Origin of the sequence: Curtobacterium pusillum, from assembly GCF_007680845.1 — a bacterium.
In the GTDB taxonomy this organism is placed as follows: Bacteria; Actinomycetota; Actinomycetes; order Actinomycetales; family Microbacteriaceae; genus Curtobacterium; species Curtobacterium pusillum_B.
The window spans coordinates 526,888-583,881 of sequence record NZ_VEIY01000002.1 but is presented as its reverse complement, the minus strand read 5'-3'; the positions used below and the strand labels follow the sequence as shown (position 1 = coordinate 583,881).

Genomic DNA, 56,994 nt, shown 5'->3' with positions numbered 1-56,994 from the left:
CCAGACGAGGAGCAGCGTCCGCCCGGCGTCGTCGGCGTCGAGGTACTCGAGTTCGGCGTCGTCGCGCTCCGCGATCCGCCGGGGCGCTCCGCGCCAGCCGTGCGGTCCGACGGGCTGGGCGACGAGCTGGCGCCGGGGGAGGCCGGCTTCGGTGGCGACGTAGGCGACGAGCGGGCTGGTCTCGCTCGCGGGGGCCGGACGGAGGAACGCGATCTCGGCGGAGCTCTCGGGCGTCTCGGCGAAGAGCGCGTGGCTCTCGTCGGTGAGCCGGTCGACGACGACCACGAACTCGTGGCCGCGCTGGCCGTCCCGGAGCACGACCAGGCGCTCCTCGACGGACAGGTCGAGGACGTGGATGAGCTCCCCGACGGCGAGGTCGTCCCGGTCGCCGGATACGGGGTCGACGAGGTAGGAGCGGGCGGGCTGGTCGGGCTCGGTCGAGGGCAGCGTGATGACGACCCGGTGCCCGCTGCGGCTCCACGGCCCGAGTTCGGCGTGCTGCCAGCGCGACCCGGCGATCTGTGCGGCGTCGCTGCCGTCGGGGCGGACCACCCACACCTGCTGCTTCACGCCGCCGTCGGTCGCGATCGCGACGGCGAGCCACTCACCGTCGGACGACCACGTGACGCGGACCACGGGGTCGTCGGACAGCCGGATCCGCACCGGCTCGGGCGGTGCTCCGTCGACGACGACGTCCTGCACGAAGACCTCGGGCGTCCCGTGCCGGTCGCTGACGAAGGCGACCCGGCGCGCGTTCCGCGTCATGGTGGGTCCCCACGATCCCCAGGCCGCGACGAGGCGCTCGCCCAGGTCGGCCGCCTGCCGGGCGCGGGCCGACAGACCGACGTGATCCGTTCCTCCCGGCCGGACCGTGGACCCGCTCACCGGACCCCCTGGTGCTGCAGCCACATCTCGATCAGGCCGAGCTGCCAGAGCGCGTTCGCGCCGATCTCGGTCCTGGTGCTGTTCGGGTCCTGGAGCATCCGCTCGACGGTGGCCGGGTCGAAGAGTCCGCGCTCCCGCGCCTCCGGCGCGTGCAGCGCCTGCCGGACGCGCTCCAGGTACGGGCCCTCGAGCTGCCGGATCGCCGGCACCGGGAAGTACCCCTTCGTCCGGTCGATGACCGAGTCCGGCACGATGCCGCGGGACGCGCGCTTCATGACGCCCTTCCCGCCGTGGGCGAGCTTCAGCTCCGGCGGGATCGTCCCGGCGAACTCGACGAACTCGTGGTCGAGGAAAGGCACGCGGGCCTCGAGCCCCCACGCCATCGTCATGTTGTCGACGCGCTTCACCGGGTCGTCCACGAGCATGATCGTGGTGTCGCTGCGGAGTGCGGCGTCCACGCTCGTCTCCGCTCCCGGAACCGCGAACGAGGCGTCGACGAAGGCCGACGGGGTGTCGTCGTCGCTCCGCCACCGCTCCCCGAGCAACGGCTGGAGCGCGGGCCAGCGGCGGTCCATGAACACCGAGCGGTAGACCTCGGCGGCCTGGTCCCTTGGGACGGACGCGAGCGGCGGGTACCAGCTGTACCCGCCGAGCACCTCGTCCGCGCCCTGCCCGGACTGCACGACCTTGACGTGCTGCGAGACCTCCTGCGAGAGCAGGAAGAACGCGACGCAGTCGTGGCTGACCATCGGTTCGCTCATCGCCTGGATCGCCCCGTCGATGCCGTCGAGCAGGCGCGAGGACGGGATCCGGATGCGGTGGTGGTCGGTGCCGAAGTGCCGAGCGACCTCGTCGGAGTACTCGAACTCGTCGCCGGACTCCCCGCCCGCCGACTCGAAGCCGATGCTGAACGTGGCGAGGTCCTGCTGCCCGGCTTCGGCGAGGAGCGCCACCACGAGGGACGAGTCGATCCCGCCGGAGAGCAGCACCCCGACCGGGACGTCGGCGACCATGCGGCGTTCGACGGCGGTGCGGAGCTTCTCGGTGAACGCCTGCTGCCAGTCCTGGTCCGACCAGTCCGCCCGCTCCGGGTCGCGCTCGAAGCGCGCCTCCCAGTACGTCTCGTCGTGCACGGCACCGTCGGGCTCGATGACGCGGACGGTCGCGGGCGGCAGCTTGCCGACGCCGGACAGGATCGTGCGGGGTGCGGGGACGATCGAGTGGAAGGTCATGTAGGACGCGAAGGCGACCGGGTCGATGCTCGTGTCCACCCCACCGCCGGCGAGGATCGCCGGCAGCGAGCTCGCGAAGCGCACGCCGCCGGGGACGTCCGCCACGTAGAGCGGCTTGATGCCGAGCCGGTCGCGGGCCAGGACGAGCCGGCCGCTGGTGTGCTCCCAGATCGCGATCGCGAACATCCCGATGAGGTGCTCGACGAACCGCGTTCCCCACTCGACGTACGCGGCGAGGATGACCTCGGTGTCGGAGGTCGAGAAGAACTCGTGGCCCCGGCCCCGCAGTTCGTCCCGGAGCTGCCGGTAGTTGTAGACCATGCCGTTGTAGGCGATGGTGAGCCCGGCGCGCGGGTGGACCATCGGCTGCGCGCCGGCGGTGGACAGGTCGACGATCGAGAGTCGCCGGTGTCCGAGCGCCACCGGTCCGCGCGCCCAGAGACCGTCGCCGTCGGGGCCGCGGTGCACCAGGCACCCGGTCATCCGTGCCACGGCGCCGACGTCGGCCGGCCGCCCGTCGAACCGGAACTCCCCTGCGAGTCCGCACATCAGCGCTCCCCTTCCGTCCCGATGATCCAGGTGTCCTTGGCGCCGCCGCCCCGCGAGGAGTTGACGACCATGCTCCCCTCCGGCGCGACCCGGGTGAGCGCGACGTCGGCGAGGTGGGTGTCGTCCGGGCCGGTGCCCGTCACGTACACGAACGCGCGGAGGTCCACGTGCCGCGGGTCGAGTCCGGCCGGTCCGATGGTCGGGTGCGAGGACAGCTGCACGACCTCCTGCCCGACCCACCCCTCCGGGTCGGCCGCGATCTCGCGCCGTCGCTCGGCGACCTCGGACGCGCTGGCGCTCGGGCCGATGAGGACCCCGCGCCCGCCCTCGCCGTCGACGGGCTTCGTCACGAGTTCGCCGACCCGGTCGAGCACGGAGAGCCGTTCGCCCTCGATGCTCGTGCGGTAGGTCGGCACGGACTCGAGCAGCGGCTTCTCGGCGAGGTAGTACCAGATGAGGTCGGGCACGTTGACGTACATCGCCTTGTCGTCGACGAGCGCGTTGCCCGGGGCGTTGGCGAGGTGGACCCGTCCGGCTGCGGCGGCGTCGAGGATCCGCGCCCCGAGCTCCGGAGCGTGGTCGTTGCGCAGGGCGCGCACGTCCCGGTCGATCCGCAGGTACAGGCCGTCGAGCACCTCGCCCGTGGCCGCGACGACGACGTGGCCGTCGCGGACGTCCAGGTCGGACTCGCCCAGGAGGCGCAACCCGGCGCCGTCGGCGAGCCTGCGGTGCTCGAACCACGCGCCGGCGGCGGGGCCGTCGCTCACCAGCCCGATGACCGGGTCCGGGTTGCCGGTGACGGCCGTCGCGTTGGTGCGGAGGGTGTCGCGCAGGCGGGCGGTCACGCTGCGCGGGTCACGCAGGTTCGCCGGACGCGGGGCGTCCGGCACGACCTCGTCCATCAGCTCGCGGAGGGCCAACCCGTACGCCACCCCGGAGGGCGAGCGGACGTTGTCCTCGAGCACGCGCCACCCGCCGAACTCGTTCCGGACCAGGTCGAAGCCCATCACCGCTGCGCGCACGGCCGTCGCGGGAAGGCGTGCGGCGTCCGGGTCCCAGCCGTTCGCACCGACGAAGTGGTGCTCGTCCATCGCGCCGTCCGCGACGATCTGCCGCTCGCCGTACGCGTCACGCAGGAAGAGCTCGATCGCGCGGGCACGCTGCCCCAGGCCCGCCGTGAGCTGCCGCCACTCGTACGCGCTCACGGTGCGCGGCACGAGGTCGCACCCGAACTCCTGGGCGCCGCCGTCGACCACGAAGCCGACCTCGTGCTCCCGGGCCCACGCGTCGCGGGCGGCGCAGCGCTCGATGGTGGTCTCGGCGTCCCAGCCGAGGAAGAACGTCGCGAGGTCGCGGAACGCCGGGCGGGGACGGGCGCCGGGGCCGACCGCCTCGTCGCCCGCTCGGACGCGGTACGCCGGGATCGGCGGGACCGGGTGCTCGTCGCGGCCCGACGGGGTGCCGGCGGTGTCCCCGACGACCTGGCTGACCACGTCGTCCAGGCTCCCGCGCTCGGCGTGTGCGGTGCGCTGGCGGTCGGTGGAGTTGCCGCGGGCGAGGGTGTCCTCGAGCAGCCCGCTGACGGTGCCCCAGTCGCCGAGCTCCTCGAGCTCCGGGCGGAGCCTGGACACCAGCTGCCGCACCGCGATCTCCGCCGGCAGCCGCTCCGGGTGCCGACCGAGCCCGAGCAGGTCGCCGCTCAGGCCGCTGCGTGCCGCCTGCCACATCGCGGCACGGTGCAGCGGCTCGCTGCGGGGCTGCCACTCGGCACCGGACTCGACCGCCTTCTCCGCCCGGCGGACCGACGCACGGAACAGGCCGGCGATGAGCACCGCGTCGTCCACCACGGGCGTGGCGTCGCAGACCCGGAGTTCGAGCGTCGGCGCGTGCGACGAGGGCCGGACGTCGAAGTACGCCATCTTCTTGTCGGCGATGACGCCGGAGGCGATGAGGTCGTCGAGCACCTTGTCGTACTCGGCCGCGCTCTCGACCCGACCGAAGCTGCCGGCGGACGGCCACCGCTGCCAGATGATGCTCCGGAACGAGGCGTAGCCGGTGTCCTGCCCGTTCCAGAACGGACTCGACGCGCTGAGCGCCAGGAGCACGGGCAGCACCGGGGCGACCCGTTGCGCGATCTGCACCGCCAGGTCACGGTCGCTCACCCCGACGTGCACCTGCAGGCCGCAGATGAGCTGTTCGTCGACGAGCATCCGGTACTGCTCCTGCATCCGGCCGTAGCGGCCGCCGGAGGTCAGCTCGAAGTCGGCGTACTCGGACCGCGGCGCGGTGCCGGCCGCTGCGATCGTGACCCCGGCCGGTGCGATGGCCGCGCTCAGCTCGCTGCGCAGGTCGACGATCACCCGCCGCAGGTCGTCGAGCGTCCGGACGACCGGGGTGTTCGTCTCGATGGTCGTGCGCTGGAGCTCGGCGCCGAACCGGTGGGCGGGCAGTTTGGGCAGAAGGCGCGGGGCCTTCGCGGAAAGTCGGCCGGACTCGAGGTCGATGAGGTGCAGTTCTTCCTCGGCGCCGAGCGTCAGCTCTGCACTCATGGGTGGAACCTATCGCCGGCACCCCTGGGCACGCCCGGTGTCGCGTGGGAACTTCGCATGTTCGAAACACGGGGTACACGGCGCTGGGAGCGCCAGCGGCGACTGACGTAAGAACGGAGACGTGTCCACGACCGTCTTCTGCCTGCACGCGCTCGGCTCGAGCTCCGAGGAGTTCGTCGGACTGCGCACCCGCCTCGCCGGGACCCTCGACCTCATCGGCATCGACCTCCCCGGGTTCGGCAGGAGCTCGGCGGTGACCGGTACGACGGTCGAGGAGATGGTCGAGCTGGTGGAGCGCGCGATCGGTCGGAGCGGCGTCACCGAGTGGGCGCTGATCGGACACTCGATGGGCGGCAAGATCGCCTCCGTCGTGGCGTCGCGGACGATCGACGGGTCGAACGGGCTGTTCGGACTCCGCGCGGTCGTGCTGCTCGCCGCCTCGCCGCTCGCGCCGGAGCCGATGGACGACGACCGCCGCTCCACGATGCTGGGGTGGGCGGCCGACGGGGAGATCGGGCCGGACGAGGCGGAGACCTTCGTCGACGCGAACACCGCGTCCCGCCTGCCCACCGAACCGCACGACACCGCCGTGGACGACGTCCGGCGGGCCGCACCGCAGGCGTGGACGGACTGGCTGGTCCGCGGGAGCCGGGAGGACTGGTCGACGGCGTTCCCGCCGAACCCCGTCCCGGCCCTCGTGCTCGCCGGCGCCGAGGACGGCGACCTCGGACCGGACGCCCAGCGCGAGCTGACCCTCCCGCACTGGACCGCCGGCGAGCTCGCCGTCGTCCCCGGTGCAGCGCACCTGCTCCCGTGGGAGCAGCCGGACGAGGTCGCCGACCGCATCCGCGCGTTCTGGCGCCGTCGTGTCGACCACGGCCCCGTCGTCCCCGCTGCGACGGCACGGGTGATCGCGTCGCCGCGGGTGAGCGCCCGGATGCGCGGGGTCCTCGCTGTGCGGGCCCTCCCCGACGCACCGGACCGCGAACCGCGGGCGCTCGACCACCACCAGCTCGACACGCTCCGCGCCCTGGCCCGGGTGGTCGTCCCGCAACCCGGGGAGCGGCACCTCGACCTGGCGCTGCGGGTCGACGCCCAGCTCGCCGACGGGCTCGGCGACGGGTGGCGTCCGGACGGGCTCCCCGCCGACGTCGACGCGTACCGGGCCGGACTCGACGCCCTGCAGAGCGAGACCGCGCACGGCGACGACCACCTCGCCGAGGTCCTCGACGCCGTCGCGGCGGGCGAGTACACCCCGTCGTCGGGGTCGCTCGACGCCGACCAGCTCCGCGCCTGGCTGGAGGACGCGAGCGTCGACCTGGTGAAGCAGTGGGCCGCGCACCCCGCGACGATGGCGGCGATGGACTACGACGGGTTCGCCAACGGCGGCGACGGCGTCCGCAAACAGGGCTTCCTGCTCCTCGGTGCCGGCGAGCGCGAAGCATGGGAACCGACGGGAGCCGCACGATGAGACTCGACCACCAGCGCCGCCACGACGAGGACGAGGTCGTCGACGTCGTCGTGGTCGGCACCGGAGCGGGCGGCGCGCCGCTGCTCGCCACCCTCGCCCGACGCGGACTCTCCGTCGTCGCGCTCGAGGCCGGCCCGAACACCGAGCCGGGCGACCACGTCCCCGACGAGGTCGAGTCGCCGGCGGACATCAACTGGATGGACGAGCGGATCAGCGGCGGGAGCTCCCCGACGGCCTTCGGACCGAACAACAGCGGCACCGGCGTCGGCGGCTCGACCCTGCACTGGGGTGCGTTCACCCCGCGACCGAACGCGCACGACATCCGGCTGCGGACCGACAGCGGACAGGGTGAGGACTGGCCGATCGACCACGCCGAGCTCACCGGCTGGATCGAACAGGTCGAGCACGACGTCGGCGTCGCCGGTCCGGCGCACTACCCGTGGGACCCCGCGCGCCGGTACCGGATGGCGCCGCCGCCCCGGAACGCCTCCTCGGACATGATGATGCGGGGCGCTGCCGCTGCGGGGATCACCGCGACCGACGCTCCCGTCGGCCTGACAACCGAGGACCGGCACCAGGAGCACCACGGCCTCCGCCAGGCGTGCGTCTCGTGCGGGTCCTGCCACCAGGGCTGCCGGAACGGCTCGAAGGTGACGATGGACACCACCTACCTGCCCGCCGCGGTCGCCTTCGGTGCGGAGATCCGAGCCGAGGCGTTCGTGCACGGCATCGAGCTCGACGCACGCGGTCGCGTCGAGGCCGTCGTCTACCGGCAGGACGGGCGGGACCACCGGCAGCGCTGTCGCACGCTGGTGCTGGCAGCCGGCGGGATCGAGACGCCACGGCTCCTCCTGCACACGGGCCTCGCGAACAGCAGCGGACAGGTCGGCCGGAACTTCACCGCCCACGGAGCCACCCAGGTCTGGGCGACGTTCGACGAGTCGATGCGGTCGTACCGCGGGTACCCGTCGTCGATCATCACCGAGGACTTCGTCCGACCCGCCGACGCGGACTTCGCCGGCGGGTACCTCGTCCAGAGCCTCGGGGTGCAGCCGCTCACCCTGGCCACCTCGCTGGTGCGCGGCGGCGGACTCCGCGGTGCCGAGCTCGTCCGGGCACTGCAGGACTACCCGCGGATGGCCGGCGTCGGCATCAACGCCGAGTGCCTGCCGTACGACGAGAACCGCCTCGTGCTCGCCGACGAGGTCGACGCGAACGGTGTGCCGAAGGCCCGGGTCACGTTCTCCCCCGGGTCGAACGAGGAGGCGATCACCCGCCACGCGATCCGCACCATGACGACCATCGTCGAGGCGGCGGGCGGGCGGGACGTGCGGGTCCTCGACCGCACGGCGCACACCGTCGGCACCGCGCGGATGGGGACCGACGCCGGCAGCTCGGTGGTCGACGACGCCGGTCGGTCGTGGGACGTCCCGAACCTGTGGATCGTCGACAACTCGGTGTTCCCGAGCTCCCTCATCGCGAACCCGGCCCTGACGATCATGGCGCTGTCGCTCCGCACCGCCGACCGCCTCCTCCGCACCGAGGTGTGACCGGGCGCTCAGCCGCGCGTGCGCGCCAGCCGCCGGTTGAGCGCCCCGTTCAGCAGCGCGACGAGCAGCCCCACCGCGAACACCAGCGTGCCGAAGCACAGCACCTGCGGCGGCATCCCGGCCTTCGCCGCCCCGTACACGAACAGCGGGAACGTGACCGCCGGCCCGGCGACAAACGACGTGATCACGTAGTCGTCGATCGACATCGCGAGCGCCAGCAGCCCCGCGGCGAGCATGCCCGGCGCGAGCAACGGCAGCGTCACCAGCCGGAACGCCTGGAACGGCGTCGCACCGAGGTCCCCGGCCGCCTCCTCGAGCGCCCGTGACGTCCCGGCGATCCGTCCCCGGAGCACCACCACGACGTACGCCACGTCGAAGGCCACGTGCGTGAGGAGCACCGTGAGGAACCCGGTGCCGAGGCCGATCGACAGGAAGAACGACAGCGACGCGGACCCCACGACGATGGACGGCGCCGCGATGTCCGCGAACACGACGGCGTTCGCGGCGCCGCGGCCGGGGAACCGGTACCGCTCGAGCGCCAGGGCCAACGGCAGACCGATGGCGACGGAGACGATCGCCGCGAGGAACGCGATGACGACCGAGGTGACGAAGGCCGACCCGAGCCCGGACACGTTCACGAGGTTCGCGTACCAGTACGTCGTGAAGCCGTTCCACGCGAAGGACAGCCGGTTCGTGGGGGCGTCGTTGAACGAGTACACGATCATGTAGACGATCGGCACGAGGGTGATCGCGATGACCACCCAGTACACGATCGCGAGCCACGGCCCGCGGCGGTTCACTCCGCGGCGACCCGGCCGACGAGCGCCGGACGCGGTGACCGGGGACGTCGGAGCGGCGGACGAGCGGGGTGGTGCGACGGCGGTCATACGAGGTCCTCGAGGTCGTCGGTGCCGGAGACGCGGGCGTAGATGAACAGGATGATGCCGAGCACGACCATGAGCACGGTCGACAGCGCCGCGGCGACGTTGTACTGCTGGTTCCCGGAGTAGGCGTCCTGGATCGCCTGCCCGATCGTGTACGTGTTCGTGCCCCCGAGCAGCGCCGAGTTCACCGGGTCCCCCACGCAGTCGATGAAGACGAGCAGCACCCCGGCGAAGACGCCGGACCGGGACAGCGGCAGCGTGGTGTGCCAGAACGCCCGGAACTTCCCGGCGTAGAGGTCGTGCGCGGCCTCACCGAGTCGCGGGTCGATCCGTTCGAGTGCGGCGTAGATCGGCAGCACCATGAACGCGAGGTCGTTGTACGCGTCCCCGAAGACCACCGCGCCGCCGGTGCCGAGGATGTGGAAGTCCTTGCCCGCCAGCCCGATGCCCTGCAGCACCGTGACGACCGGCCCCTGCGACGCGAGCACGAACGCCCACATGTCCGTCCGGATGACGAACGACACCAGGAAGCTCACGAACACGAGCATGAGCAGCGGGTTCTTCCACCGCGGGGACACCCGGAACGCGATGAAGTACGCGACCGGGTACCCGACGATGATGGTCACCAGCGTCGCGGCGAAGCCGTACCAGAGGGACCGGAGGAGGAACGTCAGGTACGGCACCTGCGGGTCCACGAAGAGCGACGAGTAGATGCCGAAGTTCCTCGTGAAGGTGTAGCCGTCGTCCGGGTTGCCGGACATCAGCGAGACGACGAGCCCCGACACGAGCGGGATGACGAAGAACACCGCCAGGTACGCGGTGCCGACGAGCGCGAGCAGGAACGGCACGCGCATCCGACGCCGACCCGGACCGGTACCGGCCCCCGCGATCGCGGCGGTCCCGACCGCGGTCACGACTGCACCACCGCGTTGAAGATCCCGTTCCACTCCGAGTACTCGTCGTAGTTCTCGAACACCCGGAACTCGTGCGACTTCGCCAGGACCTCAGCAGACGGGAACACCAGGGGGCTGTCGGCGACGGTCGCGTCGTCGAGCTGGTCGCGCACGTAGCCTTCCGCGCCCGGCACGGGGCAGACGTAGTTGACGTAGTCCTCGACGATCCCGGCGATCTCCGGCGTGTAGTAAAAGTCCATCCAGGCCAGGGCGGACAGCGGGTTCGCCGCCTGCCGCGGGATCATGAGGTTGTCGTGCCACATCATCTGGCCCTCCTCGGGGGTGACGAACTTCAAGTGCTCGAACCCGGACTGCTGCGCCTGGAACACGTCGCCGGACCACGCCTGGGTGATCCAGGTGTCGCCGTTCTCGAGCTTGTTGATGTAGCTCTGGTCGTAGAACCCGGTGACGCTCGGCCGCAGCTTCCGCAGCCACGCCTGGGCCTTCCGCCAGTCGGCCGGGGTGGACTTCTCCGGCGCGATCCCGTTCGCCAGCAACCCGAGCGAGCCGAGCTCGGTGTTGTCGCTCATCAGCCCGACGCGACCCTTGAACGCCGGGTCGAGCAGGTCCTGGAACGACGTGATCTCCCGGTCGATGTACTTCGGGTTGTAGGCGATCCCGGTGAAGCCGGTCTGCCACACGACCGAGTGCTGGTTGCCGGGGTCGTACGTCGGGTCCTTCACGGAGTCGCCGGCGTACTTCGCGAAGTTCGACAGCCGCGAGTGGTCGAGCTCGCACACGAACCCGTTCTTGATCATCTGGGTGAGCTCGAACCCGTTCGTCATGACGACGAGGTCGTACCCGGTGGCCCCTTGGGCCCGGAGGATCGGGGAGACGGTCGCGTAGAAGGTCGCGTTGTCCTGGATCACCGCCTGGTAGTCGACGGAGATCCCGGTGCGCTTCTCGAAGAGCGCGATCGACTCGGACTTGCCGTGGTCGGAGTCGATGTAGAGCGGCCAGTTCGCGAAGTTGAGCTGCTTCGTCGCCTTCTGGTCCGCCCAGAACTTCGCCCAGTCCACGGGATGCTCGGCGAGGGACGCAGCCGACCCCTTGATGCTGCAGCCGGCGAGCAGCGCGGCGACCGCGGCGGCGCCGCCACCGGCGAGGAACCCGCGACGGCTCACACGACCCGACGTGAGTCCGCGGAGCAGGGCGGGTCCCGGCTCCGGCAGGCGACTCACGCGACCGCACCTTCCGGCGTGGGCACGGACTGGAGGCGCGACCCGCCCTGGGTGGTGACGCTCGCGTCGGACGCGGGGTGCGCCTCCAGGCCGAAGCCGTGGTCGACACCCCACGTGAGCCAGACCTCGGTGCCGGTCGCGATGCGCGGGCCGCCCTTGGAGTTCTGCGCGAAGACGGAGACGCGGCCGGCGCCGGGGACGTCGACGAGGTACTGCGTGCTGACGCCGGAGAACGACACGTCGACCACGCGGCCGGGGCCGAGGATGTTGCGGCCCGCTTCCGGGGTGGGTTCCGCGGTGCGGATCTTGAGCTTCTCGGGTCGGACGCCGACGACGACCCGACCGGTGTGCGCGACGGCCCTCGCGGTCGGGACGGCGAGCGTGCCGGCGGCCGTGGCGACGACGAGGAGGTCGCCCTCGGTGCCGCGGACCTCACCCTCGAGCAGGTTCGACTGCCCGAGGAAGTTCGCGACGAACGCCGTCCGGGGCAGCTCGTACAGTTCCTGCGGGCTGCCCATCTGCTCGATCCGGCCGCCGTTCATCACGGCGACGGTGTCGGCCATCGTCATCGCTTCCTCCTGGTCGTGCGTGACGTGCAGGAAGGTGAGGCCGACCTCGGCCTGGATCGTCTTGAGCTCGAGCTGCATCTGGTGCCGGAGCTTGAGGTCGAGTGCGCCGAGCGGCTCGTCGAGGAGCAGGAGCGCCGGCCGGTTCACGATCGCCCGGGCGAGGGCGACGCGCTGCTGCATGCCGCCGGAGAGCTGTGCGGGACGCTTCGACGCGGACGCTTCGAGTTCGACGAGCCGCAGTGCCTCCGTCGCCTTGGTCATCGGATCAGGGATCCGGCGGCGCTTCAACCCGAACGCCACGTTGTCGAGCACGCTCATGTGCGGGAACAGCGCGTAGTTCTGGAACACCGTGTTGACCGGCCGCTGGTACGGCTTCGTGTCGGTGACGTCCTTCCCGCCGAGCAGGATGCTGCCGCTCGTGGGTTCCTCGAGCCCGGCGACGAGCCGCAGCGTGGTGGTCTTGCCGCAGCCGGACGGACCGAGCAGCGCGAAGAACGAGCCGGCCGGCACGGTCAGGTCGAGCGCGTCGACCGCGGTGTGCCCGGGGAAGGACTTGGTGATCTGCTCGAGCCGCAGATCGGCTCCCGATTCGGCGAACGTGCCGGTCATTGCCATGGTGCCTCCTGCTGCGCGGGTGGGTGTCGGGTTCAGCCGATGTAGGACATGACGTGCTTGATGCGGGTGTAGTCGTCGAACCCGTACTGGGACAGGTCCTTGCCGTAGCCGGAGTGCTTGAAGCCGCCGTGCGGCATCTCGGCGACGATCGGGATGTGCGTGTTGATCCACACGCACCCGAAGTCGAGGTCGCGGGCGAAGCGCATCGCCCTGGCGTGGTCGGTGGTCCACACCGAGCTGGCGAGGCCGTACTCGACGTCGTTCGCGGCGCGGAGCGCCTCGGCTTCGGTGGCGAAGCGCTGCACGGTCTGCACGGGACCGAAGACCTCCTGCTGCACGATCCGGTCGTCCTGCCGGAGCCCGGACACGATCGTGGCCTCGTGGAAGTAGCCGACGTCCCCCTGTCGCGACCCGCCGGCCTCGATGGTGGCGTGGTCGGGGAGCGTGTCGACGAAGGAGCGCACCTGGGCGAGCTGGGCCGCGTTGTTCACCGGGCCGAAGTACGGGGCCGCGGAACCGGGTCCGCTCTGCGCGTGCGCCCGGGCCTCTTCGGCGAGCGCCGCGACGAACTCGTCGTGGATGCCGTCCTGCACCAGGAGCCGGGTGGCCGCGGTGCAGTCCTGCCCGGCGTTGAAGAAGCCGGCGGCGACGATCCCGGCCACAGCGGACGGGATGTCGGCGTCGTCGAACACGATCACCGGCGCCTTGCCGCCGAGCTCCAGGTGCGTCCGCTTGAGGTCACCGGCGGCAGCGCGGGCGACCGCCATGCCGGCGCGGACCGACCCGGTGATGGACACGAGCTGCGGGGTGGGGTGGTCGATCATCGCGGCGCCGGTGGTGCGGTCCCCGACGACGACGTTGAGGACGCCGGGCGGCAGGAACTCGGCGGCGACCTCGGCGAGCAGCAGGGTGGACAGCGGGGTCGTGTCGCTCGGCTTGAGGACGGTCGTGTTGCCCGCGGCGATGGCGGGGGCGAACTTCCACACGGCCATGTTGAGCGGGTAGTTCCACGGGGTGACCTGGGCGACGACGCCGATCGGCTCGCGGCGGACGAACGAGGTGTGGTCGGCCAGGTACTCGCCGGCGCTCCGCCCCTCGAGGTTCCGGGCGGCGCCGGCGAAGAACCGGATCTGGTCGACGGAGAGCAGGATCTCGTCCTCGACCAGGGTGGCGCGGGGCTTGCCGGTGTCGAGGGACTCCAGGTCCGCGAACTCCCCGGCCCGCTGCTCCATCGCGTCGGCGATCCGGAAGAGTGCGAGCTGGCGCTCCCCGGGGGTGGTGCGCCGCCAGGTGTCGAACGCGGTGCTCGCGGCGGTGAACGCGGCGTCGACGTCATCGGCGGTGGAGACCGGCGAGGTGCCGTACACGTGCTCGTCGGTCGGGTCGACGAGGTCCATCGCGCGGTCGCCACGGGCGTCCACGTGCTCGCCCCCGATGAAGTTCCGCAGGGGACGCGTCGTCGTGCTGTCCAGCATGGCGGTGATACTGGCACGGAAAACGGCAGTTCGGAAGACTTGTAACAACGGAAATCGTCGCGAAACACGGTGTTCACAACGGAATCCCTTGCTTTCCGAGCGAAGGCGCTGCCATGCTGTGCGGCATGGCGGCAGCACCACGACGTCCGGGTCCCATCGACGACACCTCGAAGCGGATCATCGAACAACTCCAGGCCGACGGTCGTCGCCCGTACGGCGAGATCGGCAAGGCCGTCGGTCTCAGCGAGGCGGCGGTCCGCCAACGGGTCCAGAAGCTCACCGAGACCGGCGTCATGCAGATCGTCGCGGTCACCGATCCCCTCCAGCTCGGGTTCCACCGGCAGGCGATGATCGGCATCCGCGTGAACGGCGACACCAGGAGCGTCGCCGACGAACTCGAGAAGCTGGCCTCGGTCGACTACCTCGTGATGACCGCCGGCAGCTTCGACCTCATGGTGGAGGTCGTCTGCGAGGACGACGACGACCTCATCGAACTGCTCAACGGCACCATCCGTGCGATCCCGGGCGTGACCGGGACCGAGACGTTCGTCTACCTGCAACTCCGCAAACAGCTCTACGACTGGGGAACGCGATGACCATCTCCGATCAGCAGCCCACCCGACTGGGCTCCTACGACCCGTTCGCAAGGGTCGACAACGAGGACTTGCAGCAGAAGTCCCGCGACCACCTGTGGATGCACTTCGCCCGGCACGGTGCGAACCAGGCCGGGGCCGAGGTCCCGATCATGGTCCGTGGCGAGGGCCACCACGTCTACGACAGCCACGGCAAGGAGTACATCGACGGGCTCTCCGGCCTGTTCGTCGTCGCCGCCGGGCACGGCCGGAAGCGCCTGGCCGAGATGGCCGCCAAGCAGGCCGAGACCCTGTCCTTCTTCCCGATCTGGTCGTACGCGCACCCCGCGGCGATCGAGCTCGCCGACCGGCTGGCCGACCACGCTCCCGGCGACCTCAACAAGGTGTTCTTCTCGACCGGCGGCGGCGAGGCCGTCGAGACCGCGTTCAAGCTGGCGAAGCACTACTGGAAGCTCCGCGGCAAGCCGATGAAGCACAAGGTGATCTCCCGCGCGGTGGCCTACCACGGCACCCCGCAGGGAGCCCTGGCCATCACCGGCATCCCGGCGATGAAGCAGATGTTCGAGCCGCTCACCCCCGGTGGGCTCCGCGTCCCGAACACGAACTACTACCGCTCCGCCGAGATGGGCTTCGCCGGTGCGACCGAGGAGGAGTTCGGCTTCTGGGCGGCCGAACGCATCCGCGAGATGATCGAGTTCGAGGGACCCGACACCGTCGCCGCGGTCTTCCTCGAACCCGTGCAGAACTCCGGCGGCTGCTTCACCCCGCCGCCCGGGTACTTCCAGCGGGTCCGCGCAATCTGCGACGAGTACGACGTCCTGCTCGTCTCCGACGAGGTGATCTGCGCCTTCGGGCGGATCGGCACCATGTTCGCCTGCGACACCTACGGCTTCGTCCCGGACATGATCACCTGCGCGAAGGCCATGACCTCCGGGTACTCCCCCATCGGCGCGACGATCATCAGCGACAAGATCTTCGAGCCGTTCTCGACGGGCGACACGACCTTCTACCACGGGTACACGTTCGGCGGGCACCCGGTCTCCGCCGCCGTCGCGATGGAGAACCTCGACATCTTCGAGGAAGAAGGGCTGCTCGCCAACGTCCAGCAGAACGCCCCGCTCTTCAAGGCCGAACTCGACACGCTGCGCGACCTGCCGATCGTCGGCGACGTCCGCGGCGACGGGTACTTCTACGGCATCGAGCTCGTCAAGGACAAGGCCACCAAGACGACCTTCGATGACGCCGAGTCCGAGCGCCTGCTCCGCGGGTTCCTGTCGAAGGCGCTGTTCGACGCCGGGCTGTACTGCCGCGCCGACGACCGCGGCGACCCCGTCGTGCAGCTCGCACCGCCGCTCACCATCGGGCAGCCGGAGTTCCGCGAGATGACCTCGATCCTGCGGAGCGTCCTGTCCGAGGCCTGGACGAAGATCTGACGATGTCGGGCTACCGGGGCGTCTCGTTCTGGCTCGACGCGCTCGTCACCGGCGGACGCGACGACCTGACGCCCCGGCCGCCGCTCGACGGCGACACCACCGCGGACGTCTGCATCGTCGGCGGTGGGCTGACGGGTCTCTGGACCGCGTGGTACCTGCACCAGGCCGACCCGCGCCTCCAGATCGTCGTCGTGGAACGCGAGATCGCGGGGTTCGGCGCGTCCGGACGGAACGGCGGCTGGTGCTCGGCGCTGTTCCCGGCCTCGGCGGGCTCCCTCGCCCGGCGGTACGGGCGCGAGGCCGCCCTCGCGATGCGTGCCGCGATGCGCGACACGGTCGACGAGGTGGGCCGCGCTGCGGCGTCCGCCGGCATCGAATGCGACTACGTCAAGGGTGGCACCGTCCTCTACGCACGCTCGGCCGTGCAGGAACGTGCTGCCCGCGACGAGGTCGCGTCGTCCGCGGAGTGGGGCGACGACATGACCTGGCGCGAAGCACGCGCCGGCGACGCCGCCGGTTCGGCCGGCGTCGCCTGGACCCCGGACTGCGCACGGGTCCAGCCCGCCGCACTGGTACGAGGCCTCGCGGCCGCCCTGGAGGCGCGGGGCGTCCGGATCGCGGAGCACACGCCCGCCAGGTCGTGGGCTCCAGGGCGTGTGGTCACGTCCCACGGGACCGTCTCGGCCGGCGCCGTCGTGATCGCCGTCGAGGGCTACGGCGCGCAGCTGGCGCAGACGAAACGGCGCATCCTGCCGCTCTACTCGCTCATGATCGCGACCGCTCCGCTGCCCCCCGCCGTGTGGGACCGGATCGGACTCGAGCACGGGCAGACCTTCTCGGACTACCGGCACCTGCTCGTCTACGGGCAGCGGACGGCCGACGACCGCCTCGCCTTCGGCGGACGCGGGGCCCGGTACCACTGGGGCTCGGCGATCACGCCCGGGTACGACCGGGTACCGCGGGTGTTCGCGCACCTCCGCGCCGCGCTCGTCGACCTGTTCCCCGCCGTGGCCGACGCCCCGATCACCCACACCTGGGGCGGTCCGCTCGGGGTGCCCCGCGACTGGTGCGCTTCCGTCACGTGGGACGGGCACGTCGGCACCGCCGGCGGCTACGTGGGCGACGGGCTCTCGACGACCAACCTGGCCGGGCGGACGCTCGCCGACCTCGTGCGTGGGGTCTCCTCACCGCTGACCGCCCTGCCGTGGGTGAACCACCGGTCGCCGGACTGGGAGCCCGAGCCACTGCGGTTCCTCGGCGCGAACGCCGGGCTGGTGGCGACCGACCTCGCCGACCGCGAGGAAGCGCTCACCGGCCGACCGAGCCTGGCCGCGAAGCTCACGGCACCACTGACCGGAGGACACTGATGGTCGCTGCTGACACCGACGTCGTCGTCGTGGGGGCCGGGGTCGCCGGACTCGCCGCCGCTCGAGCACTGGCCCTCGGCGGACGACGGGTCGTCGTGCTCGAGGCCCGGGACCGCATCGGCGGCCGCACCTGGACCGACTCCGCGCTCGGTGTACCGGTCGACCTCGGGGCGTCGTGGATCCACGGCATCGACGGCAACCCGCTCCGGGACCTGGCGTCCGCGTTCGGCATCGACACCGTCGAGTTCACCGTCGGGAGCTTCCAGTTCGACGGGCGCCCGATCGCCTGGCACGACCCCGCCGGTCGACGACTGTCGCCCGCAGCCGCGTCGGCGTTCGTGGACGACCTGCACGCCCTGGACGCCGCGCTCGAGACCGTCGTCGCCGCCGCCCCACCGCCCTCGACCTACGCCACCGCCGTCGACACCGCGTTGCGGGCGCTCGGCTGGCAGGGCGACCGCGCCGCCCGGATCCGGGAGTACACGGCACACCGTTCCGAGGACCTCTGTGGCGCGCCCGTCACCGTGCTCGACGCCCACGGCCTCGACGAGGAGCACGTCGCCGGGGACGAGGTGGTGTTCCCCAGCGGCTACGCCCAGTACGCGCACGCCCTGGCCGAGGGGCTGGACGTCCGGCTCGGGTCGGAGGTCCGCTCGGTCCGGACCACCGACGGCGGCGTGGTCGTCGGCCTGGCCGACGGCACCACCGTGACCGCGGCCGACGTCGTCGTCACCGTGCCGCTCGGCGTCCTCCAGGCCGGCGCGGTCACGTTCGAGCCGCCGCTCGACCCCGAGGTCCTCGACGCGATGGGCCGGCTCGGCATGGGCGTCTACGACAAGGTCTTCCTGCGGTTCCCGACGAGGTTCTGGGGCGACGACTGGGTCGTGCGACAGCAGGGGTCGGCGGGCGTGGACTGGCACTCCTGGTACGACATGTCCCGCGTCACCGGCGAACCCGTGCTCGCTGCCCTGGTCGGTGGGGCCGGCGCCCGGCGGATCGAGTCGCTGCCCGACGCGCTCGTCATCGACGAGGGGCTCGCCGCACTCCGGCGGATGTTCGGCGACGACGTCCCCGTGCCGGACGGGTACCGGATCACCCGGTGGGCGGCGGACCCGTTCGCGCGGGGGTCGTACTCGTACCTGCACGTGGGGGCGAGCCCGGACGACCACGACCTGCTCGGGACGCCGTCCGGACGGGTGCAGCTCGCCGGGGAGGCCACGTGGGGGGACGACCCCGCGACGGTGCACGGGGCGCTGCTGTCCGGGTTGCGGGCGGCGGGGCGGCTGCTCGGCGCCGAGGTGGAGCCGATCTCGCTCGCACGGTCGGTACCACGATGAAGTCATCAATGCCGACCTCCTGGCTGCCGCGTCGATGAGCACCTCCGCATCGCACGCAGACGCCCGAGCCGCCCCTGGGGTGTCACACTGCCTCCTGTGAGCACGACGCGGACGCACCCACGGCACGAGCACCGCGCACCCGTCGCGATCGCGGTCCTCGTCAACCTCGCGCTCGCACTGCTGCTCCCCGACCAGGTGCTGTTCTTCCCGTCGTGGGCGGTGCCGCTCCTCGGCGTCCTCCTGCTGACGCCCCTGATCGTGTTCAACCCGCGGCGCCTGACCCGCGAGACGACCTGGTCGCGGTGGCTCTCGACCGGCCTCGCCGTGCTGCTCACCGTCGCGAACCAGCTCACCGTGGTCCGAACCGTCATCGAGCTCCTGCACGGACACGCCGAGGGCGGAGCCGTCCTGCTCACGGCCCTGCAGGTGTGGGTGAGCAGCATCATCGCGTTCGGGCTCGTGTACTGGGAACTCGACCGCGGTGGCCCGGTCGCCAGGCGGCAGCCGGGGCCGTGGGACTCGGACGAGGCGGACTTCCTGTTCCCCCAGGAGTCCGACCCGAAGCGTGCCGACTGGCGCCCGGTGTACCTCGACTACCTCTACGTGGCGATGACGAACATGGTCGCGTTCAGCCCGACCGACACCATGCCGATGACGGTGCGCGCGAAGATGATCATGGCCTACCAGGCACTCGGCGGGTTCATCCTGCTGGCACTTGTCATCTCCCGGGCGGTGAACATCATCAACTGACCGCGGGCACCCGTCCGCACGGTCACGCGCGACCGACGAGCGCCTCGGACACGTCCCAGAGCCGAGCGGCGTCCTCGTCCCGGAGCAGCGGCGCCCACGGCTTCCGACGCCCGGCCGGTCCGCCGAGCTGTCCGAGCCCGGTCGGGCCGACGAACGCACCGTCGAGGTCGGCACCCGTCGCGGCGAGCAGCGCCGGCTCCGCCGCCGAGGCCGGTGTCCCGACGAGGAGGCCCCGGGCCGACAGCCAGCGGATCGCCCGCACGGCCGCGGTGTCCCCGGCCCGACCGATCTCCGGACGCGCTGCGAGCAGACTGGTCGGGGCGACGCCCGGGTGGCTGACCGCACTCGTGATCCCCCAGCCGCCGGCACGGCTCCGTCGCCCGAGCTCGAGTGCGAAGAGCGCGCACGCGAGCTTCGACTGCCCGTACGCCCGCGCGACGTCGTAGTCCCGCTCGAACTGCAGGTCGTCCCACCGGATCGAGGCCCGCTGCGCCGCGACGCTCGACTGCATCACGACCCGGCCGCTCGCGGCCCGCAGCAGCGGGAGGAGGCTGCCGACGAGCGCGACGTGCCCGAGGTGGTTCGTGCCGAACTGCAGCTCGAAGCCGTCCCGGGTCGTCTGCCGCTCCGGCGGGTTCATCACGCCGGCGTTCCCCACGAACACGTCGATGGGGGTGCCGTCGGACCGCAGCCGATCGCCGAGCGTCGACACGGACTCGAGCGAGGACAGGTCCAGGTCCTCGAGCAGCACGGACGCCCGCGGGTGTTGCTCGGTGATCCGCGCGACGGCGACCGCCCCCTTGTCGCGGTTGCGGACGGGCACGACCAGCTCGGCGCCCGCTCCGGCGAAGCGGGCGGCGATCTCGAGTCCGATGCCGTCGCTCGCCCCGGTCACCAGGACCCGGCGGCCGCCGAGGTCCGGGATGGTCAGTCGTTCGTTCCGTGCCATGGTTCGCCGCTCCCGTCGTGGTGAGCGCCCGATCCGGCACCCGGGTCGATCGTCGCGCCGCGGCCCTGCCACAACCACGGCCTGACGATCCGTGGCTCCGCGCTCCGGGCAGGGAGAGGATGGGCGCATGATCGACCGAGCGTCCCTGGCGGACTTCCTCCGCAGCCGTCGGACAGCCCTGCAGCCCGAGGACGTCGGCCTCGCCCGGGGCCAGCGCCGGCGCACGAGCGGGCTGCGGCGTGAAGAGGCGGCACTGCTCAGCAACATGTCCGTCGACTACTACGCGCGGCTCGAGCGGGAGCGCGGCCCGCAGCCGTCCGACCAGATGCTCGCGTCCATCGCGCAGGGGCTCCGCCTCACGATCGCGGAGCGCGACCACCTCTTCCGCCTCGCCGGACACGAGCCCCCGACGGTGGCTTCCGGCGGGGACCACGTCAGTCCCGGCATGATGCGCATCTTCGACCGGCTGGCGGACAGTCCTGCCGAGATCGTCACCGAGCTGGGCGAGACGCTGCAGCAGACCGCCCTCGCCGCCGAACTCACCGGGGACGCCACGGGCCGACGGGGTGACGAGCGGAGCATCGGGTACCGGTGGTTCGCCGACCCGCGCTCCCGGGACGTCCACCCGGTCGAGGACCACCCCTTCCTGTCCCGGATGTACGCCTCGGGCCTCCGCACGGTCATCGCACGCCGGGGTCCCACGTCCCGTGCCGCCCACCTCGCCGAACGACTGCTCGCGACCAGCGACGAGTTCCGCGAGGTCTGGGCGCGCCACGAGGTCGGCATCCGCCCGCGTGACGTGAAGGCCTACCGGCACCCGGAGGTCGGGCTGCTCACCCTGCAGTGCCAGGTGCTGCAGGACCCGGACAGCTCGCAGAACCTGCTCGTCTACACCGCCGAACCGGGCAGCGAGACCGCCGAGCGGCTCCGCCTGCTGTCCGTCGTCGGCTCCTCGGGCGTCCGCGGCTGAGGCTTGCACTTGTTGATCTACTGATCAACAATGGTCCCATGGACGTCACCGTCGCAACCGTGCAGCCGTCTCCCCTCCACGAGGACACCGGCACCCCTCGCCGCCGTGTCCGCGTCGCACTCGTGCAGACCCGCTGGCACGAGGACCCGGTCGAGCACCGCGCCACCCTCGCGGACGGCATCGCCGCGGCAGCCGCGAACGGCGCCGCAGCCGTGTTCCTCCAGGAGCTCACGCTCTCCCGCTACCCGGGCGACACCCCCGCGACCGGGGCGCCGAAGGACCAGGCGGAGTCCCTCGCCGACGGCCCGACGATCACGTTCGCCCGCGCGCAGGCGATCGAGCACGGAGTGTTCGTGCACGCCTCGCTGTACGAGCGGCCCGCCGAGGGCGACCAGCCTGACGACCCGCGCGGCTACAACACGGCGATCCTCGTCGCACCCGACGGCACCCTGGTCGGCCGGACCCGCAAGACGCACATCCCGATCAGCGCCGGCTACTACGAGGACACCTACTTCCGCCCGGGTCCCGACGCGGACGCGTTCCCGGTGTACGAGCCGACCGGACTCGGTGCGCGGGTGGGGCTCCCGACGTGCTGGGACGAGTGGTTTCCCGAAGTCGCCCGGTCGTACGGCCTCGCCGGCTCCGAGGTGCTCGCCTACCCGACCGCGATCGGGTCCGAGCCGACCTTCCCCGACTTCGACACCGCACTCATCTGGCGGCAGGTGATCGTGGCGAACGGCATCACGGCGGGGCAGTTCATGGTCGTCCCGAACCGCTGGGGCGACGAGGGCGACATCACCTTCTACGGCTCCTCGTTCATCTCCGACCCGTTCGGGCGCGTGCTCGTCGAGGCACCGCGCGACGCGGACGCGGTGCTCGTGGCCGACCTCGACCTCGACGCCCGCGTCGAGTGGCTCCGGCTCTTCCCCTTCTACCTGACCCGGCGACCCGACCTGTACGGCGGCCTCGTCGAGGAGGTCGACCCCGTGCGCGACGGGTACGGCGCGCGTGAGGCGATCCGCGCCTCCTGGACCGACGTGGTGCCCTCGTGAGCTGGCGGATGCCCGCGGAGACCGCTCCGCAGGAGCGCACCTGGATGGCGTTCCCCCGGCCCGGGCTCACGCTCGGCGACGATCCGGCGAGCGCCGAGGCGGCGCGTGCCGTCTGGGCGGCGACCGCGAACGCGATCAGCGAGTACCAACCGGTCACCGTGGTCGTCGACCCCGTGGCCCGCGCCGATGCCGACCGGCTGCTCTCCGGCGCGGTCGACGTGCTCGAGGCCCCGCTGGACGACTTCTGGATGCGCGACACCGGCCCGACGTTCGTCGTCGACGACGTCACCGGCGAGCTCGGCGCCGTGGACTGGATCTTCAACGGCTGGGGTGCGAACGCCTGGTCGACGTGGACCCGCGACGCACTCATCGCTGGCGTCGTGGCCAGTGCCGCGGGCGCCGAGCGGATCCCGTCCCTCCTCGTCAACGAGGGCGGCGCGATCCACGTCGACGGGACGGGCACGGTCCTCGTGACCGAGACGGTGCAGCTCGATGCCCGACGCAACCCGTACGCCGACCATGGCCGGGTGGAACAGGAACTCGCACGGACCATCGGTGCGACGGACGTGATCTGGCTCCCCAGGGGCCTCACTCGGGACTACGACGGGCTCGGGACACGAGGGCACGTGGACATGGTGGCGACCCTCCCCTCGCCGGACGTCGTGCTCCTCCACGCCCAGCCGGACGCCGGGCACCCCGACCACCTCGTCATGCCGCAGGTCCGGGCCGCGCTCGAAGCCGCGACCGACGCGACGATCGTGGAGCTGCCGGCTCCGGCGACGCGCTCCGACGAGGGCGGGCCGGTGGACTGGAACTACGTGAACCACGTCGTGGTGAACGGGGCCGTGATCGCGTGCGGGTTCGGGGAACCGGCGGCGGACGACCGTGCGCGGGGGATCCTGGCGGACGTCTACCCGGGGCGCGACGTGCGGACGGTCGACGCCCGCGAGGTGTTCGCGCGCGGTGGTGGGCTGCACTGCATCACGCAGCAGCAGCCGGCTCGCCGACCCGCCCGCGAACAGCGCTGAAGCGCTCCGTCGCACCGTGACCCACGCAACCGCCACCGCGTACACCGACCCCGACGACGGTGTACTCCGCGGCGGGTCATCCGGTGCCGGACCCGTCGGTAGGGTCGGCGCACCGGTCCACCTCGACACGGTCCGCGCACCGTCGCGCGGCCCCCGGCCCTAGGGAACTCCCATGGCAACACCCACCGTCGTCACCGCGCCCCCAGGAGTCGCGCGGGGCGGATCGCTGAAGCGCAGTCTCGGCCTGTGGGCGATCGTCGGCCTCGGCCTCGGCTACATGACCCCGACCGTCGTGTTCGACACATTCGGGATCGTCTCCGGCGAGACCGACGGCGCCGTCCCGAGCGCGTACCTCATCGCCCTCGTGATCATGCTGCTGACCGCGGTCAGCTACGGGAAGATGGTCCGCGTCTACCCGGCGGCCGGCTCCGCGTACACCTACGTGCGGGAGTCGATCCACCCGAACGCCGGCTTCATGGTCGGCTGGGCGTCGCTCCTGGACTACCTGCTGCTGCCGATGGTGAACGCGCTCATCATCCGGCTGTACCTCGAGCAGGTCTTCCCGGCACTGCCGGCCTGGGTCACCGTCGTCGTGTACACGCTGTTCGTCACCACCGTGATCTGCCTGTCCATGCGCGGCACCTCGAACCTCAACATGGTGCTGCTCATCGGGGCGATCCTGGCGATGATCGCGTTCGTGGTGTTCGCCGTCATCGAGCTCGTCCGCGGCTCCGGCGCCGGCACGATCGTCAGCACGGAGCCGTTCGTGCACGACGGGGTCACGATGTCGGCGCTCCTCACCGGGGCGACGGTCGTGTGCTTCTCGTTCATCGGGTTCGACGCCGTGACGATGTACACGGAGGAGGCGAAGAGCGTCCGGATCATGCCGAAGGCGATCCTCATGACGGTCCTCATCGGCGGGCTGATCTTCCTCGTCTCGGCGTACTTCGCGCAGCTCCGGTTCCCGACGAACGCGCCGTTCGGCGAGTTCACCGACGACCCGCTGCCCCAGATCGGTCTGCTCGTCGGCGGGCGGGTGTTCCAGGCGATCCTCGTGGCTGCCGGCTTCATCGCGGCCCTGGCGTCGGGCCTGGCTTCGCACGCCAGCGTCGCCCGCATGCTGCTGGTGATGGGCCGCAACAACGTCCTGCCGAAGAAGGTCTTCGGCTACGTCAGCCCCCGCACCAGGACGCCGATCCCGAACGTCATCGTGGTGGGGGCGGTCACCCTGCTCGCGATGACGTTCTCGCTCGACACGATCTCGTCGTACATCAACTTCGGCGCGCTCATCGCGTTCACGTTCGTCAACCTGACCGTCATCGTGCACTTCGCCTGGCGCCAGGGTCGTCGGCACACCATGCGCGACCGCTTCACGTTCGTCGTGATGCCGGGTGTCGCGATGCTGCTGACCGGTGTTCTCTGGTCACAGCTGCACGCCGACGCGCTCATCGCCGGCGGCGTCTGGGCCGCGATCGGCTTCGTGTACCTCCTGGTGATCACCAAGGGGTTCCGGATCCAGCCGAGGGGCTTCGACGAGAACCAGCCCGTCACGGGCGTGAACAAGCAGCTGACCGAACAGCAAGCACAGGAGACACGATGACCGACACCGCCACCGTCTACGCCGTCACCGACCCCGCCACCGGTCAGGTGCTCACCACCTACCCGACGATCACCGACGACGAGCTCCGCGCCGTGATCGACACCGCGGACCGGGCCCACCGCGCCGACCGCAGCACCGTCGCCGAGCGGGCGGCGCTCCTGCACCGCGTGGCCGACCTCTACCGGGAGCGTCGCGACGACCTCGCCGCGACGATCGTCCGCGAGATGGCGAAGCCGATCGACCAGGCCGTCGGCGAGGTCGACTTCTGCGCCGACATCTACGACTACTACGCGGACCACGCCGAGGAGTTCACCGCCGACCAGCCGATCACCCTGGCGGACGGCAGCGAGGGCACCGCCTTCATCCGGAAGTCGTCGATCGGGGTGCTGCTCGGCATCATGCCGTGGAACTTCCCGGCCTACCAGATCGCCCGGTTCGCCGGCCCGAACCTCCTCATCGGCAACACGGTCCTGCTCAAGCACGCCCCGCAGTGCCCCGAGTCGGCCCTCGCCATCGAGCGGATCTTCCACGACGCCGGCTTCCCGGAGGGCGCCTACACGAACGTCTTCGCGACGAACGACCAGGCCGCGGACGTCATCGCCGACCCGCGCGTGCAGGGTGTCTCCCTGACCGGGTCGGCCCGTGCCGGCGCTGCGGTCGCGGAGATCGCCGGGCGGAACCTGACGAAGGTCGTGCTGGAGCTCGGCGGCTCCGACCCCTTCATCCTGCTCTCCACCGACGACCTGGACGCCGTCGTGGAGTCCGCCGTCGCCACCCGCCTCGAGGGCAACGGGCAGGTCTGCAACGCCGCGAAGCGCTTCCTCGTCGCCGACCACCTCTACGACGACTTCCTGGCGAAGTTCACGACGGCGATGGCCGCCGTCGAGCCGACCGACCCGACCACCCCCGGAGCCGAGCTCGGCCCGCTGTCCTCCCCCGCTGCCGCCGACCGGCTGCAGGAGCAGCTCAGTGCCGCGACGGCGCAGGGCGCGACCGTGGTGACCGGCGGCGAGCGCCGGGGCAACGCCTTCACGCCCACGGTGCTGGCCGACGTCACGCCGGAGAACGACGCCTACCGCGAAGAGTTCTTCGGCCCGGTCGCCGCCGTGTACCGGGTGGAGGACGAGGACGCCGCGATCACGATCGCGAACGACACCCCGTACGGCCTCGGCTCGTACCTGTTCACCACGGACGCCGAGCAGGCACTCCGGGTCGCCGACCGCATCGAGGCCGGCATGGTCTACGTGAACATCGTCGGTGCGGACAGCCCCGAGCTGCCGTTCGGCGGCGTCAAGGCGAGTGGGTTCGGCCGTGAGCTCGGGCCCCTCGGTGCGGACGAGTTCGTCAACAAGAAGCTGATCCGCATCGGCTGACGGACGGGAGGCGCGGTGCCGGCCGACACCGCGCCTCCCCTCCGTCCAGTGGTCGCGTCAGACCGCGATGCGTCCGCCGTCGACGGGCAGGACCGCGCCGTGCACGAAGGACGCCGCGTCCGTCGCGAGGAACACGATCGCCTCGGCGATCTCGGACGCCGTCCCCGGCCGCCCCGCGGGGCCCGCAGCGGCCAGTTGGTCGAGGCCCTCCCCCATGGCCGCGGTCCCCTCGGTACGGGTGGGCCCGGGGCTCACGGCGTTCACCCGCACGCCCGACGGTCCGAACTCGGCCGCCCACGACTTCGTCAACAGGACGAGCGCGGCCTTGGTCGAGCCGTACAGGCCCATGCCGGCGGCGCCGAACTCGGCGACCATCGTGGTCACGTTCACGATCGCGCCGTCACCGTGCTCGGCCATGCCCGGAGCGAGCGCCGCGACGAGGAAGTACGGTGCCTTGACGTTGACGTCGAACACCTCGTCGAACCCCTCGGCCGTGGTCGCGGCCGTGGGTCCGAACGGGAAGATGCCCGCGCTGTTGACGAGGACGTCGACGCGACCGCCCCCGATGGCGAGGGCCGCTCCGGCGAGGTCCCGCGCGCTCGCCTCGTCCCGCAGGTCGGCTCGTACGAAGTCCGCGGTCCCGCCGGCGGCGCGGATCGCCCGGACGACGTCGGCGCCGCGTTCCGCGTTGCGTCCGGAGACGACGACGTGCAGGCCGCGGGCGGCGAGGAGTTCGGCGGCGGCGCGGCCGATGCCGCTGGTGGAGCCGGTCACGAGAGCGGTCTTGCGCATGGTGGTCGTCCTATCTGAACAGATCAGTTCGTTTTGGTGCTGGTAACTGTACAGATCAGTGCAGTAAAGTCAAACCATGCCCGACACGACCGCACCCCGGACCCGCCGACGCCCCGCGTACGAGCGCGCCGTCGCCACCGCCGACCGGCTCTTCTACGAACAGGGCATCCACGCGGTCGGCGTCGACCAGGTCGCGGCGGAGGCGGACATCTCGAAGGCCAGCCTCTACGCGCACTTCCGCACGAAGGACGACCTGGTGCTCGGGTACCTCCGCGGTCGCAGCCGCTCGTGGCAGGAGCACGTCGCCGCCGAGCTGCCCGGTCGCGGCGCGAGCCCCCGGGAACGGGTCCTCGCGGTGTTCGACCTCCTCGGGGAGTGGTTCGCGGCCCCGGGGTACCGCGGCTGCCCGTTCATCAACGTGGAGGCCGAGTACGGCGTCGGCCACCCCACGCACGCGGTCACGCTCGAGCACCGGGACTGGGTGCGGGAACTCTTCGCGACGCTCCTCGCCGACGCCGGATCGACGGACCCCGACGGCACGGCGCTGCAGCTGTGCCTGCTGTACGACGGGGCGATGGCGAGCGCGCAGGCGGACGCGTCCCGCCCGTGGGCGGCAGCCGCGCGCGCCGCCGCCGAACGGATCGTGCACGACTGACGGTCGGCCCTAGGATCGGCTCGTGACCACCGGTGCTCCGCGCTCCCGCCCCGTCCTCGTGACCGTCGCCGTCGTGCTCTGGCTCGCGCTGTTCGCGTTCCAGTTCGTCTCGTCCCTGGTGGGGCTCACCGGACGAGTACGGGCCGACGGCCCCCTGGCGCTCCCCGCCTCCGTGATCGGCCTGGCGGTCCTCGCGTGGTTCGTGTTCGGTGCGCTCCGCGTCGGCCGTGGTTCGGGTCGCGCCCGGTTCTGGATGGCCGTCCTCGGCGCCCTGGCCGTGGTCGGAGCGGCATCCCCGCCGTACGGGGCCAAGACCGTGATCGGCGTCCTCAGCGGCGTGGCTGCAGTGTTGCCCTACCTGCCGGCGGCACGCGCGTACTTCCCGCCCCGCCCCCGGCGCGTCCGGAAGCCCGCGGAAGCCCGAGTGGTCGGCTGGGACCCGGACACGGGGGAACCCATCCGCGCGTCCGAGTGACGGCCGCCAGGACCTGACCGCTACTGCGGGTCGGCGGGCTCGCCACCCGAGTCGTGGTCGCTGTCCTTGTCCGGGTCCTTCGTGGCGTCGCCCGACGGTGACCCGTCCGGCAGGTCCTCGGTGTACTGGCGCTCGTCGTCGGTCGGTTCGCTGCTGCCGGTGGTGTCGCTCATGGCCGGGACGCTACGCGCGCGCCGGGTGACGCCTGCACAGGTGCCGTCCGGCGGCCGCGCAGCACGACGGCCACGCCGAGCGCTCCGAGCAGCACGAGTCCCGCGTCGACACCGACCGCGGTCCGGAGCGCGCCGAGCGACGCCAGCCCGCCGGCGGCGACGGCCACCGCGGAGAGCGCCGGCGTGCCGAGCGCCATCCCGATCTGCTGCGTCATCGTCGCGAGCCCGGACGCCAGCCCCTGCTCGTGGTCCGGGAGCCCGGACGTCGCCGCGACCATGAACGACACGATCGCGCACGTGTGCGGGACCGCCGCGATGAAGACGACGACGCCGTAGAGCCACAGGGACCCGCTCGAGGACCCGAGGAGCAGCAGGACGGCGGTGAGCAGTCCCTGCAGGGCGAGCCCGCCCACAGAGGTGTTCCGGACGCCGACCGCGGCGATGACCCGCGGGCCGACGACCCCACCGAGCACGGCACCGGCTCCCATGGCGCCGAGCATGAGGCCGGTCTGCATCGGGTCGAGGCCGAGCACGTGCTGGAGGTACATCGTGGACAGGAACACCAGACCGGTCTCCATCGTGAAGGTGGTGAAGCCCACGATGTGTCCGCCGAGGACCGTAGGGCGGCGCAGGAGTCCGAGCGGGACGAGCGGGTGCGGGTGCCGCCGTTCGGCGAACCCGAACGCCACCACGAACAGCGCGGCGACGACGAGTGACACGAGTCCGACCGGGTCGGCGATGCCGTGCTCACCGAACCGGGTCGCCGCGAACACCAGCGCCACGAGTCCGGCCGTGACGAGGACCGCTCCGCGGACGTCGAGCCGTGCCGCGACCCGCTCGGTCGACTCCCGCAGCACGACGAGCGCGACGACGATGACCGCCGCGGCGATCGGGACGTTCACGAGGAACGCGGCGCGCCAGGAGAACAGGTCGGTGAGGACGCCGCCGAGGACGGCCCCGCCGGTGAAGCCGAGCGACATCATCACGCTGTTGAGACCGAGCGCCCGCCGGCGCAAGGGACCCTCGGGGAACGTCCCCGTGAGCAGCGACAGCGCCGCCGGGGTCACGGCCGCCGTGGCGAGGCCCTGCAGCACCCGCGCGGTGAGGAGCACCTCCGGGGAGGTCGCGGAACCACCGAGCAGCGACGCCGCACCGAGCACGCCCATCCCGACGAGGAACAGCCGTCGGCGTCCGAGGGTGTCCCCGAGTCGGCCGAACAGCAGCGTGAAGCCCGCGGCGCAGAGCGCGAACGAGGTCGCGATCCACTGCACGTCGGCGGCGCGGAACCCGAGGCCGTCGGCGACGCGGGGCAGCGCGACGTTGAGGATCGAGAAGTCGACCGCGAGCATGAACTGCGACGCGAGCAGGAGGAGGAGCACCGTCAGCTGGCGCCCGGTCATCGAGGAGTGCATGCCGGTCAGCCTCGGGCCCGGGACCGCGCCGAGCCAGACCACCCGTCTGCGTACCACCGACAGGGTCAGACACGGGCGTTCCGCACCGTGGACCCGGGACGGATACTGAGGGCATGACCACTGAGCTCGGCGCCTTCCTCCGCAGCCGTCGCGCGGCCCTGCACCCCGAGGAGGTCGGCGTCCGGTCGTACGGCACGCGTCGCGTGCCCGGCCTCCGCCGGGAGGAACTGGCGCAGCTCGCCGGCGTCAGCGTCGCGTACTACACGCGGCTCGAGCAGTCCGACCACGCCGAGACGGCGTCGGACCAGGTGCTCGAGGCCCTCGGCCGCGCCCTGCAGCTCAACGGGGACGAGTCGGCGCACCTCCGCCGGCTCGCCCGACCGTCGCACGCCCGCGTCGTCGGTCCCGCCGAGGAGCGCGCCCGGTCGTCGCTGGTCGCGATCGTCGAGGCGATGACCGCACCGGCGATCGTGCTCGACCACAGCAACGACATCCACGCGTGGAACCGGCTCGGGAACCTGCTGCTCGCCCACGAGGTGCCCGTCGACGCTCCGCGCGACCCGGACCGACGGCCGAACTTCGCGCGCCGGTTCTTCTTCGGGCCCGGCGGCGCGGAGCTGTTCGCCGACGCGGAGGCGATGGCGGACGACGTGGTCGGGTTCCTGCGGTACTCGTCGAGCCTGCACCCGGACGACCTGCAGCTGAGCACGCTCGTCGGCGAGCTGACGCAGCGGTCCGACGACTTCGCGCGCATCTGGGCGGAGCACCCGGTGGGCGACTGCGGGTACGGCACGCACCACTACGCGCACCCCCTCGTCGGGCGGTTCGACCTGGACTACGAGGTCGTCCGCCCCGCGGAGTCCAGCCTCCGGGTGCTCCTGTACCACGCGGCGCCCGGCGGCCCGGCGGCCGACGCCCTGGAGCTGCTCGAGCACGTCTGCCGCGACCACTGAGCCGACGCGCTCAGACGACGGACGGGAGGCGCAGTGCCAGCTGGCACTGCGCCTCCCGTCCGTCTCGGTGAAGGTCTACCGCACCGCCGGCTGCGGCAGGGCGGCGAGGATCTCCGCGGCCGCTTCGCGGCCGATCCGCACCGCCCCGTCGACGTGCTGGTACCCGTGTCCGGCGAGGTCGCTCGACGCGAACCGGATCGGGCCGACGGCCGCGCGCTGGTCGGCCCCGTACCGGACGAGACCACCCAGGTCGAAGCTCGCCGCGTACGCACCGCGGGTCCACTCCTCGGTGCCCCAGTCGCTCTCGTAGAAGACGACGGGACGCAGCGCCTCGTCACCGTAGTAGTGCGCGAGGGACGCGAGCACCCGGGCCCTGCGCTCCTCGGCGGACAGGGCGAACACGTCGTCTGCGTGCACGTCCGAGACGAACCCGACGAGCGTCCCCTGCTCCGAGCCGAAGGAGGTGTTGTCGTACGCCTCGTGCACGAGCTCGTACGGGCTGAACGCGGTCCCGGACAGCCCGGCTCCGCGCCAGAAGGGCCGGTCGTAGACGGCGTGCACCTTGATCACGAAGCCCATCGACAGGTGCTGGTGCAGCTGGTGCTGGCGCCGGGGCAGCGGCGGCTCGTAGCTGATCCGCGAGTAGAGGGGCGGCGGGACGGCCACGAGCGCCTGCCGTGCGTGCACCTCGATGCCGCCGTCGGCGATCGCGACGACGCCCTCGTCGGACCACCGCAGGGTCCGCACCGGTGCGTTCAGGTGCACGTCGGGACCGAGCCGGTCGGCGAGCCGCTCGGAGACCTGCTGCATCCCGCCGACGACGCGCTTGTCGAGGATGAAGTCGGCGTCGACGAGGTTCGTGAAGCTCCCGGCGGACGCGGCCATGAGCAGGGCCTGCAGCGCGGAGAACGCGTGCGCGGGCTTCGTGAGCATGGCACCGGCGATGAACAGTTCGACGTTGTCGGTGGCGACCCGGTCGTCGCTGAGCGTGTGCAGCCAGGCACGGAACGAGGTCTCGTCGAGCGCGGCGGCACCCTCGGTCTCCCACGGGCGCGCCGGGTCGACCTTCGCCACGTACTCGTCGACGACGGCGACGAGCCGCTCGATCTCGTTCGCGGTGGCCTCGGGGAGCGGGAAGATGTCGCCGGTGTACTCGGTCCGGGTGCCGTGTTCGTCGATGTAGACGCTCGACCCCTCGCGGTAGCGGTCGTACGTCTCGAGCCCGAGCTCGTCGAGGGTCTCGAGCAGGGCGGTCTGGTCCGGGGAGACCCACTGTCCGCCGATCTCGAGCGTGACGCCCTCGATGTCGTCGGTCCAGGTGCGCCCGCCCACGCGGTCCCGGGCCTCGAGCACGGTGACGGTCTTCCCGTCGGCGACCAGACGATTCGCGGCGGTGAGGCCGGTCACCCCCGCGCCGATGACGACGACGTCGCTCTCGATCATCGTGCTGCTCCTTCGGTCGACCGGAACGGGTCCGGGGTCAACGTGTACATGGTCTCGAGGTACTCGGCGATGCCCTCGCCGCCGCCCTCGCGGCCGAGGCCGGACTGCTTCACGCCGCCGAACGGTGCCGAGGCGTTCGAGACGACGCCGGTGTTGAGACCCAGCATGCCGGTCTCCAGGCGCTCCATGAGCCGCTGGCCGCGGGCCGGGTCCTCCGTGAAGGCGTAGCCGACGAGGCCGTACTCGGTGTCGTTCGCCGCCGCGATGGCCTCGCCCTCGGTGCGGAAGGAGCGGATCGCCAGGACGGGGCCGAAGATCTCGTCGCGCAGCAGGTCGCTGCCCGGCTGCACGTCGGTGAGGACGGTGGGGGCGTAGAACGTGCCCGGTCCCTCGACCGGGTGGCCGCCGGTCCGGACCACCGCGCCGCGCTCGACCGCGTCGGTGACGAGCCGGTGGGCCTTGGCGACGGCGCGGTCGTCGATGAGCGGGCCGATCGCGACGCCGTCCTCGGTGCCGCGGCCGACGGACATGGCCTCGACGCGGGCGGTGACCCGGCGGGCGAACTCCTCGGCGACGTCCTCGTGCACGAGGAACCGGTTCGCGGCCGTGCACGCCTGCCCGGTGTTCCGGAACTTCGCGGCGAGCGCCCCCTCGACGGCGAGGTCGAGGTCCGCGTCGGCGAACACGAGGAACGGGGCGTTGCCGCCGAGTTCCATGCTGGTCCGGAGCACGTTCTGCGCGGCCTGCGCCAGGAGCGTCCGCCCGACCGGGGTCGAACCGGTGAACGAGAGCTTCCGGAGCCGCGGGTCGGCGATGAGCGGCTCGGACAGTGGACCGGCGTGCGTGGTGGGGACGACGTTCACGACCCCGGCCGGCACGCCCGCTTCGAGGAGCAGGTCGGCGAACAGCAGGGTGGTGAGCGGCGTGAGCTCGGCGGGCTTCACGACGACGGTGCAGCCTGCGGCGAGCGCCGGGGCGATCTTGCGGGTCGCCATCGCGAGCGGGAAGTTCCACGGGGTGATCAGGTACGCGGGGCCGACGGGCTTGTGCGTGACGATCGCCCGTCCGCTGCCCTCGGGGTTGGTGCCGTACGAGCCCCCGATGCGGACCGCCTCCTCGGAGAACCACCGGAGGAACTCGCCGCCGTACGTGACCTCGCCGCGGGCCTCGGCGAGCGGCTTGCCCATCTCGAGCGTCATGAGGAGGGCGAAGTCCTCACGGCGCTCCTGCAGCAGGTCGAAGGCCCGGCGGAGGACCTCGGCGCGCTGGCGCGGCGGGGTGGTCGCCCACGCGCTCCGTGCGGCATCGGCGGCGTCCAGGGCCCGGACACCGTCCTCGGGGGTTGCATCGGCGATCTCGAGGAGCGTCTCGCCGGTGGCGGGGTCGACGACGGGGAACGTCGCGCCGTCGGCTGCCTGGCTCCAGGTGCCGTCGACCAGGAGGCCCGTGGGGACCTTCGCGAGCAGCGCGCGTTCCGCCTCGCTCTGCTGGGTCGCCGGCCGGGTGGTCGGCTGGGTCGTCTGCTGGGTGTCGGTCATGCTGCGGAGAGTCCTTCCAGGACGACGTCGAGGCCCTCGCCGAGGAGCGCGTCGTCGATCGCGAGCGGCGGCAGGAATCGGAGGACGTTGCCGTACGTCCCCGCCGTCAGGGCTACCACGCCGTGCTCGTACGCGTACCGGACGACGCGGCCGGTGAGCCCCGGATCGGGTTCGCCGGTGGCGGGGTCGACGAGCTCGACGGCGACCATCGCACCGCGGCCGCGGACGTCGCCGATGCGCGGGTCGGTCGCCTGTGCGGCTCGGAGTCGTCCGAGCAGCAGGTCGCCGATGGCCCCGGCACGGTCGACGAGTCCGTCGTGCTCGAACGCGTCGATCGCGGCGAGGGCCGCGGCGCACGCGACGGGGTTCCCGCCGTAGGTGCCCCCCAGTCCCCCGACGTGGGCGGAGTCCATGATCTCGGCCCGCCCGGTCACGGCCGACAGCGGCAGCCCGCCGGCCATGCCCTTCGCCGTGGTGACGACGTCCGGGACGATCCCCTCGTGCTCGCTCGCGAACATGGCGCCGGTGCGGGCGAACCCGGTCTGCACCTCGTCGGCGATGAACACGACGTCGTTGGCGGTGGTCCACTCCGACAGGGCGGCGAGGAACCCGGGCGCCGGGACGACGAAGCCGCCCTCGCCCTGGATCGGTTCGATGAGCACCGCGGCGGTGTTCTCCGCGCCGACCTGCTTCTCGATCTGGCTGATCGCGCGCTTCGCGGCCTCCGGTCCGGAGAGCCCGTCGCGGAACGGGTAGGACATCGGCACGCGGTAGACCTCGGGCGCGAACGGTCCGAAGCCGTTCTTGTACGGCTGGTTCTTCGCCGTCAGCGCCATCGTCAGGTTCGTCCGGCCGTGGTACGCGTGGTCGAACACCACGACGGCCTGCCGACCGGTGTGCTTGCGGGCGATCTTCACCGCGTTCTCGACGGCCTCGGCGCCCGAGTTGAACAGCGCGGTCCGCTTCTCGTGGTCGCCCGGGGTGAGCCGGTTGAGGGCCTCGGCGACCTCCACGTACCCGTCGTACGCGGCGATGGTGAAGCACGTGTGGGTGAACGCCGCGACCTGCTGCTGCACGGCCGCGACCACGGCGGGGTGCGCGTTCCCGACACTCGTCACGGCGATGCCGGAGCCGAGGTCCACGAAGGAGTTGCCGTCCGCGTCGACGAGCACACCACCGCCGGCGGCGACGACGGCGATCGGGACGGCGACCCCGACGCCGGCAGCCACGGCGGCGGCCTTCCGTTCGAACAGTGCACGGGACCGCGGTCCCGGGACCTCGGTGACGAGCCGCCGCTCCTGGGGCAGCGAGGGGCCGCCCGCGGCGGCGCTGATCGAGGGTGCAGCGCTGGAGGTCATGCGGCGATGGTAGGAGCGTCGCGCCGCACTCCCCACTGTCCACCGTGTACAGCGCGCACGATGTCGATCGACGCTGCGGATAGGGTGCCCTCATGCCCGCGACCCTGCGCTCACTGCTGCACCGCGCCGACCTGCACCTCCGGCTCCTCACCAGCGCCGACGCCGCCGCGCTCGACGCACCGCTGTCCTGGTTGCACAGCTCGGACCTCGACGACCCGACGCCGTTCCTCGCCGACGGGCAGGGGCTCCTGACCACCGGCACCCAGTTCGGCGCGGAGGCCGAGGTCACCGAGTCCTTCGCCACCGCGTACGTCGCACGGCTCCGCGCCCGCGGCGTCGTGGCGCTCGGCTTCGGGACCGAGGTCGTCCGTGCCGGGACCCCCGCGCAGCTCGTCGACGCGTGCGAGGCACTGGGCCTGCCGCTGTTCGAGGTGCCCTACGAGACCTCCTTCATCGCCGTCGCCCAGGCGAACGCCGACGCCGTCGCCCGCGACGCGAACGCCCGGAACGCCTGGGCCCTGTCGGCACAGCGCGCCATCTCCCTCGCCGCGATGCGCCCCGACGGGCTCGGTGCGACCATCGCCGAGCTGTCCCGGCAGATCGACGGCTGGGTCGGGCTGTTCGACGTGTCCGGACGGCTCGACCGCGGCCACCCGGTCGACGCCGTCCCCGCCTCGGACCTCGACGTGCTCCGGACCGAGTCGCTGCGGCTGCTCCGCGCGGGACAGCGGGCGAGCCTGCCCGTGACGACCGAGCACCACGCGGGGTTCACGCTGCAGACCCTCGGGAGCGGCGGGCGCCTCAGCGGGGTGCTGGCCATCGCGAACGGCGGCGCCCTCGACCGTGCCGGGCGCGAGGTCGTCACCGCGGTGATCGCCCTCGCCGGCCTCGCCCTGCAGCAGAACCGCGAGCTCGCCCGGGCACGGGGGCTGCTCCGCACCGGCCTCCTCACCATGCTCTCGGTCGGCGAACCGACCGTGGTGGACACCACGTCCCGCGAGGTCTGGGGGCCGCTCCCCGTCGAACCCGTCCGGATCGCCGCGCTCGACGTCCCCGACCGGGACCTCGACACCGTGGTCGACCTGCTCGAGCTCTGGGTGCAGGACCGTCCCGGCCAGCTGTTCTTCGCCGTCGACGACGCCCTCTTCCTCTGCGTCAGCGCGGACGACACGGGGATCGTCGACGAGCTCGTCGCCCGCTTCGACCTCCACGCCGGGCTCTCCGACGGCAGTGCGTACCGGTCCTTCGGGCGGGCACGGACCGAGGCCGTGCAGGCCCTCGACCGCCGGCGCGAGGGGCGTCCGGGGACGACGGAGTTCGGCGACCTCGCCCGCGAGGGGGTGCTCGCCCACCTCGCACACGTCGACGTCGACGCCGGCGCCGTCGCCCGCGCCTTCCTCGCCCCGCTCGTCGACCACGACCGTGCCGCCGGCACCGAACTGACCCGGACCGTCCGGGCGTGGCTCGAGCAGAACTGCGAGTACGACCGCACCGCCCAGGAGCTCGGCATCCACCGGCACACCGCGCGCGCCCGGGTCGAGCACGCCGGGCGACTGCTCGACCGCGACCTCTCGGCCTTCGCGACCCGTGCGGACCTCTGGGCGGCGTTCGTGGTCGAGCGTGGCCCCGGGGCCGGTCCGACGGCGCCCGCCTAGGCTGGAGGCGTGCCGACGACACCGGCCCGCCGCCGCCTCAGCCCGGCGGAGCGGGAGGCCCAGATCACCGCTGCCGCGATCGCCGTCGCCCGCGCGGACGGGCTGGCCGGAGTGACCCTCCGGGGCGTGGCCGCGTCCATCGGCGTCGCACCGTCCCTCGTGGCCCACTACCGCCCGGCGATGGAGGACCTCGTCGGCGAGACCTTCCGCGCGATCGCCGCCACCGAGGTCGCCGAGGTGGCCGCGATCGTGGCCGACGAGCGCGACCCCGTCGCCCGGCTCGGCACGCTGCTGTCCTGCATCGCCGACCCGGACCGTGACGACGTCGCCGCGCTCTGGGCCGACGCGTGGAGCATCGGCCGGACGAACTCCGTGCTCGCCGCCGCGGCCCGCGGCGTCATGGACGACTGGCAGCGACTGGCGACGGGGATCGTCGTGGAGGGGGTCCGTTCCGGCGCGATGCGCACGGACGACCCGGACGCGTTCGGCCGCCTGCTGTTCGCGCTCGTCGACGCCACGAACGGCTACGCCCTCGTCGACTACCTCGACCGGTCCACCCGCGAAGCGCTCGTCCGGACGACGATCGCCCGCGCCGTCGGCCTCGACCCCTCAGCGCTGCGGTCCTGACTCCGGGTGCAGCGCCACCCACTGCAGCAGCATGATCGTCTTGCCGTCGGCGATGCGACCGTCGTCCACCATCGCGAGCGCCTCGACGAGCGGGAGCTCCAGGACCTCGATGTCCTCGCCCTCGTCCTCGATCCCCCCGCCGGCGTCGACGCGGTCCGCCGGTCGGTACGCGCCGACGTAGCAGTGCACCCGCTCCGTGACCGAGCCGGGGCTCATGAACGCGTCGTGGACCAGCCGCACGTCCCCGAGCCGGATGCCGAGCTCCTCGGCGGCCTCCCGACGCACGGCGGTCTCGGGGTCGTCCTCCTCGAGGAGCCCGGCAGCCGCCTCGACGAGCATCCCGTCCGGGTGACCGTTCACGTACGCCGGCCAGCGGAACTGCCGGGTGAGCAGCACGGTGCCGCGCTCGGCGTCGTACGGCAGGACCGCCGCGCCGTTGCCACGGTCGTAGGTCTCCCGCTGCTGTCGGTCCCACCGGCCGTCACGTCGGCGGACGTCGAGGGTCGTCCGGCGCAGCACGTGCCACCCGTTCGAGACCACCTCGACGTCCCGCACCACGACGTCGGGGTTCCGGTCGAGCCCCCGCCCGACGGCGTCGAGACCGGTCCGGCCGCGGTCGTCGGGCACCGTCGTCCCCGGCCGGGGGTCCGTCGTCCGCGCATCGTCCACGGCCCCACGCTAACGCCCGACGGCCGCGACGGACGTGCCCCGGGTACGCTCGTCACGCCGCAGCAGGGAGCGGCGGGGACGGGGCAACGCATGACCACGACGGACGACCTCCGACGACCGCGACGGCGTCGACCGCGAGCGGTGACCACCGCCGTCGTCCTCTGGGCGGTGTGGCTGGTGGTCGGCGTCGTGTCGACGGTGGTCGTCTCCGTGTCCGGGTGGGGACTGACGGGCGCCGCCGGCGTCCTCACGATCGTGCTGTCGCTCGTCGTCTGGGCGGTGGTCGCCGCGGCGGTCGTCCTGCTGCTCCGCGGTTCCCCGGTCGCGCGCATCGTCCTCGTCGCGGTCGCCGCGCTGCGCGCCGTCATGAGCATCACCGACGGTGGGGTCTCCACCGCGCTGATCGCGCTCTCGGTGGTCGCAGCGGTCCTGCTGTTCGTGCCCAGCGCACGCCCGTTCTTCCGCCGGGGCGACGTGCCGGAGCCGAGCCGCGCCTCCAGTCCGGACGCGTCCTGAGACGCGAGAAGGCCCCCGGATCTCTCCGGGGGCCTTCTCCCTGCCTGGTGCGCGAGGGGGGACTTGAACCCCCACGCCGTTTCCAGCACACGGACCTGAACCGTGCGCGTCTACCAATTCCGCCACTCGCGCCAGCCCCGAAACACTACCACGCACAGACGGTCCCAGACGCCAACCACTACCATGCGTAAGGTCGTACGACCGAGAACACTGGAGACCCATGGGCCTGTTGGACAGCTTCGAGCGAGGGCTGGAGCGTGCCGTGAACGGCGCGTTCGCGAAGACCTTCCGCTCCGGCGTGCAGCCGGTGGAGATCTCGAGCGCCCTCCGACGAGAGCTCGACACCAAGGCAGCGGTCGTCTCCAGGGAGCGCATCCTCGTGCCGAACGAGTTCGCTGTGCGCCTCGCGCCGCCGGACTTCACCCGCATGAACGACGTCGGCCGCCCGCTCATCGACGAGCTGTCGCAGATGGTGCAGCAGCACGCCGTGGCACAGAACTACTCGTTCTCCGGACCGGTCACGATCCGCCTGCAGCAGGACGGCACGCTGTCGACGGGCATCCTGCAGATCGACTCGACGACGGTGCAGCGGGACGTCGCCTGGGTCGCGGTGCTCGACATCGGGTCGCAGCGGCACAAGCTGCACCGCGGACGCACCGTCATCGGGCGCGGGACCGACGCGGACATCACCGTCGCCGACACCGGGACGAGTCGCAAGCACGTCGAGGTGATCTGGGACGGCAAGCACGCCCAGGCCAACGACCTCGGGTCCACGAACGGCTCGAAACTGAACGGCGAGCGGTTCCAGCAGGCCATCGTGGAGCCGGATTCGACGATCGAGATCGGTCGTACCCGTATGGTGTTCCGGGTGATCCCCGAGAACGACGGAGGTACCAGGTGACCACAGGGCTGACCCTGCTCGTCCTGCGCTTCGCGTTCCTCGCGGTGCTCTGGCTGTTCGTGTTCGTGATCGTCTTCGCCCTGCGGAGCGACCTGTTCGGCCAGCGCGTGCGCACCATCCCCACGGACCCGAAGGCCGGCTCCTCCGGTCCGTCGACCCCCTCGACGCCGACGGCGGCCGCCACGGCTCCGGCAGCGGCCGGCGCCTTCACGGACCTCATCGCACAGCCAGGAGGCGCGGCGCAGCCGGCCGGACCGGTGGCCACCCGCCTCGTGATCACGGAAGGCTCGCGCGAGGGCATGGAGATGCCGCTCGGTGGCGGTCCGATCACGATCGGCCGGTCCAGCGAGTCCAACGTCGTCATCCGCGACGACTACACGTCCACCAACCACGCCCGCCTCGACCTCCGCGCCGACGGCTGGCTCCTCACCGACCTCGAGTCCACGAACGGCACCTTCGTCGACGGTCAGAAGGTGAGCGTCCCCGTGGTCGTCGCGGCCGGGACGCCCATCACGATCGGGACGACGACGTTCGAGCTGCGGCGGTAACCCGGGATGACGGCTCGCACGCTGAGCGCCGCTGTGTCCCACGTGGGGCGCATCCGCGCGAACAACCAGGACTCCGGCTACGCCGGGGCCCACTTGTTCGCGGTCGCCGACGGCATGGGCGGCCACGCCGGCGGTGACGTCGCCTCAGCGATCGCGATCCGGCGCATCCGGGAGGTCGACCGCGAGTTCCCCTCCGCCCACGACGCCGAGTTCGCCCTGCAGTCGGCGCTCATCGCGGCGAACCAGCTCATCACCGAGACGGTGTTCGAGCACCAGGAACTGACCGGCATGGGCACCACGGTGTCCGCCATGATCCGGGTCGGCGAGCAGGTCGCGATCGCGCACATCGGCGACTCCCGGATCTACCTGCACCGCGACGGCGAACTCCGGCAGATCACCTCGGACCACACGTTCGTGCAGCGCCTGGTCGACAGCGGCCGGATCACGCCGGAGGAAGCGGCGGTCCACCCGCGCCGCTCGGTCCTCATGCGCGTGCTCGGCGACGTCGACGCCGCACCTGAGGTCGACACCGCGATCATGGACATCCGGCCGGGCGACCGCTGGCTGCTCTGCTCCGACGGACTGTCGTCGTACCTCGCGGAAGAGCGGATCCGACACGCGCTCGCCTCGAACATGGACGCCAACCAGGTCACGCAGCGCCTGGTCAAGGAGACGCTCGACCACGGCGCGCCGGACAACGTCACGGTCGTCGTGATGGACGTCACCGACACCGAACCGGCCGACGACGACGACGCGGCGACCACCGTCGGCTCCGCGGCCGCTCCCCTGACCTTCGAGGCGTCGACCGGTCGCAAGCCGATCCGCCTCCCCACGATCCTGCTGCACCCGCTCAAGGTCTCCACGGCGCCGGAGGACTCGCACTTCGAGCCCGAGTCCGACCAGTTCTTCGCCGAGCTCATCGCCGAGGACCGCCGTCGCCGGATCCGTCGACGCATCTCGTGGACGATCGCCCTGGTCGTCGCCGTCGCGGTCCTCGTCGGAGCCGTCTTCCTCGGGTGGCGGATCATCCAGGACCACTACTACGTCGGCACCGACCGCGGCACCGTCGCGATCTACAAGGGCGTGCAGCAGTCGGTCGGACCGATCACGCTGTCGGACGTCTACGAGGACACCGACATCTCGGTGTCGTCGCTGCCCGACTACACGCGGGAGAACGTCCGCTCGACCATCAACGCACAGTCACTGGACGACGCGCGGGACATCGTGGACCGACTCCGGAAGGCCGCCGAGACCGGTCAGGACCAGGCCGGCACGGGTGGTGACGGCGGCTCGGCCTCGCCGACACCGACGGCCTCGCCGACAGGGTCGCCGTCGGCCTCCCCCGGGGCGAAGCGATGAGCACCGCCACCGCGCAGTCCTTCACGCAGGCGATCACGATCAAGCTGCGCGAGCCGGCGCGCGCTCGGAACCTCGAGCTCGTGCTGCTCGTCATCGCGTGCGGCATCTGTGCCGGCGCCATGGTCCTGGTGCAGCTCGGCACCAAGGGCAGGCTGTTCGACACCTCGGTCCTGTGGGTCGGCGCGGGCATCCTCGGCCTGGCGCTCGTCATGCACGTCGTGCTCCGGGTCGTGGCGAAGAACGCGGACCCGTTCATCCTGCCGGTGGCCCTCGTGCTGAACGGCATCGGCATCGCCGAGATCTACCGGATCGACATCCACAACGACCTGTCCGGGTGGGCGGCGATCGGTGTGAAGCAGATCGTCTGGACGATGCTCGCGATGGTGCTGGCGATCGTGACGATCGTGCTCGTCCGAAACCACCGGTTCCTGCAGCGCTACCGCTACATCTTCATGTTCCTGACGATCGCCCTGCTCCTCCTCCCGATGCTGCCCGGGATCGGCGAGAACGTCGGCGGTGCGCGGGTCTGGATCAAGATCGGCCCGTTCTCGTTCCAGCCCGGCGAGCTCGCGAAGATCACGATGGCGCTGTTCTTCGCCGGTTACCTCGTCACCGCGCGGGACTCCCTGTCGATCGTCGGCCGCAAGTTCCTCGGGATGACGTTCCCGCGGGCCCGTGACCTCGGTCCGATCCTGGTGATGTGGGGCGCTGCGATGGCAGTCCTCGTCTTCCAGCGCGACCTCGGCACCGCCTTGCTGTACTTCGGCCTGTTCCTCGTGATGCTCTACGTCGCGACCGGCCGGATCAGCTGGGTCGTCATCGGCGTGGCACTGTTCGTCGGCGGCGCGGTCATCGCGCAGTCGGCCCTCGTCTACGTCCACGGGCGGTTCGAGCAGTGGCTCGACCCGTTCAACCAGGAGATCTTCCAGCGGCAGACCCAGGGCAGCTACCAGCTCGTCCAGGGGCTCTTCGGCTTCGCGAACGGCGGCATCACCGGGACCGGCCTCGGCCAGGGGCGGCCGTACATCACCCCGGTCGCGAACGCGGACTACATCATCGCGTCCCTCGGCGAGGAACTCGGGCTCATCGGCGTCTTCGCGATCCTCGCCCTGTTCATCGTCCTCGCCTCGCGGGGGATGCGCGTGGGCTTCATGGCGCAGGACGACTTCGGCAAGCTGCTCGGGGTGGGCTTCGGCTTCATCATCGCCCTGCAGGTGTTCGTGGTGGTCGGCGGCATCACCCGCGTCATCCCGGTCACCGGCCTGACGACACCCTTCATGGCCGCCGGCGGCTCGTCCCTCATCGCCAACTGGATCATCGCCGCGATGCTGCTGCGACTGACCGATGCCATCCCCGCCGAGCAGCGCGTCCAGCAGGGCGCGATCCCGGCCGCACGCGGCCGCGGTACGACCAGGAAGGAGCGCCGCCGGTGAACCGACAGCTCCGCGGTGTCTCGACCGTCATCGTGCTCATGTTCGTCGCGCTCTTCGTGTCGACGACCTCGATCCAGTTCTTCTCGGCCGACTCGCTCCGCGCCGACTCCCGGAACTCCAGGACGATCCTCGCGAGCTACTCCACGAAGCGCGGCGCCATCCTCGTGAACGGCAGCCCGATCGCCGAGTCCACCGCCGTGGACGACCAGTACCAGTACCAGCGGAAGTACACCAACGGCGAGCTCTACTCGGCCGTGACCGGGTACTTCACGATCGGTCAGGGCAACTCCGGGATCGAGGGCGCCGAGAACACGGTGCTGTCCGGCAACTCCGACGCCTCGTTCTTCCAGAACCTCAACGCGATCCTCACCGGCCAGGACATCCAGGGCGACAACGTCAACCTGACGATCGACCCCGACGTGCAGCAGGCCGCGTACGACGCGCTCGGCGACAACACCGGTGCCGTGGTCGCGATCCAGCCGAAGACCGGCAAGATCCTCGCGATGGTGTCGAAGCAGAGCTACGACCCGAACTCGCTCACCTCGCACGACACGCAGAACGTCATCGACCAGTACAAGACGCTCGAGAACGACAGTGCGAAGCCGCTGCAGAACCGGGCGATCGGCGGCGACCTCTACACGCCGGGATCGGTCTTCAAGCTCATCGTCGCGTCGGCGGCGCTCGAGGGCGGCAAGTACACGCTCGACTCCGAGTTCCCGAACCCGTCCCGCCTGCAGCTGCCGGGCACCAGCACGTACATCAACAACGCCGAGGGCGGGTCCTGCGGCGGTGGCGACACCGTGAAGCTCCGCGTCGCGATCCAGAACTCGTGCAACATCCCGTTCGCGGAGCTCGGTCAGAAGCTGGGCTACGACGCGATCAAGAGCATGGCCGACAAGTACGGCTTCGGCGACGCGATCGAGGTCCCGATGCGCGCCACGGCGAGCCAGTACCCCGCCGTCGACTCGACCGCGCAGCTCATGCTGAGCTCGTTCGGTCAGGCCAGCGTCCGGGTGTCGCCGCTGCAGATCGCGATGGTCTCCGCGGGCATCGCGAACGGCGGCAAGGTCATGCAGCCCTCGCTCGTCGACTCGATCACCACGAGTGACCTGAAGACGGTCGAGTCGTTCTCCCCGAAGCAGTACAGCGACCCGCTCTCGTCGTCCGAGGCGAGCGACCTGACCGAGGCGATGCAGAGCGTCGTCAGCTCCGGGACCGGGACCAATGCCAAGATCGACGGTGTCGACGTCGCAGGGAAGACGGGGACGGCCGAGGGCGGGACGGGTGATCCGTACACGCTCTGGTTCACGGGCTTCGCCCCGGCGAAGGACCCCGAGGTGGCCGTCGCGGTCGTCGTCGGGAACGGCGGCGGGCTCGGGCAGTCCGGCGTCGGCAACACGGTCGCGGCCCCGGTCGCGAAGAAAGTCATGGAGGCGGTGCTGAACAAATGAGACCCACCAGCGGACTCACCTTCGGTGGGCGGTACCAACTCTCGTCCCGCGTCGCGATCGGCGGCATGGGAGAGGTGTGGCAAGCCACCGACCTCGTCATCGGCCGGACCGTGGCACTCAAGATCCTCAAGGACGAGTACCTCGGCGACCCGGGCTTCCTCGAGCGCTTCCGCGCCGAGGCCCGCCACGCCGCGCTCGTCAACCACGAGGGCATCGCCAACGTCTTCGACTACGGCGAAGAGGACGGCAGCGCCTACCTCGTCATGGAACTCGTCCCCGGCGAAGCGCTCTCGACAATGATCGAACGGGAGCACACGCTCCCGGTCGACAAGGTCCTGGACATCGTCGCGCAGACCGCGAACGCCCTGCAGGCCGCGCACGCCGTCGGCCTCGTGCACCGTGACATCAAGCCCGGCAACCTGCTCATCACGCCCGACGGCCGGGTCAAGATCACCGACTTCGGGATCGCCCGCATCGCCGACCAGGTCCCGCTCACCGCGACCGGCCAGGTCATGGGCACCGTGCAGTACCTCTCCCCGGAGCAGGCGAGCGGTCACCCGGCGTCGCCGTCGACGGACATCTACTCGCTCGGCATCGTCGCGTACGAGTGCCTGGCCGGTCGACGCCCCTTCACGGGCGAGTCGCAGGTCGCGATCGCGATGGCGCACATCAACGAGCAGCCGCCGGCGCTCCCCGGGGACGTCCCGGAGCCCGTCGCCGCGCTCGTGATGTCCTGCATCGCGAAGAAGCCCGCCGACCGTCCCGCGACCGCGGCGAACCTGGCCCGCGCGGCCCAGGCGCTCCGCCGTGGTGACGTCGCGGCGGCGACGGTGGCCGTCCCGGCCATCGCCGGAGCCGGCACGGTCGCCTTCAACCCGCCGCAGGCTCGGGGGAACGACGCGGCGACCGCGCTCATCGGGACCCAGGCCGGCGTCGTCGCCGGCGGACCGGGCGCCCCGAGGTCCCCGGTCGACGGTGACGACGAGGAGCCGAAGAAGAAGCGCGCCTGGATCTGGTGGCTCGTCGGAGCCATCGCCGTGCTCGTGATCGCCGGCGTCATCGCCGCGTTCGCCCTCAACGGCAACACCACGCCCGAGCCCACGAAGTCGGTCACGACCAGGAGTGCGACCCCCAAGCCGAGCAACACCCCGACACCGACGCCCTCCGACACCCGGATCCCGGTGAACGCCAGTGACTACGCGGGCATGGCCGCGACCGACGCCCAGGCCCGGTTGCAGCAGCTCGGGCTCGGGGCGGACATCGTGGACGGCGATCCGGCGTCCTCGCAGGCCCAGGTCGGCACGGTCCAGTCGATCAGCCCGACCGGGAACCTCGAGCCCGGCACGACCGTGACCATCAAGGCGTACACTGCCGTGGCGTCGGTGACGACCGCGCCGGAAGCACCGAGCGCCGGGACCGTGTCGGACAGCGGCAAGGTCACGTTCTCGTGGTCGGCGTTCACGTCCTGCCCGGCCGGGTACTCGCTCACCGGGTACACGTACACGATCAACAACGGCACGGACACCAAGGGCAAGACGACCGGCACCGGCACGAACACCTCGGTGGAGGTCACCGGCGTCCAGCCCGGGACGATCTCGCTCTCGTACACGGCGAGCTGCGGCGACCTGACCTCGCCGAGTTCGTCCACCACGAGCGCGACGTGGGAGTCGACCGGGGACAACACCCCGGAGCCCGGCAGCACGGAGACGCCGCAAGACTCGCTGTGAGCCACCCCCGTACGGGGGCTCGCGACACCGTTGCGTAACGGTTCGGTCCGAGCCCCCTCGGCCAGCGTCTCACCAGCGAAGCCTGCCGTACACTTGCCCGGACGGACATTCGGAGGAGTACGTGCCAGAAGGTGTGACCGCGGGGATCACCCTCCTCGCCAACCGCTACGATATCGGTGACGTCATCGGTCGGGGCGGCATGGCCACTGTCCATCTGGGCAACGACACGCGCCTCGGGCGCAAGGTCGCGGTGAAGCTGCTCAAGCCGAGCCTCGCCAACGACCCGGCGTTCCGCACGCGCTTCCGTCAGGAAGCCCAGGCGGCCGCCCGGATGGCCCACCCGACGATCGTCCGGGTGTACGACGCCGGCGAAGAGACCGTCACCGAGACCTCGGGTGCCGAGGTGCAGGTGCCGTTCATCGTGATGGAGTATGTCGAGGGCCGTCCGCTCTCCGACATCATCGCCGACGGACCGGTCGCCCCGGACGAGGCCGTGCGCATCACCGAGGGCATCCTCACCGCGCTCGAGTACTCCCACCGCGCCGGTGTCGTCCACCGTGACATCAAGCCGGCCAACGTCATGGTCACGCACTCCGGCCAGGTCAAGGTCATGGACTTCGGCATCGCCCGGGCCATCACCGACACCTCGGCCACCGTCGCGCAGACGACCTCGATCCTCGGGACCGCCTCGTACTTCTCCCCGGAGCAGGCACGCGGTGAGACCGTCGACGCCCGCACCGACGTCTACTCCACCGGTGTCGTCCTGTTCGAGCTCCTGACCGGTCGGCCGCCGTTCCTCGGTGACACCCCGGTCGCCGTCGCGTACCAGCACGTGAGCGAGCAGCCGGTCGCCCCCTCGTCGTTGTCGCCCGAGGTGTCCCCGGCACTCGACGCGGTGACCCTGCACGCCCTGGTCAAGGACCGCACGCGTCGGTACCAGAACGCCGCCGAGTTCCGGAGCGAGCTCCAGCAGGCCGCCGCCGGACACGTCCCCGCGTCGACCCGGAAGCTCCAGCAGCAGTCGGCGCACGACGCGTCCTCGGTCCTGTTCGGCGTGAACCCCCGGACGACCTCGAACCCGGCCGTGGCGTTCCGCGAGCTCGAGGACGACACCGCCGAGCACCGCCCGCAGCGCACCCAGAACCGTCCGCCCGTCGCGTGGATCTGGGTCGGGATCATCCTGACCGCCGCGGTGATCGTCGCGGTGGTGTTCTTCGTCGCCAACCTGCAGCCCGGCAAGCCGCCGGTCTCGTCGTCGGTCAGCGTGCCGAACGTGGCCGGTGCCACCTACGACTCCGCCGCGTCCGCGCTCGAGAAGCGCGACCTCGTGCCCGTCAAGGTCGAGGAGAACTCGGATGACGTCGACAAGGGCACCGTGATCCGCACCGAGCCCGGATCCGGCACCAACGTCGGCCGCAGTCAGAACGTGCGCGTCATCGTGTCGCTCGGGCCGGAGCAGATCGCCGTCCCGGACCTCGCCGGACAGGCACAGGACGCTGCCCAGAAGACCCTGAAGGACGCCGGCTTCACGATCGGAGCGATCAACTCCGACTACTCGCCGGACGTGCCCGAGGGGACGGTCATGAGCACCGACCCCGCTGCCGCGTCGCAGCACAGCAAGGGCACCGTGGTGAACCTCACGGTGTCGAACGGCAAGGTCCAGTTGCCGGACGTCACGCAGCAGCCGTACTCGACGGCGAACGCCACGCTCGCCAACCTCGGGCTGCAGGTGACCCCGGCGCCGTCCTACTCGTGCACGGGCGGTACCGTGACGCAGCAGAGCGCCCCCGCCGGCGACATCGCGCAGGGCAGCACGGTCACGCTCACCTACTGCGCCGGGTCGACGCAGCCGTCCCAGCCCGCCGCTCCGAGCGGCAACGACGACGGTGGGAACGACAACGGTGGCGACGACGGCAACTGACGTGACCACGTCCTGACGGACGGGTCGTCTCCGGGACCCGCACCGCGCCTCCTGGCCGTCGTCCGTGCCGGCCACCCGATGGACGGTCTGGAGGCGCGACCCACCTCCCACGCGCCGCCCGCGGCGCGCACGTGGCCGGGCCCGATCAGCGGTGCGGTTCGATCAGTGCCGCGGTGCGCTCAGCGGTGCGCTGCGATCAGCGGGTTCAGCCCGGCGGCGCGGTCGGCTGCGCCGGCGAGCCCCGTCGTCTCGAGCCAGTTGCCCACCATGCGGTAGCCGCCCTCGGTCAGGACCGACTCGGGGTGGAACTGCACGCCGTACACCGGGTGGTCGCGGTGCTGCACGCCCATGATGACGCCCCCACCGGTGCGGGCTGTGACGGCAAGTTCGTCGGGAACGGTGCCGTCGACGATCGCGAGGGAGTGGTACCGCGTGGCCGTGAAGGGGTGCGGGACCCCGGCGAACAGGGTGCTGTCGTCGTGGTCGACCTGTGACGTCTTGCCGTGCATGAGTTCTTCGGCGTGGGTGACGGTGGCGCCGAGGGCCTCCGCGATGGCCTGGTGTCCGAGGCACACGCCGAGGAGCGGCTTCTCGGCGTCGATCGCGGCGTGCACGGCGTCGATGGAGACGCCGGCGTCGGCCGGGGTCCCCGGCCCGGGAGACAGCAGGACGCCGTCGTACTCGGCGATGCGGTCGGCGAGCTCGGACGCGGGGAAGGCGTCGTTCCGGACCACGTCGATCTCGGCACCGAGCTGCTGCACGTACCCGCCCAGCGTGTAGACGAAGCTGTCGTAGTTGTCGACGACGAGGATCTTGGTCATGGTCGGTTCACCGTACTCGTGGGGGATGTGTGCGGCGTGCTGAGAGTCTTCCCACACGCCCGGTCACGGTAGGATACCGGCCATGGCCAAGGACAAGGACCGCACCAAGCCCGCCCGGAGGACCCGAGCCGACTCGGTCGAGACAGCGGGGGACCAACCGAACCCCGTCTGGTTCAAGCCGGTCATGTTCGGCTTCATGCTCATCGGTCTCGCCTGGGTCATCGTCTTCTACATCTCGAACACGACGCTCCCGGTTCCGTCGCTCGGGTCGTGGAACATCCTCATCGGCTTCGGCATCATGTTCGTCGGCTTCCTCATGACCACCAGGTGGCGCTGACCTCGCCGACTCCTGCTTCCCGACGCCCGTCGTACCGAAAGGTGCGGCGGGCGTCGTCGTTCCAGGTTGTCCACAGCCGTTCGCTGCTCAGTGCGGTTGAACGGCGGCTGATGCACCGTTCTCCACAGTTCTCCACTGTTTCCACACCGCTGTCCACACCCGTGTCCCGGAGTTATCCACAGTCCCGTCCACAGTGGGGATAATCACACCCGTGTAACTCACCGTTTTGTCCACAGCTGTGGACAACTCGCGCCTCCGAGTGTGGAGAACGGGTGCCGATGCCGCTGCGACACGAAGAAGGCCCCACCGCGATCGCGATGGGGCCTTCTTCCGTCCGGTCGTCAGACGCCGGTACCGACACCGAGCTGGAGGCTCGCGTACGCCGCGTAGATCGCCGCGATGAGCACGACCGCCTCGGCCACGAGCAAGCCGATCTGCAGACCCCGTTGGCGGACGTTCCGCGTCTTCGAGAAGACGAACCCCGTGATGAACCCGAGGACGATCCCGCCGACGTGGGCCTGCCACGAGATGTTCGTCCCCGGGAGGAACCCAACGAACAGGTTCAACCCCATGACGATGAGCAGCTGCATCGCGTTGTAGCCGAGACTCCGCTGGATCACGAAGAACGCGGCGAACAGACCGAAGATCGCTCCCGAGGCACCTACCACCTGCGTCGCCGGGCTGAGGAGGGAGACCGCGAGGTCGCCGCCGAGCCCGGCCAAGAAGTACAGCGCCAGGAACCGCCAGCTGCCGAGGATGTTCTCGAGCATCCGGCCGAAGATCCACACCGCCCACATGTTGAACAGGATGTGGAAGAACGACGAGTGCACGAACAGGCCGGTGACCAGACGCCACGGCTGGCTGCCGACGAGCGGCGTGTAGTAGCTCAGCCAGGCGTTGACGAACCCGCCGGTCACCTCGTTGAGCAGCCACAGCACGACCGAGACGGCAACGATCACGACCGTCGCCTTCTGGTCGAGCATGGCGAACCGCCGCCGGGCGACCGTCATCCCACTGGGACCGGTCGCCCGTCGGTTCGCCGAGAACTGCGCCCGCTGCTCACGCACGCACTCGGGGCAGTGCACCCCGACCGCAGCCGGCGTCTGGCACTCCGGGCAGATGGTCCGCCCGCACCGCTGGCACAGGACGAAGCTCTGCCGGTCCGGATGCCGGTAACAGGTGTTGGACGAGTCGTACGCCGGGTTGCTCACGTGGTGGCTCAGGCGTCCTCGACGTCGATGCTCTGGATGACGACGTCGTCCAGCGGCTTGTCGCGGCCGTCGGTGGGCACGCCCTCGATCGCGTCGACGACGGCGCGGGACTCGTCGTCCGCGACCTCGCCGAAGATGGTGTGCTTGCCCTGCAGCCACGGCGTCGCCACGGTGGTGATGAAGAACTGCGAACCGTTGGTGCCACGGCCGCCCTGGATGCCCGCGTTGGCCATCGCGAAGATGTACGGGTTCTGGAAGGTGAGCTCGGGGGAGATCTCGTCGTCGAAGCGGTAGCCCGGGCCGCCGATGCCCTGGCCGAGCGGGTCGCCGCCCTGGATCATGAAGTCCTTGATGATGCGGTGGAAGATCACGCCGTCGTAGAGCTTGTCGGTCGAGAGCTTGCCGGTGCCGGGGTGCGTCCACTCCTGCTTGCCCGTCGCGAGGTCGACGAAGTTCTTGACGGTCTTCGGAGCGTGGTTGCCGAACAGGTTGACGCGGATGTCGCCCTTGTTCGTGTGGATCGTTGCGACAGCGGTGTGCAGAGACATGTTCCGATTCTCGCATGTACTCCTGACGTCAGACCGATCCCACAGCTGCGGTTCCGTGACCTGTCAGGCAGTGCAGTGGCAGGATGGGGGTCACGCCGTTCCGATGGAGGTACCAGATGACGACGATCGAGATCCCGCGCAAGCGTCGGAAGCAGATCAAGAAGCTCAAGGGCCAGACCGCCTCGCTCCTCGGCGAGCAGCGCAAGGTCCTCGAGCACGCGAACGCGATCCTGGCGGAAGCGCGGGCCAACGCCGCGGACACCGCTCGCAAGGACATCGCACCGCGCGTGCAGAACGCGATCGACAACGGCATCCGGCCGGCAGTCGCCACGGGTGTGCACGCCGCGACGAGTGCCGCGCAGAACGCTTCGCACCGCTTCCAGTCCGAGGTGGTCCCGGGCCTGGTGTCCACCGCCGGCTCGGTGCTGAGCGTGGTCGACCTCGCGAAGGACCCCCGGGTCCAGAAGATCGTGAAGGATGCCCAGAAGAAGGGCAAGCAGGCCAAGAAGTCCGCCGCGAAGTACGTGCCGGCGGCTGCGAAGCAGAAGAAGGGCATCGGCTTCGGCGGTGTCGCGCTCATCATCGTCGGCGTGGTCGCCGTCGCGGGTGCTGCGTACGCCGCGTACCAGACGCTCCGCGCGGACGACGACCTCTGGGTCGCGGACGACGCCGACACGGCGGAGAAGCCCGCCGCCTGACCTCCCGGTTCGTACGAAGGGCCCCGGCACGCGCCGGGGCCCTTCGTCGTCCCGCCCTGGGGCCCGGCGGCCGTCCGCCCGGAGCCCCGAGCGGGCGAAATACGTCCCGCTCGCCACCCGCCGGCGGCACATTCTGCCCGCTCGCCAACCGCAGACGGCGAGTCCCGCCCGCTCGGGGCAGACGGCGCAGACAGACGCGGGGACGAGCCACGGCCGGCCGAGAGAGGGACGAGCCGAACGAGCCGACCACGAGATGTGGAGCCTGGGAGAATCGAACTCCCGACATCCTGCTTGCAAAGCAGGCGCTCTACCAACTGAGCTAAGGCCCCGGGAACACTCATGTTACTGAGTGTCTGAGGGAGATGGTGGGGCTACAAGGACTTGAACCTTGGACCTCTTCGTTATCAGCGAAGCGCTCTAACCGCCTGAGCTATAGCCCCTCAGACCGGATGAAAGCCTACCGTACCGATCCCGCAGAACGAAATCGAGCGGCCGGCCCATCCGGGTCCGGGTGTGTCAGTTGTTCGTGAAGCCGACGAGCAGGCCGCCGGTGATCCGCACACTGAGGTTGTAGAGCACACTCACGATCGCGCCGAGCACGGTGCCGACGACCACGTTGAGGATCCCCACGACGATCGAGAACCCGAGCACCTGGCCCAGCGAGAACTGGTCCATGATCGAGTAGTTGTTCTGCCCGGTGACGTCCTTGAGCAGGGCGTCGATCTGGGTGAAGACACCGGTCTGGTTGAGGATGACCCACACCAGGGCGGTGGCGACCACGATCACGATCGACCCGGCCAGGGCGATGAGGAAGCTGAGCTTCACCATCGACCAGAAGTCGACGTACACCAACCGCAGTCGCACCTGACGGGTGCCGACGGGCCGCTTCGCCTTCTTCTGGAGCTTCTCGGCGACACTACTCATTGTTCGACTGGTCCTCTCCGGCCTCGTCTTCGACAGGCTCGGTGTCGGCGGGGTCGGCGGGTTCCGGGGCCGCTTCGTCAGGGCTGACCGTCTCCACCGGGCCCGCGGGCTCGATCTCGGCGTCGTCCTGGTCGTCCAGGTTCCGCTCTGTGTTCCGGGCCACCGCGATGATCCGGTCGTTCTCCGCGAACCTCGCGAAGACGACGCCCATCGTGTCACGACCCTTGGCGGGCACCTCGGACACGGCAGACCTTACCACCTTGCCCGATTGCAGCACGACGAGCACTTCGTCGTCCTCGCCCACGATGAGAGCACCCACAAGGTCGCCCCGGTCGGCGGCCAGCTTGGCGACCTTGATGCCGAGACCACCACGGCCCTGCACCCGGTACTGGTCGACGGAGGTGCGCTTGGCGTAGCCGCCCTCGGTCATGACCCAGACGTAGCCGTCGTCCGAGACGACCCGCGCCGCGAGCAAGGAGTCGCCGTCGCGGAAGGACATGCCCTTCACACCGGAGGTCGATCGACCCATCGGCCGCAGGGTGTCGTTCGTGGCGGTGAACCGCAGCGACATGCCGTGCTTCGACACGAGGAGCAGGTCGTCGTGCTCGTCGACGAGGAGCGCCTGCCGGAGCTTGTCGCCGTCGCGCAGGTTGATGGCGATGATGCCGCCGGTGCGGTTCGTGTCGTACTCGGTCAGCGCCGTCTTCTTCACGAGACCGTGCTCGGTGGCGAGCACGAGGTACTGCGCTGCCTCGTAGTCGCGGATGTCGAGCACCTGCTGGATCTGCTCGTCCGGCTGCATCGCGAGGAGGTTCGCGACGTGCTGCCCCTTGGCGTCCCGGCTGGCTTCCTGCAGTTCGTACGCCTTGGCCCGGTACACGCGGCCCTGGTCGGTGAGGAACAGCAGCCAGTGGTGCGTGGTCGTGACGAAGAAGTGCTCGACGATGTCGTCGGCGCGGAGCTGGGCACCCTTGACGCCACGGCCGCCGCGGTGCTGCGACCGGTAGTTGTCGCTCCGGGTGCGCTTGACGTACCCGCCGCGGGTGATGGTGACGACCATCTCCTCTTCGGGGATGAGGTCCTCGATGGACATGTCGCCGTCGTAGCCGAGCATGATCTCGCTGCGGCGGTCGTCGCCGAAGCGGTCGACGATCTCGGTGAGCTCCTCGCCGATGATGGAGCGCTGGCGGGTCTCCGAGCCCAGGATGTCCTGGAAGTCGGCGATCTTCCGCTCGAGCTCGTCCGCTTCGTCGTGGATCTTCTGGCGTTCGAGGGCGGCCAGGCGACGGAGCTGGAGCTCGAGGATCGCACGCGCCTGGATCTCGTCGACGCTCAGCAGGTCCATCAGGCCGGTGCGGGCTTCTTCGACGTCGGGCGACCGGCGGATGAGCGCGATGACCTCGTCGAGGGCGTCGAGCGCCGCCAGGTAGCCGCGCAGGATGTGGGCCCGCTTCTCGGCCTCGCGCAGCCGGTACTGGGTGCGGCGGACGATGACGTCGATCTGGTGGTCGACCCACGCGGTGATGAAGCCGTCGAGCGCGAGGGTGCGCGGGACGCCGTCGACGATCGCGAGCATGTTCGCGCCGAAGTTCTCCTGCAGCTGCGTGTGCTTGTACAGGTTGTTGAGGACGACCTTCGCGACCGCGTCGCGCTTGAGCACGATGACGAGGCGCTGCCCGGTACGACCCGAGGTCTCGTCGCGGATGTCCGCGATGCCCGCGAGCTTGCCGTCCTTGACGCCCTCGGCGATGCGGATCGCCAGGTTGTCCGGGTTGACCTGGTACGGCAGCTCCGTGACGACCAGGCAGGTCCGGCCCTGGATCTCCTCGACGTTGACGACCGCGCGCATCGTGATCGAGCCACGACCGGTGCGGTAGGCGTCCTGGATGCCCTTGGTGCCGAGGATCTGCGCGCCGGTCGGGAAGTCCGGTCCCTTGATCCGCTGCATGAGCGCGGCGAGGAGTTCCTCGCGCGTGGCGTCCGGGTGCTCGAGCGCCCAGTGCGCGCCGGCTGCCACCTCGCGCAGGTTGTGCGGCGGGATGTTCGTCGCCATGCCGACCGCGATGCCCACCGAACCGTTGACGAGCAGGTTCGGGAAGCGCGCCGGCAGGATGGCGGGCTCCTGGGTGCGGCCGTCGTAGTTGTCCTGGAAGTCGACGGTGTCCTCGTCGATGTCCCGGACCATCTCCATGGCGAGCGGCGCCATCTTGGTCTCGGTGTACCGCGGGGCAGCGGCGCCGTCGTTGCCGGGCGAGCCGAAGTTGCCCTGGCCGAGCGCGAGCGGGTACCGGAGCGACCACGGCTGCACCAGACGCACGAGGGCGTCGTAGATCGCGCTGTCACCGTGCGGGTGGAACTGTCCCATCACGTCGCCGACCACGCGCGAGCACTTCGAGAACGCCCGGTCCGGTCGGTACCCGCCGTCGAACATCGCGTAGATCACGCGGCGGTGCACCGGCTTCAGCCCGTCACGGACCTCCGGCAGGGCACGGCCGACGATGACGGACATCGCGTAGTCGAGGTACGAGCGCTGCATCTCGAGCTGCAGGTCGACCTGCGAGATGCGGTCACCGGAGACGACGATGTCCCCGCTGTCGCCGTGCACGATCTCGGGCTGCTCGTCGGCGCCGTTCTCGTTGTCGTCAGCCATTGGCTTGCGTTACCTTTCTGACGGCCTGGAGGCCGTGGTGACGTTCGTCGCGGTGGACGCGACCACAGGTGGTCCGGACCAGAGCACGCGGCTGGCTCCGCGCCTCCAGACCGGGGTCGAGGTGTCGAGTCCGGTCAGATGTCCAAGAAACGGACGTCCTTCGCGTTCTGCTGGATGAACTGGCGACGCGACTCGACGTCTTCGCCCATGAGCGTCGCGAACACGCTGTCCACAGCGGCGGCGTCCTCGAGCGTGACCTGCAGGAGCGTCCGGGTGTCCGGGTTCATCGTGGTGTCCCACAGCTCCTTGTAGTCCATCTCGCCCAGACCCTTGTAGCGCTGGATCCCGTTGTCCTTCGGGATGCGCTTGCCGGCGGCGAGGCCGGCTTCCATCAGGGCGTCGCGTTCTCGGTCGCTGAACACGTACTCGTGCGCCGCGTTCGACCACTTCAGGCGGTACAGCGGCGGCTGCGCGAGGTACACGTAGCCGCGCTCGATGAGCGGCCGCATGTAGCGGAACAGCAGCGTGAGCAGCAGCGTCGTGATGTGCTGGCCGTCGACGTCGGCATCGGCCATCAGCACGATCTTGTGGTACCGGGCCTTGTCCGGGTCGAAGTCCTCACCGATGCCGGCGCCGAACGCCGTGATCATCGACTGGATCTCCTGGTTGGCGAGGGCCCGGTCGAGCCGCGCCTTCTCGACGTTGAGGATCTTGCCGCGCAGCGGCAGGATCGCCTGCGTCATCGGGTTACGGCCCTGCACGGCGGAACCGCCGGCGGAGTCACCCTCGACCATGAAGATCTCGGAGACCGTCGGGTCCTTCGACTGGCAGTCCTTGAGCTTGCCGGGCATGCCGCCCGACTCGAGGAGGCCCTTGCGGCGGGTGGTCTCGCGCGCCTTGCGGGCGGCGAGGCGGGCCTGCGAGGCCTGGATCGCCTTGCGGACGACGTCGCGGGCCTGGGTCGGGTTGCTCTCGAACCAGTGCGTGAGCTCGGTGCCGACGACGCGCTGGACGAAGCCCTTGGCCTCGGTGTTGCCGAGCTTGGTCTTCGTCTGGCCCTCGAACTGCGGCTCGCCGAGCTTCACCGAGATGACGGCCGTCAGCCCTTCGCGGATGTCGTCACCCGTGAGGTTGTCGTCCTTCTCCTTGATGATCTTCGCCTCACGCGCGTACTTGTTCACCAAGTACGTGAGCGCGGCGCGGAAGCCCTCTTCGTGGGTCCCGCCTTCGTGCGTGTTGATCGTGTTCGCGAAGGTGTGGACGCTCTCCTGGTAGGAGGTGTTCCACTGCATCGCGACCTCGAGCGCGATCTTGCGCTCCGGGTCCTCGGCCTCGAAGCCGATGACGTCCGGGTGCACCAGGTCGGCCTTCTTCTGGGCGTTGAGGTACTCGACGTAGTCGGCGAGGCCGCGCTCGTAGAGGAAGGAGTCCTTGCGGGACTCTTCGCCTTCGTCCGGGGTGCGCTCGTCCTGCAGCGTGATCCGGAGGCCCTTGTTGAGGAAGGCCATCTGCTGGAACCGTGTGCGGAGGGTCTCGTAGTCGAAGACGACGGTCTCGAAGATCTCGGCGTTCGGCCAGAACGTGATCGTCGTGCCGTGCTCGTCGGACGGTTCGTCCTTCGACAGCGGCGCGACGGGGACGCCGTCGGTGTAGCTCTGCCGCCAGACGTGGCCCTGCTGGCGGACCTCCACGTCGAGCTCGGAGCTCAGCGCGTTGACCACCGACGAACCGACGCCGTGCAGGCCGCCGGACACCGCGTAGGCGCCGCCGCCGAACTTGCCGCCGGCGTGGAGGACGGTGAGGACCACCTGCACGGTCGAGACGCCTTCGGCAG

At 71.0% G+C, this 56,994-nt stretch carries 49 protein-coding genes and 3 tRNA genes (2 of these 52 cut by a window edge); 27 read left to right on the top strand and 25 right to left on the bottom strand.

Translation table 11 applies throughout. The features are described from left to right. The 3 genes in view from FS825_RS07220 to FS825_RS07210 are tightly spaced (each overlapping or abutting the next) and all read right to left on the bottom strand, a layout consistent with a single transcriptional unit that may run on beyond the window. Positions 1 to 885: the 5' portion of a S9 family peptidase gene (locus tag FS825_RS07220; RefSeq protein WP_260981068.1), read on the bottom strand. It extends 1,044 nt beyond the left edge of the window; 885 of the gene's 1,929 nt are visible here — the first part of the coding sequence; the start codon lies at positions 883 to 885; its stop codon lies off the left edge, out of view. Then, positions 882 to 2,666, bottom strand: a complete 1,785-nt coding sequence (locus FS825_RS07215) for an N-acetylglutaminylglutamine amidotransferase (RefSeq protein ID WP_144711770.1) — start codon at positions 2,664 to 2,666, stop codon at positions 882 to 884. Before FS825_RS07215 ends, FS825_RS07220 begins: the two co-directional genes overlap by 4 nt. Next, entirely contained in the window at positions 2,666 to 5,215 is a 2,550-nt protein-coding gene (locus FS825_RS07210) for a carboxylate--amine ligase/circularly permuted type 2 ATP-grasp protein (RefSeq protein ID WP_144711769.1), read from the bottom strand. Before FS825_RS07210 ends, FS825_RS07215 begins: the two co-directional genes overlap by 1 nt. Positions 5,216 to 5,336: 121 nt before the next feature. Here FS825_RS07210 and FS825_RS07205 point away from each other — a divergent pair, with 121 nt between their 5' ends. Continuing rightward, on the top strand, positions 5,337 to 6,686 hold the full coding sequence (locus FS825_RS07205) for an alpha/beta hydrolase (RefSeq protein ID WP_144711768.1): 1,350 nt from the start codon (positions 5,337 to 5,339) through the stop codon (positions 6,684 to 6,686). Next, entirely contained in the window at positions 6,683 to 8,236 is a 1,554-nt protein-coding gene (locus tag FS825_RS07200) for a GMC family oxidoreductase (protein ID WP_144711767.1), read from the top strand. The genes FS825_RS07205 and FS825_RS07200 overlap by 4 nt, the downstream gene beginning before the upstream one ends. A gap of 8 nt (positions 8,237 to 8,244) precedes the next feature. Here the strand turns inward: FS825_RS07200 and FS825_RS07195 are convergent, their stop codons facing one another. The 5 genes from FS825_RS07195 to FS825_RS07175 are packed head-to-tail and all read right to left on the bottom strand — an operon-like array spanning position 8,245 to position 13,913. Then, positions 8,245 to 9,123, bottom strand: a complete 879-nt coding sequence (locus FS825_RS07195; RefSeq protein ID WP_144711766.1) for an ABC transporter permease — start codon at positions 9,121 to 9,123, stop codon at positions 8,245 to 8,247. After that, positions 9,120 to 10,034 (bottom strand): ABC transporter permease, encoded by a 915-nt coding sequence (locus FS825_RS07190; protein ID WP_222126902.1) that lies wholly within the window; start codon positions 10,032 to 10,034, stop codon positions 9,120 to 9,122. Before FS825_RS07190 ends, FS825_RS07195 begins: the two co-directional genes overlap by 4 nt. Then, positions 10,031 to 11,254 (bottom strand): ABC transporter substrate-binding protein, encoded by a 1,224-nt coding sequence (locus FS825_RS07185; RefSeq protein ID WP_144711765.1) that lies wholly within the window; start codon positions 11,252 to 11,254, stop codon positions 10,031 to 10,033. The genes FS825_RS07190 and FS825_RS07185 overlap by 4 nt, the downstream gene beginning before the upstream one ends. Continuing rightward, on the bottom strand, positions 11,251 to 12,438 hold the full coding sequence (locus FS825_RS07180) for an ABC transporter ATP-binding protein (RefSeq protein WP_144711764.1): 1,188 nt from the start codon (positions 12,436 to 12,438) through the stop codon (positions 11,251 to 11,253). The genes FS825_RS07185 and FS825_RS07180 overlap by 4 nt, the downstream gene beginning before the upstream one ends. A gap of 32 nt (positions 12,439 to 12,470) precedes the next feature. After that, complete coding sequence (locus tag FS825_RS07175; protein ID WP_144711763.1) at positions 12,471 to 13,913, bottom strand: aminobutyraldehyde dehydrogenase; 1,443 nt, start codon at positions 13,911 to 13,913, stop codon at positions 12,471 to 12,473. 125 nt (positions 13,914 to 14,038) lie between these two features. Between FS825_RS07175 and FS825_RS07170 the strand changes: the two genes are divergently transcribed. The 5 genes from FS825_RS07170 (at position 14,039) to FS825_RS07150 (ending at position 19,393) form a co-directional block, all read left to right on the top strand. Continuing rightward, entirely contained in the window at positions 14,039 to 14,509 is a 471-nt protein-coding gene (locus FS825_RS07170) for an Lrp/AsnC family transcriptional regulator (protein ID WP_186377109.1), read from the top strand. Further along, the gene (locus FS825_RS07165; RefSeq protein WP_144711761.1) at positions 14,506 to 15,939 is read left to right on the top strand and encodes an aspartate aminotransferase family protein; all 1,434 of its coding nucleotides are present in this window, start codon (positions 14,506 to 14,508) and stop codon (positions 15,937 to 15,939) included. The genes FS825_RS07170 and FS825_RS07165 overlap by 4 nt, the downstream gene beginning before the upstream one ends. 2 nt (positions 15,940 to 15,941) lie before the next feature. Then, positions 15,942 to 17,306: an NAD(P)/FAD-dependent oxidoreductase gene (locus FS825_RS07160; RefSeq protein WP_144711760.1), complete on the top strand. Its 1,365-nt coding sequence runs from the start codon at positions 15,942 to 15,944 to the stop codon at positions 17,304 to 17,306. Beyond that, on the top strand, positions 17,306 to 18,643 hold the full coding sequence (locus tag FS825_RS07155) for a flavin monoamine oxidase family protein (protein WP_144711759.1): 1,338 nt from the start codon (positions 17,306 to 17,308) through the stop codon (positions 18,641 to 18,643). The genes FS825_RS07160 and FS825_RS07155 overlap by 1 nt, the downstream gene beginning before the upstream one ends. Before the next feature lie 96 nt (positions 18,644 to 18,739). Beyond that, positions 18,740 to 19,393 (top strand): DUF1345 domain-containing protein, encoded by a 654-nt coding sequence (locus tag FS825_RS07150; RefSeq protein WP_144711758.1) that lies wholly within the window; start codon positions 18,740 to 18,742, stop codon positions 19,391 to 19,393. 22 nt (positions 19,394 to 19,415) lie between these two features. On the opposite strand, the gene FS825_RS07145 is transcribed toward FS825_RS07150, so the two are convergent. Further along, entirely contained in the window at positions 19,416 to 20,342 is a 927-nt protein-coding gene (locus FS825_RS07145; RefSeq protein WP_144711757.1) for an SDR family oxidoreductase, read from the bottom strand. Between the two features lie 127 nt (positions 20,343 to 20,469). Here FS825_RS07145 and FS825_RS07140 point away from each other — a divergent pair, with 127 nt between their 5' ends. From FS825_RS07140 to FS825_RS07120, 5 genes are all read left to right on the top strand, one after another. Then, positions 20,470 to 21,312 carry a helix-turn-helix transcriptional regulator gene (locus tag FS825_RS07140; protein ID WP_144711756.1) on the top strand — a complete coding sequence of 281 codons (843 nt, stop codon included), beginning with the start codon at positions 20,470 to 20,472 and terminating at the stop codon, positions 21,310 to 21,312. A 38-nt stretch (positions 21,313 to 21,350) separates the two neighbouring features. After that, entirely contained in the window at positions 21,351 to 22,364 is a 1,014-nt protein-coding gene (locus FS825_RS07135) for a nitrilase-related carbon-nitrogen hydrolase (RefSeq protein WP_144711755.1), read from the top strand. Further along, positions 22,361 to 23,392: an agmatine deiminase family protein gene (locus tag FS825_RS07130; RefSeq protein ID WP_144711754.1), complete on the top strand. Its 1,032-nt coding sequence runs from the start codon at positions 22,361 to 22,363 to the stop codon at positions 23,390 to 23,392. Before FS825_RS07135 ends, FS825_RS07130 begins: the two co-directional genes overlap by 4 nt. A 172-nt stretch (positions 23,393 to 23,564) precedes the next feature. After that, positions 23,565 to 24,992: an APC family permease gene (locus FS825_RS07125; RefSeq protein WP_144711753.1), complete on the top strand. Its 1,428-nt coding sequence runs from the start codon at positions 23,565 to 23,567 to the stop codon at positions 24,990 to 24,992. Further along, positions 24,989 to 26,365, top strand: a complete 1,377-nt coding sequence (locus FS825_RS07120; protein ID WP_144711752.1) for an NAD-dependent succinate-semialdehyde dehydrogenase — start codon at positions 24,989 to 24,991, stop codon at positions 26,363 to 26,365. Before FS825_RS07125 ends, FS825_RS07120 begins: the two co-directional genes overlap by 4 nt. A 57-nt stretch (positions 26,366 to 26,422) precedes the next feature. Here the strand turns inward: FS825_RS07120 and FS825_RS07115 are convergent, their stop codons facing one another. Then, entirely contained in the window at positions 26,423 to 27,157 is a 735-nt protein-coding gene (locus FS825_RS07115; protein ID WP_144711751.1) for an SDR family NAD(P)-dependent oxidoreductase, read from the bottom strand. 76 nt (positions 27,158 to 27,233) lie between these two features. Here FS825_RS07115 and FS825_RS07110 point away from each other — a divergent pair, with 76 nt between their 5' ends. Both FS825_RS07110 and FS825_RS07105 read left to right on the top strand, forming a co-directional pair. Beyond that, on the top strand, positions 27,234 to 27,812 hold the full coding sequence (locus tag FS825_RS07110) for a TetR/AcrR family transcriptional regulator (protein WP_144711750.1): 579 nt from the start codon (positions 27,234 to 27,236) through the stop codon (positions 27,810 to 27,812). Between the two features lie 22 nt (positions 27,813 to 27,834). Beyond that, positions 27,835 to 28,287, top strand: a complete 453-nt coding sequence (locus tag FS825_RS07105) for a hypothetical protein (RefSeq protein ID WP_144711749.1) — start codon at positions 27,835 to 27,837, stop codon at positions 28,285 to 28,287. Between the two features lie 20 nt (positions 28,288 to 28,307). Here the strand turns inward: FS825_RS07105 and FS825_RS18580 are convergent, their stop codons facing one another. Together FS825_RS18580 and FS825_RS07100 are read right to left on the bottom strand one after the other, a co-directional pair. Next, the gene (locus FS825_RS18580; protein WP_186377108.1) at positions 28,308 to 28,460 is read right to left on the bottom strand and encodes a hypothetical protein; all 153 of its coding nucleotides are present in this window, start codon (positions 28,458 to 28,460) and stop codon (positions 28,308 to 28,310) included. Beyond that, complete coding sequence (locus tag FS825_RS07100; protein WP_260981061.1) at positions 28,457 to 29,872, bottom strand: MFS transporter; 1,416 nt, start codon at positions 29,870 to 29,872, stop codon at positions 28,457 to 28,459. The genes FS825_RS18580 and FS825_RS07100 overlap by 4 nt, the downstream gene beginning before the upstream one ends. Before the next feature lie 113 nt (positions 29,873 to 29,985). On the opposite strand from FS825_RS07100, the gene FS825_RS07095 reads away from it, so the two are divergent. After that, entirely contained in the window at positions 29,986 to 30,825 is an 840-nt protein-coding gene (locus FS825_RS07095; protein ID WP_144711748.1) for a helix-turn-helix transcriptional regulator, read from the top strand. A gap of 75 nt (positions 30,826 to 30,900) precedes the next feature. Here FS825_RS07095 and FS825_RS07090 read toward each other — a convergent pair whose 3' ends face one another. From FS825_RS07090 to gabT, 3 genes are read right to left on the bottom strand one after another with little or no spacing between them, the layout of a single operon-like run. Further along, positions 30,901 to 32,268 (bottom strand): flavin monoamine oxidase family protein, encoded by a 1,368-nt coding sequence (locus tag FS825_RS07090; RefSeq protein WP_144711747.1) that lies wholly within the window; start codon positions 32,266 to 32,268, stop codon positions 30,901 to 30,903. Then, positions 32,265 to 33,806 (bottom strand): NAD-dependent succinate-semialdehyde dehydrogenase, encoded by a 1,542-nt coding sequence (locus FS825_RS07085; RefSeq protein ID WP_144711746.1) that lies wholly within the window; start codon positions 33,804 to 33,806, stop codon positions 32,265 to 32,267. Before FS825_RS07085 ends, FS825_RS07090 begins: the two co-directional genes overlap by 4 nt. Further along, on the bottom strand, positions 33,803 to 35,164 hold the full coding sequence (gabT, locus tag FS825_RS07080) for a 4-aminobutyrate--2-oxoglutarate transaminase (RefSeq protein WP_144711745.1): 1,362 nt from the start codon (positions 35,162 to 35,164) through the stop codon (positions 33,803 to 33,805). The genes FS825_RS07085 and gabT overlap by 4 nt, the downstream gene beginning before the upstream one ends. 92 nt (positions 35,165 to 35,256) lie before the next feature. Here gabT and FS825_RS07075 point away from each other — a divergent pair, with 92 nt between their 5' ends. Beyond that, positions 35,257 to 36,819, top strand: a complete 1,563-nt coding sequence (locus tag FS825_RS07075; RefSeq protein WP_144711744.1) for a helix-turn-helix domain-containing protein — start codon at positions 35,257 to 35,259, stop codon at positions 36,817 to 36,819. Between the two features lie 9 nt (positions 36,820 to 36,828). Continuing rightward, entirely contained in the window at positions 36,829 to 37,446 is a 618-nt protein-coding gene (locus FS825_RS07070) for a TetR/AcrR family transcriptional regulator (protein WP_144711743.1), read from the top strand. Here FS825_RS07070 and FS825_RS07065 read toward each other — a convergent pair. Continuing rightward, positions 37,429 to 38,115 carry an NUDIX domain-containing protein gene (locus FS825_RS07065; RefSeq protein ID WP_144711742.1) on the bottom strand — a complete coding sequence of 229 codons (687 nt, stop codon included), beginning with the start codon at positions 38,113 to 38,115 and terminating at the stop codon, positions 37,429 to 37,431. The two genes, FS825_RS07070 and FS825_RS07065, sit on opposite strands and share 18 nt — an antisense overlap. A 90-nt stretch (positions 38,116 to 38,205) precedes the next feature. On the opposite strand from FS825_RS07065, the gene FS825_RS07060 reads away from it, so the two are divergent. After that, the gene (locus FS825_RS07060; RefSeq protein WP_144711741.1) at positions 38,206 to 38,631 is read left to right on the top strand and encodes a hypothetical protein; all 426 of its coding nucleotides are present in this window, start codon (positions 38,206 to 38,208) and stop codon (positions 38,629 to 38,631) included. Positions 38,632 to 38,676: 45 nt separating this feature from the next. Here the strand turns inward: FS825_RS07060 and FS825_RS07055 are convergent. After that, a tRNA-Leu gene (locus tag FS825_RS07055) sits at positions 38,677 to 38,763 on the bottom strand. Positions 38,764 to 38,851: 88 nt separating this feature from the next. Between FS825_RS07055 and FS825_RS07050 the strand changes: the two genes are divergently transcribed. From FS825_RS07050 to pknB, 7 genes are all read left to right on the top strand, one after another. Next, on the top strand, positions 38,852 to 39,532 hold the full coding sequence (locus FS825_RS07050; RefSeq protein ID WP_144711740.1) for an FhaA domain-containing protein: 681 nt from the start codon (positions 38,852 to 38,854) through the stop codon (positions 39,530 to 39,532). Further along, positions 39,529 to 40,080: an FHA domain-containing protein FhaB/FipA gene (locus tag FS825_RS07045; RefSeq protein WP_144711739.1), complete on the top strand. Its 552-nt coding sequence runs from the start codon at positions 39,529 to 39,531 to the stop codon at positions 40,078 to 40,080. The genes FS825_RS07050 and FS825_RS07045 overlap by 4 nt, the downstream gene beginning before the upstream one ends. Before the next feature lie 6 nt (positions 40,081 to 40,086). Next, entirely contained in the window at positions 40,087 to 41,439 is a 1,353-nt protein-coding gene (locus FS825_RS07040) for a Stp1/IreP family PP2C-type Ser/Thr phosphatase (RefSeq protein WP_144711738.1), read from the top strand. Continuing rightward, a complete protein-coding gene (locus tag FS825_RS07035; RefSeq protein ID WP_144711737.1) occupies positions 41,436 to 42,872 on the top strand; it encodes an FtsW/RodA/SpoVE family cell cycle protein in 1,437 nt (478 codons plus the stop codon). Before FS825_RS07040 ends, FS825_RS07035 begins: the two co-directional genes overlap by 4 nt. Then, positions 42,869 to 44,323: a peptidoglycan D,D-transpeptidase FtsI family protein gene (locus FS825_RS07030; RefSeq protein WP_144711736.1), complete on the top strand. Its 1,455-nt coding sequence runs from the start codon at positions 42,869 to 42,871 to the stop codon at positions 44,321 to 44,323. Before FS825_RS07035 ends, FS825_RS07030 begins: the two co-directional genes overlap by 4 nt. Further along, positions 44,320 to 46,050 carry a protein kinase domain-containing protein gene (locus FS825_RS07025; RefSeq protein WP_144711735.1) on the top strand — a complete coding sequence of 577 codons (1,731 nt, stop codon included), beginning with the start codon at positions 44,320 to 44,322 and terminating at the stop codon, positions 46,048 to 46,050. The genes FS825_RS07030 and FS825_RS07025 overlap by 4 nt, the downstream gene beginning before the upstream one ends. 133 nt (positions 46,051 to 46,183) lie before the next feature. Beyond that, complete coding sequence (gene pknB / locus FS825_RS07020) at positions 46,184 to 47,971, top strand: Stk1 family PASTA domain-containing Ser/Thr kinase (RefSeq protein ID WP_144711877.1); 1,788 nt, start codon at positions 46,184 to 46,186, stop codon at positions 47,969 to 47,971. Between the two features lie 179 nt (positions 47,972 to 48,150). Here pknB and FS825_RS07015 read toward each other — a convergent pair whose 3' ends face one another. Continuing rightward, entirely contained in the window at positions 48,151 to 48,792 is a 642-nt protein-coding gene (locus FS825_RS07015) for an anthranilate synthase component II (RefSeq protein ID WP_144711734.1), read from the bottom strand. Positions 48,793 to 48,874: 82 nt separating this feature from the next. On the opposite strand from FS825_RS07015, the gene FS825_RS07010 reads away from it, so the two are divergent. Then, positions 48,875 to 49,129, top strand: a complete 255-nt coding sequence (locus tag FS825_RS07010) for a cell division protein CrgA (protein WP_071291654.1) — start codon at positions 48,875 to 48,877, stop codon at positions 49,127 to 49,129. A gap of 341 nt (positions 49,130 to 49,470) precedes the next feature. Here the strand turns inward: FS825_RS07010 and FS825_RS07005 are convergent, their stop codons facing one another. Together FS825_RS07005 and FS825_RS07000 are read right to left on the bottom strand one after the other, a co-directional pair. Continuing rightward, entirely contained in the window at positions 49,471 to 50,196 is a 726-nt protein-coding gene (locus tag FS825_RS07005; RefSeq protein WP_260981058.1) for a rhomboid family intramembrane serine protease, read from the bottom strand. A gap of 152 nt (positions 50,197 to 50,348) precedes the next feature. Then, entirely contained in the window at positions 50,349 to 50,888 is a 540-nt protein-coding gene (locus FS825_RS07000; protein WP_144711732.1) for a peptidylprolyl isomerase, read from the bottom strand. A 116-nt stretch (positions 50,889 to 51,004) separates the two neighbouring features. Between FS825_RS07000 and FS825_RS06995 the strand changes: the two genes are divergently transcribed. Beyond that, positions 51,005 to 51,586 carry a hypothetical protein gene (locus FS825_RS06995; protein ID WP_144711731.1) on the top strand — a complete coding sequence of 194 codons (582 nt, stop codon included), beginning with the start codon at positions 51,005 to 51,007 and terminating at the stop codon, positions 51,584 to 51,586. Positions 51,587 to 51,842: 256 nt separating this feature from the next. Here the strand turns inward: FS825_RS06995 and FS825_RS06985 are convergent. From FS825_RS06985 to gyrB, 5 genes are all read right to left on the bottom strand, one after another. After that, a tRNA-Ala gene (locus tag FS825_RS06985) sits at positions 51,843 to 51,915 on the bottom strand. Positions 51,916 to 51,949: 34 nt separating this feature from the next. Next, positions 51,950 to 52,026: transfer RNA gene (locus tag FS825_RS06980), tRNA-Ile, on the bottom strand. Positions 52,027 to 52,102: 76 nt separating this feature from the next. Continuing rightward, positions 52,103 to 52,510, bottom strand: a complete 408-nt coding sequence (locus FS825_RS06975; protein ID WP_070417462.1) for a DUF3566 domain-containing protein — start codon at positions 52,508 to 52,510, stop codon at positions 52,103 to 52,105. Further along, complete coding sequence (gene gyrA, locus FS825_RS06970) at positions 52,503 to 55,160, bottom strand: DNA gyrase subunit A (protein ID WP_144711729.1); 2,658 nt, start codon at positions 55,158 to 55,160, stop codon at positions 52,503 to 52,505. The genes FS825_RS06975 and gyrA overlap by 8 nt, the downstream gene beginning before the upstream one ends. Positions 55,161 to 55,294: 134 nt before the next feature. Further along, positions 55,295 to 56,994, bottom strand: the 3' portion of a protein-coding gene (gene gyrB / locus FS825_RS06965) for a DNA topoisomerase (ATP-hydrolyzing) subunit B (protein ID WP_144711728.1). The gene runs 304 nt beyond the window's last position; 1,700 of the gene's 2,004 nt are visible here — the last part of the coding sequence; its start codon lies off the right edge, out of view; the stop codon is at positions 55,295 to 55,297.

What these genes read in the sequence shown, in the direction of transcription:
- FS825_RS07000 (WP_144711732.1), bottom strand. Translation starts at nt 50,888, where the DNA reads ATGTCTCTGCACACCGCTGTCGCAACGATCCACACGAACAAGGGCGAC.
- FS825_RS07050 (WP_144711740.1), top strand. Translation starts at nt 38,852, where the DNA reads ATGGGCCTGTTGGACAGCTTCGAGCGAGGGCTGGAGCGTGCCGTGAAC.
- FS825_RS07170 (WP_186377109.1), top strand. Translation starts at nt 14,039, where the DNA reads ATGGCGGCAGCACCACGACGTCCGGGTCCCATCGACGACACCTCGAAG.
- FS825_RS07140 (WP_144711756.1), top strand. Translation starts at nt 20,470, where the DNA reads ATGATCGACCGAGCGTCCCTGGCGGACTTCCTCCGCAGCCGTCGGACA.
- FS825_RS07145 (WP_144711757.1), bottom strand. Translation starts at nt 20,342, where the DNA reads ATGGCACGGAACGAACGACTGACCATCCCGGACCTCGGCGGCCGCCGG.
- FS825_RS06975 (WP_070417462.1), bottom strand. Translation starts at nt 52,510, where the DNA reads ATGAGTAGTGTCGCCGAGAAGCTCCAGAAGAAGGCGAAGCGGCCCGTC.
- FS825_RS07025 (WP_144711735.1), top strand. Translation starts at nt 44,320, where the DNA reads ATGAGACCCACCAGCGGACTCACCTTCGGTGGGCGGTACCAACTCTCG.
- FS825_RS07040 (WP_144711738.1), top strand. Translation starts at nt 40,087, where the DNA reads ATGACGGCTCGCACGCTGAGCGCCGCTGTGTCCCACGTGGGGCGCATC.
- FS825_RS07125 (WP_144711753.1), top strand. Translation starts at nt 23,565, where the DNA reads ATGGCAACACCCACCGTCGTCACCGCGCCCCCAGGAGTCGCGCGGGGC.
- FS825_RS07115 (WP_144711751.1), bottom strand. Translation starts at nt 27,157, where the DNA reads ATGCGCAAGACCGCTCTCGTGACCGGCTCCACCAGCGGCATCGGCCGC.
- FS825_RS07180 (WP_144711764.1), bottom strand. Translation starts at nt 12,438, where the DNA reads ATGGCAATGACCGGCACGTTCGCCGAATCGGGAGCCGATCTGCGGCTC.
- FS825_RS07120 (WP_144711752.1), top strand. Translation starts at nt 24,989, where the DNA reads ATGACCGACACCGCCACCGTCTACGCCGTCACCGACCCCGCCACCGGT.
- FS825_RS07035 (WP_144711737.1), top strand. Translation starts at nt 41,436, where the DNA reads ATGAGCACCGCCACCGCGCAGTCCTTCACGCAGGCGATCACGATCAAG.
- FS825_RS07060 (WP_144711741.1), top strand. Translation starts at nt 38,206, where the DNA reads ATGACCACGACGGACGACCTCCGACGACCGCGACGGCGTCGACCGCGA.
- FS825_RS07100 (WP_260981061.1), bottom strand. Translation starts at nt 29,872, where the DNA reads ATGCACTCCTCGATGACCGGGCGCCAGCTGACGGTGCTCCTCCTCCTG.
- FS825_RS07210 (WP_144711769.1), bottom strand. Translation starts at nt 5,215, where the DNA reads ATGAGTGCAGAGCTGACGCTCGGCGCCGAGGAAGAACTGCACCTCATC.
- FS825_RS07135 (WP_144711755.1), top strand. Translation starts at nt 21,351, where the DNA reads ATGGACGTCACCGTCGCAACCGTGCAGCCGTCTCCCCTCCACGAGGAC.
- FS825_RS07165 (WP_144711761.1), top strand. Translation starts at nt 14,506, where the DNA reads ATGACCATCTCCGATCAGCAGCCCACCCGACTGGGCTCCTACGACCCG.
- gabT (WP_144711745.1), bottom strand. Translation starts at nt 35,164, where the DNA reads ATGACCTCCAGCGCTGCACCCTCGATCAGCGCCGCCGCGGGCGGCCCC.
- FS825_RS07085 (WP_144711746.1), bottom strand. Translation starts at nt 33,806, where the DNA reads ATGACCGACACCCAGCAGACGACCCAGCCGACCACCCGGCCGGCGACC.
- FS825_RS07110 (WP_144711750.1), top strand. Translation starts at nt 27,234, where the DNA reads ATGCCCGACACGACCGCACCCCGGACCCGCCGACGCCCCGCGTACGAG.
- FS825_RS18580 (WP_186377108.1), bottom strand. Translation starts at nt 28,460, where the DNA reads ATGAGCGACACCACCGGCAGCAGCGAACCGACCGACGACGAGCGCCAG.
- FS825_RS07215 (WP_144711770.1), bottom strand. Translation starts at nt 2,666, where the DNA reads ATGTGCGGACTCGCAGGGGAGTTCCGGTTCGACGGGCGGCCGGCCGAC.
- FS825_RS06995 (WP_144711731.1), top strand. Translation starts at nt 51,005, where the DNA reads ATGACGACGATCGAGATCCCGCGCAAGCGTCGGAAGCAGATCAAGAAG.
- gyrA (WP_144711729.1), bottom strand. Translation starts at nt 55,160, where the DNA reads ATGGCTGACGACAACGAGAACGGCGCCGACGAGCAGCCCGAGATCGTG.
- FS825_RS07155 (WP_144711759.1), top strand. Translation starts at nt 17,306, where the DNA reads ATGGTCGCTGCTGACACCGACGTCGTCGTCGTGGGGGCCGGGGTCGCC.
- FS825_RS07195 (WP_144711766.1), bottom strand. Translation starts at nt 9,123, where the DNA reads ATGACCGCCGTCGCACCACCCCGCTCGTCCGCCGCTCCGACGTCCCCG.
- FS825_RS07090 (WP_144711747.1), bottom strand. Translation starts at nt 32,268, where the DNA reads ATGATCGAGAGCGACGTCGTCGTCATCGGCGCGGGGGTGACCGGCCTC.
- FS825_RS07095 (WP_144711748.1), top strand. Translation starts at nt 29,986, where the DNA reads ATGACCACTGAGCTCGGCGCCTTCCTCCGCAGCCGTCGCGCGGCCCTG.
- FS825_RS07010 (WP_071291654.1), top strand. Translation starts at nt 48,875, where the DNA reads ATGGCCAAGGACAAGGACCGCACCAAGCCCGCCCGGAGGACCCGAGCC.
- FS825_RS07015 (WP_144711734.1), bottom strand. Translation starts at nt 48,792, where the DNA reads ATGACCAAGATCCTCGTCGTCGACAACTACGACAGCTTCGTCTACACG.
- FS825_RS07200 (WP_144711767.1), top strand. Translation starts at nt 6,683, where the DNA reads ATGAGACTCGACCACCAGCGCCGCCACGACGAGGACGAGGTCGTCGAC.
- FS825_RS07175 (WP_144711763.1), bottom strand. Translation starts at nt 13,913, where the DNA reads ATGCTGGACAGCACGACGACGCGTCCCCTGCGGAACTTCATCGGGGGC.
- FS825_RS07160 (WP_144711760.1), top strand. Translation starts at nt 15,942, where the DNA reads ATGTCGGGCTACCGGGGCGTCTCGTTCTGGCTCGACGCGCTCGTCACC.
- FS825_RS07075 (WP_144711744.1), top strand. Translation starts at nt 35,257, where the DNA reads ATGCCCGCGACCCTGCGCTCACTGCTGCACCGCGCCGACCTGCACCTC.